Origin of the sequence: Halomonas sp. 3F2F (assembly GCF_014897805.1) — a bacterium.
Lineage (GTDB): Bacteria > Pseudomonadota > Gammaproteobacteria > Pseudomonadales > Halomonadaceae > Vreelandella.
Genome location: NZ_JABUZE010000079.1, coordinates 1 through 48,568, shown reverse-complemented (window position 1 = coordinate 48,568; position 48,568 = coordinate 1). Strand labels below are relative to the sequence as shown.

Genomic DNA, 48,568 nt, shown 5'->3' with positions numbered 1-48,568 from the left:
TTATTGACAATATAAGCAGTTTTTAAATTAGTTTTTAATATTTACATTAAGTAACAGAAAGCCTGCTTTAGAAGAAATTTTGATATATGTAAACTCATTAACCTTCTTTTTGGAGATATCGTTATGGCATCGCCCAATACCTTAGTTTTAGCCAGTGGAAATGTAGGAAAACTAAAAGAATTCAATCAATTACTAGCACCTCTTGGGTTAGATGTTCGTCCGCAATCCGAATTTGGAGTAGGCGATGTGGAAGAAACAGGGCTTACTTTTGTTGAAAACGCACTTCTGAAAGCTCGTGAGGCAAGTAGAATCAGTGGGTTACCTGCATTGGCAGACGACTCAGGCCTAGAGGTGGATGCGCTTCACGGTGCACCGGGTATCTATTCAGCGCGCTATGCCGGTGAGCCTAAAAGTGACGAGCGCAATAATGAGAAGTTATTAACGTCGCTCAGTCGCTATGCTGAAGGCCAGCGTAGTGGACGTTATTGGTGCGTATTGGTGTATTTGCGTCATGCAGAAGACCCTGTACCTGTGATTGTGCAACGTAGTTGGGAAGGTGAAATTCTGGCGCACCCGCGAGGTAATGGCGGTTTTGGTTATGACCCTCTGTTCTGGTTACCGGACCAAGGAATGAGTGTTGCCGAGTTATCCAGTGAAACCAAAAACCGACTGAGTCATCGTGGGCGAGCATTACAGGGCTTGGTTGAACTGTTGAAGGTGGCGCATGGCTGAGCTATTGCCTCCCTTATCCCTATACATCCATACGCCATGGTGCGTACGTAAGTGCCCGTACTGTGACTTTAATTCCCATGAGCCCAGTACTGACGAGCTGCCCGAAGCCGCTTATCTAACCGCCCTGCTCAGTGATTTGGAGGGTGATTTATCGTTAGCGAATGAAAGAGAGATTCAAACGATATTTATTGGTGGTGGCACGCCAAGCCTGTTATCGCCAGCTTTTTACGATCGATTATTCAAAGAGATACGCCTTCGATTGCCGTTCTCTTCGACTATTGAAATTACCCTTGAAGCGAATCCTGGCACGACTGAGCAGCGGCGTTTTATTGGTTATCGAGAAGCCGGGATCAATCGCTTGTCCTTGGGAGTTCAGAGCTTTCGCCCTGAACAGCTTAGCGCGTTGGGGCGTATTCATAGCGGCCAAGAAGCGGTCAATGCTGTTCACCAGGCGCGTGAGGCTGGGTTTGATAATCTCAATATTGATTTAATGCATGGCTTACCTAAACAAACACCGGCTCAAGCGATGGAGGATATTGATCAAGCATTGGCTCTGGAGCCAGAGCATCTCTCCTGGTATCAGTTAACGCTTGAACCGAATACGGCGTTTTTCTCTCATCCGCCGGTGTTACCAGAAGAAGAGGCACTCTGGGACATTCAAGAAGCTGGCCATCAACGCCTTGAGCAAGCCGGTTTGCGGCGCTATGAAATTTCTGCCTACGCGCGAGCGGGACTACAAAGCCGCCACAACATCAATTATTGGCAGTTTGGCGATTATTTGGGTATTGGGGCAGGAGCGCATGGAAAGCTGACGACGGTCGATAGTCAGGGGCAACGGCATATCGAAAGGCGCTGGAAAACACGTCAGCCAGAGGCGTATTTACGTCGTGCAAATGATCCGCGTGGCTTTGTGGCTGGTAAGCAGCTGATAGCAACGCAGGAGCTACCCCTTGAGTTTGCGATGAATGCGTTACGCTTAACCGATGGGGTCGCAATGGATGTCTGGACGGCTTACACAGGACAGCCCTCAGCCGTGTTACTTTCACGGTTACAAAGCGCGTATGAAAAAGGACTTTTAATGGAAATGCCCGAAAAGCTGCGTGCATCGCCTCAAGGTCTATTATTCTTGAATGAATTGCTGACATTAATAAGCGATGAGTGATCAGCGATATATAAAGCAATTACCCTGAAGATTATCAAGGAGTGAGTGATGCGTATTTCTCGACTACTGACCCCGCTGGCGGCAGCCATTTTGTTAGCTGGTTGTGCTACCTCGGACCCTTATGGCGGTCAGACGCAGCGCTCTAGCACTGCGATGGGATCTGGCATTGGCGCGGCTATTGGTGCTGCTGCCGGTGCGCTGTCTGGCGATGGCAGCACTAGCCGTCGTGATCGCGCATTGATTGGCGCGGCGGTAGGTGCTGCAGCGGGTGCCGGTATAGGCGTTTACATGGATCGTCAGGAGCAACAGCTGCGCCAAAATCTCCAGGGCTCGCGTATTGAGATTGATCGTCGCGGTGACGATATTGTGCTTAATATGCCCAGCGGCGTTACGTTTGGTTTCGACTCTGCTGAGCTTACCAGCGAGGCGCGTAACTCTCTTAACCAGGTAGCGAATGTACTGACCCAGTACCAGGACACCCGCGTCAACATTGCTGGCCACACTGATAGCACCGGAGATGCAAACTATAACCAGCGTCTGTCTGAACGCCGTGCCCAGTCTGTAGGTAATTACCTTAGCCAAAATGGCGTATCCTCTGCTCGATTAAACACCATGGGATATGGGGCCAATCAGCCTGTTGCTAGCAATAATTCTGAACAAGGGCGGGCGCAAAACCGCCGTGTTGAAATCACCTTGACTCCCACGGGAAATGGCCAGGGTTAACACTAACGATTGATTAGCTAACCTCGGCATTGCCGATAAACGCCCGCTATGCTCACATAGCGGGCTTTTTTCGATTCTCTGTTAGCGAGCGACTATGCTGTCTTACCAACACGCTTACCATGCCGGTAACTTTGCCGATGTGCAGAAACATTTAACGCTTTACGCGGTGGTTGATTATTTATTACGTAAAAAAACAGCCATTACATATATAGATACTCATGCGGGACGAGGCCTCTATCCACTTAACACCAAAGAGACTCAGCGGCTTCAAGAATACCGTGAGGGCATTTGGCCGCTGTGGAAAGCGAGCGAGCAGCTAAGCGACCCTTTACTAAATAGTTGGCTAACCACGCTGGCAACTGCCCAGCCCCATGCATCTGAGCTTACCCATTATCCTGGCTCACCTTGGTGGCTTTCTCAGCCGCTTCGTGAGCAAGATCGCCTGACGTTATTTGAGCTTCATCCAGGTGAGCATGAGCACTTAAGCAGCCAATCGCTTTCCCCGCAGGCGCAGCGAATTTATGGGGATGGCCTGGCAGGCTTGAGTGAGCTGGTACCGGTTGCAACGCCGCGTTTGTGCGTATTGATTGACCCTAGCTACGAACGTAAAGCGGAATATCTAGAGGTGGTTGATGCGGTGACTTATAGCCTGGCAAAAGCGCGACATGCGGTGCTCCTGGTGTGGTATCCATTGCTACCAGCAGGCAACCATCTCTCGCTGCTAAACGGCTTGAGGGAGAGCGGCATCCGTAAAATTTGGCGCAGCGAGCTTCAACGCCATACGCCAAACGAGCAGAGCCATGGCATGTACAGTAGTGGAATGCTAGTGATTAACCCGCCCTGGGGATTAGATGAGCGTCTAGCGGCGGCGATGGCACACATTACGCCGCTGCTAGGCTCGGAAAGTGACTATCGGTCAGAGTGGCTGGTAGGTGAATAGCTTGTTAGCCACTGTCTGTTAGTGACCAAAGCAGGTGATTATTTCCCGATACAAAAACTGCCAAAGATTTCGCCGAGCAGGTCGTCAGCGCTGAATTCACCGGTAATTTCGCCTAACGCCTGCTGAGCATCGCGCAAGTCTTCGGCCAGCAATTCCCCGGCTCCGTAGCCATCTAGTTGGGCGCGTCCAGTTTCCAGCGCAATCATGGCGCGATCTAAGGCGTCTAAATGGCGGCGGCGGGCTGAGAATCGCCCTTCGGTCGTCGCAGAAAACCCCATGATGTCCTTTAGATGGGTTTTTAAGTTATCCACACCCATGCCAGTTTTCGCGGATAGTCTGATCGTTGGTGGGGTTGTGGATAAATCAATGCCCGCTGGTTCGGCGCTGGTATCGATTTTATTTCGCACCAGTGTCAGGCGTGTTTTATCAGGGAGCCTGGCGACAAATTCCGGCCAAATAGTCATAGGGTCGGTCGCATCAGTCGTGGAGGCATCTACCAATAGCAGCACGCGGTCGGCTTTTTCGATCTCTTCCCAAGCGCGGGCAACGCCGATTTTCTCTACGGCATCGGGGGTGTCGCGCAGCCCTGCGGTGTCGATAATATGCAGTGGCATGCCATCAATGTGAATATATTCCCTCAGCACGTCACGGGTGGTGCCGGCAATATCCGTGACAATAGCGGTATCTTGTTCGGTCAGTGCGTTGAGCAAGCTAGACTTACCGGCATTAGGTCGTCCAGCAATCACCACGCTCATTCCTTCGCGTAACAGTGCCCCTTGGCCTGCGGCTTTGCGAACTGCCGTCAGCGCTTGCTGAACGCTGTCTAAACGGTTGGCGACGTGGCCATCGGCTAAAAAGTCGATTTCCTCCTCAGGGAAATCAATCGCCGCTTCGACGTATACCCGCAACTCAATGAGTCGCTCCACTAACGCCGAGATACGCTGGGAAAACTCGCCCTGTAGCGAACGTACGGCATTTTCGGCAGCGGAACGGGAAGTGGCGTCTATCAGGTCGGCAATGGCTTCGGCTTGGGCTAAATCCAACTTGTCATTTAGAAAGGCACGCTCTGAAAACTCACCCGGGCGTGCTAGGCGTGCGCCAAGCTGTAGGCAGCGTTCAAGCAGCATATCCATAATGATTGGCCCGCCATGTCCTTGCAGTTCAAGCACGTCCTCGCCCGTAAATGAGTGGGGGCCGTTGAACAGCAGGGCAATGCCTTCATCAATAACGCTTTCAGCGGCATAAAACGGGCCGTAGTGAGCGTAACGAGGGGAAGGGCAGTGGCCAAGTACAGCGGCAGCGATATCGCGGCAGGCAGGGCCTGAGACGCGAATAATGCCAACACCGCCGCGGCCAGGAGGAGTTGCCAGAGCGGTAATGGTGTCTTGGGTGTAAAGTCGATCGGCCATGGCGCTTCTCGTTGGTGTATGGCGAAGATTGTCGCGTTGTTCATCCTAAAACGCCAGACCCCCGCTAGGGCGGGGGTCTGGTGGTAGGAGAAGGGAGCGTGCTACTTGGTTCGCAACCCTTTGCCGACGTTTGGATCATTCTCAATATTACGCGTAATGAGGTACTGCTGCGCCACCGAGATGATGTTGTTGACGACCCAGTAGATAACCAGACCTGCTGGGAACCACAGGAAGAAGAAGGTGAAGATAATCGGCAGCATCTTCATAATCTTCGCCTGCATGGGATCGGGCGGTGTCGGGTTCAGCATTTGCTGAACGAACATCGAGATCCCCATCAAAATCGGCAAGATAAAGTACGGATCTTTCACCGACAGATCTTGAATCCAGAACATGAACGGCGCATGGCGCAGCTCAACGGACTCAAGCAACATCCAGTACAGGGCGATAAAGACCGGCATTTGCACCAGAATTGGTAAGCAGCCGCCCAGAGGATTGATCTTTTCCTTCTGGTAGAACTTCATCATCTCTTGAGACATTTTCTGGCGATCATCGCCATACATCTCTTTGAGACGCTGCATTTCCGGGCCAAGCTTACGCATACGCGCCATTGACTTGTAGGCTTTGGCGGATAGCGGGAACAGCACCAGTTTCACGAGTACGGTCAGCAGTACAATTGACCAGCCCCAGTTGCCAACGATGTCGTGGATCTTATCCAGTAACCAGAACAGCGGGTTAGCGATAAACCACAGCCAACCGTAATCTACGGTTAGGCGTAGGTTGGGAGCGACTTGTTCAAGATAGTCTTGAACCTTGGGTCCCATGTACAGCGTTGCGCTTAGCGTTGCCTCGCCATCAGCGGCCACACTGCTCGTGGGGCCAGCAAACGCTACGACATTACGATCCCGTGAATCGGTAGTGACATAGTAGAGGTTTTGCTGATTTTGCGCCGGTGCCCAGGCAGATACGAAGTAGTGTTGGATCATCGCAATCCAGCCACCCTGCGCCTCACGATTTTCAAAGTTATGGCTTTGAATATCGTCGAAGTCGATTTTTTCGTACCGCGCGTCAGGGGTAGAGTAGGCTGCACCAAGATACGATTTCATACCCATAGAGACGCCACTTGAGGGGTCAGGGCTATTATCGCGCGCCAGTTGACCGATAAAGCGTGCGCTAATCGGTGACTCGGTGTTGTTGGCTAAATAGTAACTAACGTTGACCGCGTAGTCGCCGCGCTTAAACGTCAATCGCTTAATAACCTCAACGCCGTTAACTTCCGCTGTTAAATCAACACTTAGCTGCTCTTCATCGTTTCCTAAGCGGTACTCGGTACGCTCGGGCGTGAAGGCAATGCGGCTAGCCTGGCCGTCCAGTTGAAGGCCGGAACGGGCGACGTAGCTACGCGTTGAGTTATCAGAAAGCAACACGTAGTTACGATCTGAATCCTGCGTTAGCTTATGCTGCGGTAGAGCGGCGTACACGATATCGCCACCATGTGGGTCAATACGTACGTCGAGAACGTCGGTCGTGACAGCAATAAAGTCTCGGCTAGACGAGTTACTTTCTGCTTCTCCAGGCATGCCTTCACTAATGGCATTTTGGGGAGCCGACGAACTAGGAACCGATAAATCATCACTGCCAACATTATTGGCGGATGAGCCGTTGCTGTTTTGGGTAATTTCAGGCGTCGAATCGACGCTTATTTGCCCATAATCCTGATTCCACTGTACAACCAATAGGTAGGCAAGTACTGCCAGTGGAATCAGTAATAAAAGTCGTTTTACGTCCATGAGGGTTCTGCCCGATGGGTGGTGAACATGCTAATGGCGCAGTGTCATTTACTCGACCCATGACACACGAAAGCCTGCCAGGCGGCAGGCCGAGGTCGAGCGGCGAGGTGTGCGTCAAGCGTCACGTGTTACGCCATTAGGCGGGAGTGGTACAGACACCGCCTGTGCGTCACGCTGAAGTCGTTTCCACATGCCATTTAGCTGGCGATTCAGCGTCTCGTTATCAATATCTTGAACACCACGCTTTGCCAGTATCACGATATCCACAGAGGGTAAGTGATCTTGGCGGAGGCGAACAGATTCTCTCACGAGTCGCTTAAAGCGGTTGCGATCAACAGCGAGCTTCACATTCTTTTTGCTGACCACCAGTCCAATGCGGGGATGTCCCCGGGTACTCAAACGCGCTAGCGCCATCATACCTTTGCCATGAACCTTCAGGTCTGCCTGTTCAAACACGTGACTAAAATCCCCGGCGTTTAGCAAACGTAAGCACCGGGGAAAGCCTTGATGCGGCACACGCAATCCGAGATCAGGCGCTCAGACGCTTGCGGCCTTTGGCGCGGCGGCGTGCGATAACGGCACGGCCGTTTTTGGTTGCCATACGAGCACGGAAGCCATGCGCGCGCTTGCGCTTGAGAACGCTGGGTTGAAAAGTGCGTTTCATAACTCGTTATTCCCACGTGGTTTAGGACGGAAAGTGAATTCCAAAAGACCCGGTCCAGTGAGGAACTAGCCGGGGAGTTTCAATTCAAGACCGGAAATTGTAGAGACTTCCCGCGTCAGGTGCAATTTTTCCTTGCATAAAAAGCGTTAAAAAGGCAATGGAGGCTCTTCGTACATCACCATCGTGGCTTCTTGCCATGACACTACTATTACTAATGAAGTTATTTAAAACCTACTGTTATTAATAGTGGGGATACTAATTGTGGATAAGCTATTTTAGCCCATTTTTATCAACAACTTAAAAACATAAAAAATCTGTGCATAACCTTCGGATAAGCCTTAAATAAACTGTTAATTAGGTGTGTTCAACAGGTTATAGAAGCCATCAAATCAGCTTTTTCCTTGATCAATTACCAGCTTTTCCCTATGCCTCATGAATAGTTGTCCACAGGACAAAAAGAGGCGTTAGTGCGTGTGGATAACCGTCTCGTTGGGCGCTACAATGGTCGGCCGTTTTCAACCGATGGTGAGATGAGTGTCACTCGCGCTTTGGCAACAGTGCCTGGACTACCTGCAGGACGAACTGAATTCACAGCAGTTCAATACCTGGATACGTCCGCTGCAGGCAGAAGAAGGAGAGACCAATGAGCTGCGCTTGTTGGCGCCGAATCGCTTTGTGCGCGACTGGGTGAGTGATAAGTATTCAAAGCGTATCAGCGAGCTGATGCGAGAACTTGCGCCATCCAAGCCTCCCAAAGTCAGTTTGACTGTAGGTAGCCGCCGTGTGGCTGCACCTGCCCCGCAGCCAAGAGATTTGGGTAATCCGGTCTCAGCATCTCCCTCAAGGCAAGCATCGCCTGCGGTTCATACGCCGCCAAGGGGAGACCTTGCTGATGAGCGAGAAATTGATCAACTGCGGGAAGAGTCACCGAATCGGCGAGGAAATGAGCGCCAAGTACAGGTTGAAGGCAGCCTAAAACATGGTAGTGGTCTTAATCCTAATTTTACCTTCGATACCTTTGTTGAAGGTAAATCGAACCAGCTCGCTCGTGCGGCATCTCGTCAGGTATCTGAAAATCCTGGCGGTGCCTATAACCCGCTGTTTTTATACGGTGGCGTTGGTTTAGGTAAAACACACTTGATGCACGCTGTCGGTAACGCCCTGGCTGGCCGCCGTGAAAATGCCCGTGTGGTGTATCTACACTCTGAACGCTTTGTCGCGGATATGGTGAAAGCACTGCAGTTAAATGCGATTAACGACTTCAAGCGCTTTTATCGCAGCGTTGATGCGCTACTTATTGATGATATTCAGTTTTTTGCTGGAAAAGAGCGTTCCCAGGAAGAGTTCTTCCATACCTTTAATGCATTATTAGAGGGTGGGCAGCAAATGATACTTACCTCTGACCGCTATCCAAAAGAGATTAGTGGTGTGGAGGAGCGTCTGAAATCGCGCTTTGGCTGGGGCCTGACAGTGGCTATTGAGCCGCCAGAGCTTGAAACCCGCGTAGCGATTTTAATGAAAAAAGCAGATCAGGCGAAAGTTGATCTCCCGCACGACGCTGCCTTCTTTATTGCTCAGAAGATTCGCTCAAACGTCCGCGAGCTTGAAGGTGCGCTGAAAAAGGTGATTGCAGATTCGCATTTCATGGGGAAAACCATTACCCAGGACTTTATTCGCGAATCGCTTAAAGACCTGTTAGCGCTTCAAGATAAGCAGGTAGGCGTTGATAATATTCAGCGAACGGTTGCTGAATATTACAAAATTAAAGTTGCCGATCTGCTTTCTAAACGCCGCTCTCGTTCCGTCGCACGGCCGAGGCAAGTTGCTATGGCGCTAGCTAAAGAGCTGACAAATCACAGCTTGCCGGAAATAGGCGATGCCTTTGGTGGCCGTGATCACACGACCGTGTTGCACGCTTGTCGTAAGGTAAGAGCGCTGCAAGAGGAAAATGCGGATATTCGTGAAGATTACAAGAATCTTCTTCGCCTGCTAACTAGTTAACCGTTATCGTTTGGGCCTGCACTGCGGGCCTTTCAGGATAGAAACCGGAGTACCGATGAAATTTACTATTTCCCGAGAGGCGTTGCTTCGCCCGCTGACTCTGGTGGCGGGCGTAGTCGAACGGCGCCAAACGCTACCAGTACTTTCTAATGTACTGATCCAAGTAGAAGGGGATCAGGTAGCATTAACCGGTACCGACCTAGAAGTAGAGCTAGTAGGCCGTACCGTGGCGAGCCAAGTTGATCAAGAGGGTGCTGCCACGGTTCCTGCTCGTAAGCTAATGGATATCTGTAAATCGTTGCCTGACCAATCTGAGATTCAGTTGGCGGTAGAAGAGGGGCGTGCCGTACTGCGCAGTGGTCGTTCGCGCTTTACGCTTTCGACGCTGCCCGTTGCAGAGTTTCCAAATATTGAAGATGCTGATGGTAGTCAGGAGCTTAGTGTGCCCAGAGGGACATTGAAGCACCTGATTGAGTCAACGTCTTTTGCAATGGCCCAGCAGGATGTTCGCTATTATCTGAACGGCATGCTGCTCGAAATTCAAAGTAATTTGTTGCGCACCGTTGCCACTGATGGGCACCGCTTAGCTATGTGCTCACGGCCTATTGATATTGTGGTTGACCAAGCGCAAAAGCTAATCGTACCGCGGAAAGGTATCCTAGAGCTTTCTCGCTTGTTGGACGATAGTGATGAACCGGTAAGCCTTACCCTGGGCTCAACCCATGTTCGCGCTCATACAGGCGACTTTACGTTTACCTCCAAGCTGATTGACGGCAAATTCCCTGACTACGAGCGTGTAGTGCCGCGCAATGGCGATAAAGTACTAATCGCTGAGCGTGCTGAATTGCGTCAGGTGCTTTCACGTACTGCTATTCTCTCGAATGAGAAATATCGTGGTGTGCGGCTGTACCTTGAGGAAAACAATCTTAAAGTAATGGCCAATAACCCTGAACAGGAAGAAGCCGAAGAGAATGTGGCCGTTGAGTATAATGGCGGAGCCATGGAGGTTGGCTTTAACGTAGGTTACTTAGTCGACGTGCTTTCGGTACTGGATGAGGATCGAGTGCAGATGACGCTGGCAGATCCTAACAGCAGTGCGCTGTTAGAAGAACCTGGCGGCGGTGATGCGCTTTATGTTGTTATGCCGATGCGGCTATAGCCGCAATAGCTGGCTAAAGAGGGCGGCGCTTCTGATGGCAGAAGCGCCGTTTTCGCGTTTTAAAGGATGGCAGGTTTTATGGTCTTATTTACTGGCAGTCGTTAATGAGTGTGTCTCGGTTAAATCTTCAGGGGCTGCGTAATTTAGCGCCAGTTGAGATGTGCCCGGCATCCCGTATTAATGTGATATACGGCGTTAACGGCAGTGGTAAAACTAGCCTGCTGGAAGGTATTCATATCTTAGGAATGGGGCGCTCTTTCCGGACTCGTCAGCTTAAACATGCTATACAGTCTGAGGCGCCCTATATGACGCTCTACGGCCGCTTGGCGGGGGACCCTGAGGTTACGCTTGGTGTGAGGAGAATGCGCGCACAGCGCGAGCTAGAGTTGCGTTTGCGTGGAGAGAAAGGCGTCCGCTTGGCCGAATTGGTTGAAGCTATGCCGTTGCAGCTAATAAATCCAGATGCCTTTCGCCTTCTCGAAGGATCGCCCGCAGGTCGCAGAGAGTTTTTGGATTGGGGAGTGTTTCACGTGAAACACTCTTTTCTCGACGCATGGAAGCGAACGCGCCGCGCGGTGAAACATCGGAATGCGCTCCTTAGGCGTGGTAGAATAGTCCCAAGCGAAATAGCGGTATGGGAGTATGAGTTAGCTTCCTGGGGGGAGCAGATGGATGCACTCAGGCAAGCATGGTTCAACGAGTTCTTGCCGGTATTCGATGAAACCTTAAAGGAGCTGATCTCTCTACCCGATTTAACGCTGCGTTATGTAAGAGGCTGGGATATGCAGCGCGCACTTGCGGACGTTTTGCAGGATAGTCGTCACGCGGATCAGCAAATGGGCTTTACCCAGCAGGGGCCGCAGCGAGCAGACTTGCGAATCAGATTAAACAAGCAGCCTGCTGTCGAAGTCCTTTCCAGAGGCCAGCAAAAGCTGGTGGTTAGTGCATTAAAGCTTGCCCAGGGGCGGCTTCTGGAAAGTACCACACAACGACACTGCATCTACTTAATCGACGATTTACCAGCGGAGCTAGATAGCACGCACCGAGATCGGTTTTGCAATTTGCTTGAAAAGATGCAGTGTCAGGCATTTATTACAAGCGTCGAACCCTCCGCGCTTCGTGGTATATGGGAGCCCTCAACAGATGTCGGGATGTTTCACGTGAAACACTCCAGTCAAGGGTTAAGCCAATTACTGCCGGACGGGTAGGCGACACGGAACGAGACAGACTTCACGACGGAGTGGTCAATGAGCGAGCAGGCTTACGATTCATCAAGCATTAAGGTGCTCAAAGGGCTAGACGCAGTACGCAAGCGCCCAGGCATGTATATCGGCGATACCGACGACGGCACCGGGTTGCACCACATGGTTTTCGAGCTGGTGGATAACTCCATCGATGAAGCTCTGGCAGGTCACTGTAGTGAAATTCGTGTGGTTATCCACCCGGATGAATCAATAACGGTGAGTGATAATGGCCGTGGTGTTCCCACCGAGATACATGAAGGCGAAGGCGTCTCAGCCGCAGAAGTTATCATGACAGTGCTGCACGCTGGCGGTAAGTTCGATGATAATTCATATAAAGTATCAGGCGGTCTACACGGTGTAGGGGTGTCGGTTGTTAACGCGCTTTCGGAAGAATTGCGGCTAACCATCTGGCGTCAAGGGGAAGTGTTTGAGCAGGTCTATCACCACGGTGTACCTCAAGCGCCACTAGGTGTTGTCGGTAAAACGGAAAAAAGTGGCACTCGTGTACATTTTCGTCCATCACCGAATACCTTTGCGAATATCGAGTTTCACTACGATATTCTCGCCAAGCGCCTACGTGAACTTTCATTCTTGAACTCAGGCGTTGCTATCCGTTTAATGGATGAGCGTAGCGGCAAAGAGGAGCTGTTTCATTATGAAGGGGGCTTGAAAGCATTTGTTGACCACCTGAATAAAAATAAAACAGTTCTGAATCCTGTCTTTCATTTCAATGCAGTGCGAGAAGATGGCGTTGAAGTAGAAGTGGCGATGCAGTGGAGCGAGGCCTTCACTGAAAACATTTTTTGCTACACCAATAATATTCCTCAGCGAGATGGTGGAACCCACTTGGCGGGTTTTCGTGCCGCGCTTACGCGAACGCTTAACCACTATATCGAAGCTCAGGGGCTACTGAAAAAATCCAAGGTCAATACGTCGGGCGACGATGCTCGTGAAGGCTTGACCGCTATTATCTCTGTTAAAGTTCCCGACCCTAAATTCTCGTCTCAAACCAAAGACAAGCTGGTTTCCAGCGAAGTCAAAACGGCGGTTGAGCAAGAAATGGGGCGGCTATTTGCTGACTATCTGATCGAAAAGCCTAACGAAGCTAAATCGATCGTTAACAAGATGCTAGACGCTGCACGGGCGCGGGAAGCCGCTCGTAAAGCACGGGATATGACTCGCCGTAAGGGCGCGCTCGATATTGCTGGGCTACCTGGAAAGCTTGCAGACTGCCAAGAGAAAGACCCAAGCCAATCAGAACTTTATCTGGTGGAGGGCGACTCGGCTGGTGGCAGCGCCAAGCAGGGGCGTGACCGACGTACTCAGGCAATTTTGCCGCTGAAAGGTAAGATACTAAACGTTGAGAAAGCGCGCTTCGATAAGATGCTGTCTTCAGCAGAAGTCGGCACGCTGATTACAGCGTTAGGCTGTGGTATTGGTCGCGAAGAATTTAATCCCGATAAGCTACGTTACCATTCGGTCATTATTATGACGGATGCCGACGTTGACGGTTCGCACATTCGCACGTTGCTACTAACGTTCTTTTTCCGTCAGATGCCGGAATTGATTGAGCGTGGCCACATCTTTATTGCTCAACCCCCACTTTATAAAATTAAGCGGGGTAAGCAAGAGCTCTACCTGAAAGATGAGCAAGCAATGACCGACTACCTGACCACCACTGCATTGGATGGGGCTGGGTTATATGTCAATGCTGATGCGCCTGGCATTACTGGTTCGCAACTAGAAGCACTGGTTACTCAGTATCGAAATGTTATGAAACGGATTGACCGCCTTGCGCGGGTATATCCCATTGCAGTGCTCAAGCAGGCTGTGCATGCAACGGCGCTTCAAGGCGAAGTCAGTCTTAAAGACCGTGTCACCATGGAAAATTGGATTGCTGAGCTACAGAAAGCAATGGATGACATGGTGGCCTATGAAGGCGGACCGCGTTACCAGTTCTATCTGCAGGAAGATAGCGAGCGCGGTTTGCACTTGCCAGCGGTGTCTTTGATTGCCCACGGTGTTACGACTGAGTATGTGTGGGGACTGGACTTCTTTGAGAGCACTGATTATCGGGCCATAACGGGCCTTGGTGAGACGTTAAACGGGTTGCTTGAAGAAGGTGCTTACATTGCCCGTGGCGAGCGTCAGAAGCCTGTTACGCATTTCTCCGAAGTGCTGGCTTGGTTGATGCAAGAGGGGCAGCGTGGGCTCTCTTTCCAACGCTATAAAGGTCTGGGGGAAATGAACCCCGATCAGCTGTGGGAAACCACCATGGATCCCGACAGCCGTCGTATGCTGCGAGTAACCATTGAAGATGCGGTTGCTGCCGATATGATGTTCAACACGTTAATGGGGGATGAAGTTGAGCCTCGCCGTGATTTTATCGAGACGAATGCGCTAGTTGCTAATCTCGATGTCTGATGTGTTTACCAGCGTGTGTTTCACGTGAAACAGTGCGATAGGCACTAATAAACGCAGTCAGATGAAAAATAAAACGCCGCGCCTAATTAAATGGGAGCGGCGTTTTTTTTGTGTGTCTAGAGTAGAGAGGAGGAGGGGACGGAAGGAAGAAACCCCATTACTGCTGTTGGCATAGCCAATCTGCAAATGCAGCTAGATCTGGATAAACAAGCGTATTTTCAAGATTAGTATGACTGGCTAGCGTTTTCTCCCCTTTACCTGTTCTGACCAGCACTGAACGACATCCTACTGATTCACCCGCTTTGAGATCTCGAAGGCTATCGCCGACCATCCAACTACCGGTGAGGCTCTCCATTGCTAATTGCTGCTGAATTTGCAAAAGCAATCCTGGCAAGGGTTTTCGACAAGCGCATTGATCATCGGGGCCATGAGGGCAGTAAGCAATATGGGCAATACGTCCACCTTTCGCCTCAACCAGTGCTGTCAAGCGATCATGCATTGAATGGAGCGTTGCCTCATCGTAATAGCCCCGTGCTATACCCGACTGATTGGTAGCTATTGCCACGGTATATCCTTCCTGGGTTAGCTGGGCAATCGCATCGATCGCTGAAGGGTAGGGCACCCATTCGTCTAGTGATTTAATATAAGCATCAGAGTCGTGATTAATGACACCATCACGATCAAGTATCACCAGTTGGTTAGCCGAGATCATAGAGTTCCTTATTCGCACATCACTGTTTTCTATTAGAGTCATGGGCACATAGTAATTGGGCGGGTGTTTCACGTGAAACAATTAGTCGGCGTAACCCTGAGTTTAGTCTGAGGGGAAGAGGCGAGACAAATGTGATGAGCGAAAAAAGCCCGGCTTGATAGAAGCCGGGCTTGCTGTTGTTATCTGGGTGAACCGCTATCGGTACCGAGACTTATTGTGGTAGCTGGGAAATATCTGCCACTTCAAGGAACAGTGCTTGCAGACTGGCAAGCAGTGCCAAGCGGTTATGACGGACAGCATCGTCATCGGCCATCACCATTACCTGATCGAAGAAAGCATCGACAGGTTCACGTAGCGTTGCCAGCGCATCTAGTGCCTGCTGGTAGTCGCCTGCTGAAAATAACGGAGCTACTTGCTGTTGACTGGCCGTTACTGCATTGAACAGCGTCTTCTCAGCCTCTTCCTGAAGTAGACTCTGATCAACCTGGGTACTACCGTTGTGTTCCTGCTTGCTAAGGATATTAGAAACCCGCTTGTTCGCGGCAGCCAAAGCAGCGGCTTCTTCCCGCTGTGCAAAGGCCTTAACGGCACGCAAGCGGCGAGCAAAATCCAGCGGTTTAGTTACTGGGCGAGCGCGTACCGCCAAGTACATTTCAGCACTAATACCTTCTTCTTGGCCCCAGGCGCGGAAGCGGTCCAGCATGTAGGTCAACACGTCTTCCACCAAGCCTTCCGCCTTAGGCAGGCCTTGGTGCTGTTCTGCGGCTACGCTGAGTAGCTCGCGAAGATCTAAATTAAGCTGACCTTTGACCAGGATGTTAAGCACACCAATAGAGGCACGGCGTAGGGCAAACGGATCCTTTGCGCCGGTTGGGCGCTGGCCAATACCAAAGATGCCAACAAGAGTATCTAGACGGTCAGCCAATGCTAGCGCTTGGCCTGCAAGGCTTTGCGGAATGTCGTCACTGGCAAAGCGGGGCAGGTACTGCTCTTCTAATGCCTGAGCAACCTCAGCTGGCTCACCATCCTGTTCGGCATAATAGCGGCCCATAATGCCCTGAAGTTCTGGGAACTCGAGCACCATCTCGGTGACCAAATCGCACTTGGCCAGTGCCACTGCGCGCTGGGCGTGGCTCACATCTGCATTAATGTGCTCGGCAATATACGTTGCTATCGCTGTGCTGCGACGTGCTTTGTCAGCCAAGGTGCCTAACTGTTGTTGGAATACCACGCTTTCCAACTGAGGAATACGTGAGGCGAGAGTACGCTTCCGGTCAGTTTCGTAGAAGAAGGCCGCATCGGCCAGGCGTGGGCGAATGACCTTTTCATTGCCGGAAATCACCTGCTGCGGATCAGCGCTGTCGATGTTCGAAATAGTAATGAACAGCGGTTTCAGCTTGCCTTGATCATCCAGCAGGTGGAAGTACTTTTGGTTAGCCTTCATGGACGAGATTAAGCACTCGGCGGGCACTTCCAGAAAGCGTTCATCGAAGCTGCCGGTTAATGCGACTGGCCATTCGACCAGGCCGCTGACTTCTACCAACAACTCTTCGTCGATAACGGCATTGGCTTCTTGAACCTCTGCTTCAGCTAATACCTGCTCACGGATGCGTTCGCGGCGCCGCTGGCGGTCGGCTAGGACGTAGGCATTTTCCAGTGCGGCTAGGTAGTCATCGGCATGTTCAAGCTGTATGGCATCTGGCGCATGGAAGCGGTGGCCAAAGGTGGTACGGCTGGCCTGAAGGCCAAGCGCTTCTGCGGCAATGACGTCGCTGCCATACAGGGCAACTAACCAGTGAACTGGGCGGGAGAACTCAACGCGTGACGAACCCCAGCGCATATTCTTAGGTACCGGTAGCGATTGTAGCGTTTTGCGAACCATCTCTGGCAGCAGCGCCTGTACCGTCTCGCCTTGCTGCTGTTCGCGGAAACCAAGCCAAGTACCTTTATCGGTTTCTAAGTGAAACAGCTCATCGACGCTGACGCCGCAAGAACGCGCGAAACCTTCGGCTGCTTTGGTGGGCACGCCGTCCTTGAATGCAGCGCCTAGGGCAGGGCCACGACGCTCAACCTCACGGTCAGGCTGCTTGTCTGCAAGCCCGCTAACCTGTACTGCTAAACGGCGCGGGGTCGCGTAAGCAGCGATGCTTTGGAAGGAAATCTCGGCTTCTTGCAGGCCTTTTTCGATGCCTGCAGCAAATGCATCGGAAAGTGTATCTAGCGCAGCGGGGGGAAGCTCTTCGGCACCTAGTTCTAATAGAAGCGTATCAACAGCCATTATGCGTCTCCCTGGTCGGCTAGTAGTTCGCGGCGTAGGGCTTCGGGCGCCATTGGGAATCCTTCTGCTTTACGAGACTCAAAATAGGCAGTGGCGACATCCCGTGCCATGGTGCGAACGCGCAGAATAAAGCGCTGCCGTTCGGTCACGGAAATCGCATGACGAGCATCTAACAGGTTAAACGTATGGGACGCTTTCAGAACTTGCTCATAGGCAGGCAGCGGCAGGTTGGCTACCAGAAGCTTACTGCACTCTTTTTCCTGGTGGTCAAAGGCGGCAAATAGCTGATTAACGTCAGCATGCTCAAAATTATACGCCGACTGCTCACGTTCATTCTGAAGATAAACATCGCCGTAGCTGACCTTGCTGCCGTCGGGGGCAATGGCCCATACCAGGTCATATACGCTATCGACGTTTTGCAGGTACATGGCGATACGCTCAAGCCCGTAGGTGAGCTCACCAGTAACGGGGTAGCATTCAATGCCGCCTGCCTGCTGGAAATAAGTAAACTGAGTGACTTCCATACCGTTGAGCCACACTTCCCAACCTAGGCCCCAGGCACCTAGGGTAGGGGATTCCCAGTTATCTTCCACGAAGCGTATGTCATGGACGAGAGGATCGAGCCCCAGGCGCTTTAAAGAGCCTAAATAGAGATCCTGAAGATTGCTGGGCGATGGCTTCATTACCACCTGAAATTGGTAATAGTGCTGTAGGCGGTTGGGGTTTTCACCGTAGCGGCCGTCTGTTGGACGGCGGGAAGGCTGCACATAGGCCGCGTTCCAGGTTTCTGGACCAATTGCCCTTAGGAAGGTGGCAGGGTGGAAGGTGCCCGCGCCGACTTCCATATCGAGAGGTTGGAGAATGACACAGCCCTGTTCTGCCCAGTATTGTTGCAGAGCAAGGATCAAGCCTTGAAAGGTCGACACATCGGGTGTCGATTGGTTTGTCGAGACACTCATCGCGGAAAGCACCGTTGGCCATGAATTCATAGGCCGTCAAGTATACAATCACAGAGAGATGGGTTATAGGCACGTTAGCCAACAGAGCTGTTTTTGGTGAGGAGAACGAGATGATCGTTGTAACAGGCGGGGCTGGTTTTATCGGTGCCAATATTGTCAAAGCGCTGAACGCTCGTGGCCGCGATGATGTGATGGTGGTTGATGACCTGCGTGACGGCACTAAGTTCGTCAATTTAGCTGACTGCACGTTGGCCGATTATCTGGATAAAGATGATTTTCTAGCGCGGATTAAGGCGGCATTGCGAGGTGAGTCAGTCGATTTGCCGACCATTGATGCTATTTTCCATGAGGGTGCGTGCTCCGATACGACGGAGTGGGATGGGCACTACATGATGGAGAATAACTTCGAGTACTCAAAAGTGCTGCTTAACTACTGTGAAGCGTTAGGCATTCCATTTCTATATGCTTCATCGGCGGCTACTTACGGCGGTAGTGAGGTGTTTAAAGAGGCGCCTGAGCACGAAAAACCGCTCAACGTCTATGGCTACTCTAAGCTGTTGTTTGATCAGCACGTGCGCTCTCGCTGGGATGAGTTGACGACACAAGTGGTTGGCTTTCGCTATTTCAATGTTTATGGCCCCCGTGAACAGCATAAGGGCAAGATGGCGAGTGTCGCCTACCATAACCATTTACAAATTCGCAATGGGGAAACGTTAAAGCTGTTTGGGGCTTACGGCGGTTATGAGGCGGGAATGCAGAGTCGCGACTTTGTTTTCGTTGGCGATGTGGTGGCTGTCAACCTGTGGTTTTTAGATAACCCTCATGCGTCCGGTATTTTTAATTTGGGCACTGGGCGAGCCGAGCCTTTCAAAGCTATTGGCGAGGCTGTAATCGATTTTTATGGTCAGGGTGAAATTGACTACATACCTTTCCCTGAAGAACTAAAAGGCCGCTATCAAAGTTACACGCGTGCAGATATCAGCAATCTGCGTGCCTCTGGTTGCGATGTTGAGTTCAAAACCGTTGCCCAGGGTGTGAAAGCCTACTTGGAGTGGCTAAATGGCTAATTCTGCCAAGCGCATATTGGTGGTCGGCCCTTCGTGGGTCGGCGATATGGTGATGGCGCAAAGCCTGTTTATGACCTTGAAAGACCGTAACCCAGGGGCAACCCTGGGGGTGGTCGCTCCGGCATGGTCACAGCCTGTTTTGGAGCGTATGCCTGAGGTAGACGAGGTGCTTCCATTGGCAGTAGGGCATGGTGAATTTGGCCTAGCCAGCCGCCGTGAGCTGGCTGCCCGTTTACGAGGACGCTTTGATCGTGCCATCGTTCTGCCACGCTCTTGGAAAGCGGCGCTGGTGCCCTTTATGGCACGTATTCCCGAGCGCATCGGTTTTTTGGGTGAACACCGTTACGGCTTATTGAAAGAGCGCCGCAAGTTGGATAAGCAGGTGTTGGATCAAACGGTTAAGCGGTTTGTTTCTCTGGGCCTGCCGCTGGAAGAAGCCATACAAGGCGAATTTGAGATTCCGACACCGCGTTTAACGATTGATCGAAATAACTTGGTCAATTTACGTCTTACTCATGCGCTATCGTCGCGTCCAGCCATCGGTATGATGCCCGGAGCGGAGTACGGGCCCGCTAAGCAGTGGCCGTTAGGCTATTTCCATGCGTTAGCGGTGCGACTGGTTAAGGATGGATTTGAGGTGCGTGTGTTTGGCGGGCCGAAAGATAACGCTGCAGGTGAAAGCATTGTGAAAGGGTTGCCCCATGCGCATAACTTATGCGGCAAAACCCAATTGGCGGATGCGGTAGATCTATTGGCAGACTGCCGTCAGGTGGTCACCAACGATTCGGGCTTAATGCACGTTGCCGCCGCGGTAGGCGTGCGCATTCACGCTCTGTACGGCTCTTCATCTCCTGCTTACACCCCCCCCCTAACCGATAATGCTGTCATTCACTATCTGGCGCTTTCCTGCTCACCTTGCTTTAAGCGTACCTGCCCGCTGGGGCATACCAACTGTCTGAATGATTTAGGCGTGGAGCAAGTGTACCGAGCGATGAGTGTCGATAGTCAGCGTGCTAACGGCGCTAACGTTAGCGCATAATCTCGACTTCATCAGCCTGATCAGCAGGCGTTTCTATGACTTGTTGGTCGGCGCTTGCTTGAGGTTCGCGCCGTTGAGGGGTCAGTCCTTCCCAAAGACGGTGCTGTAAGGCGGTCTCTTCCCGGAGCCGCTCGTTAAGCACCTCAAGCCCATGCGTTTCAACCAGCGTTGGTTGGCTGCTAAGTAGAGATGCCCCGAGCCCTGCACGGTTATCGCTGAGCGGTAGGCCCATTGCGTCCAAAATAGTCGGGAATACGTCTAACATTGTCGCCCCCCGATGCACTGTCAGCGGTGAGATACCTTCGCCCAGCATGATCAGCGTATTGTCTCGATCTAATGTTGTCAGTTGATCCCAAACCGACACTCGCATCGTAAGGTGGTCGCTGAGCACGACAACCAATGTATTTTCGAGCAGGCCTTCTTGTTCAAGACGCTCAATAAGGTCACGTGCCTGGCTCGCTGAACATTTCACCGAATATAAGATATCTTGACCATCGAATTCGCCCTGACGGTCTATGCATGTCTGGGAGGGAAAGCCATTAGGGGCGTGACCAGCAATGCTGAGATTCACAACTGCCCATGGGCCGCCATCTTGTTCACTTAAACGACGAATCTCATCCACCGTAAAATCGTAAAGCGTATCATCGTATAGACCCCAGCTATTTAGGTACTCTGGGTCCTTGAGTTCCGCTGACAGCTCTTCCTTGCCTTTTACCGTATCAAACTGATGGCCGCGATAGAAAAGCCCTTTACCAGCAAACTGAGCACTCGCTCCACCCAAATAGCTAAGTCGATAGCCTTGAGCCGCTAGCACATCACCCAGGCAATCGACGCCGGGAACTACTTTGGAAAGCGGCTCGAACTGGCTGTCGTGCAAAAGTCCCGCAGGCATCAGCGGCACACCACACTGGCTAGCAATCATGCCTGCCATGGTCCAGCCGGTATTTTCCATTTGCTGGATACCTTCAAAGACCAGCCCGCGTTCGCCTAACGCGGTTAAGTCAGCATAAGCATCACCAAATAGCTCATTGCGATACGTACGCTCAATACTTTCCAGGTACATGACCAGCAGGTTCGGCGCATTAGCATTAACTTGATTGCCCGTGGGTGGTGGCACGTAACGGCGATCTAGCCAGGCACCATCGTCCGTTACAATGGCCGCGCTGCGTTGCCCTAAACCGTAAAGCATTGGATTTGCGGCTAATAAGAGGAGGGCAACGAAGCGTTCAGTGAGCCGCCATCGCTGATCATGCCGCGTGATCCAGGTAACGGATGCCAGCACTGCGATGACGCTCACTGTGTAAATAACGGCAGTGATCATTTTTTCAGCACCGCCATGTTCGGCCATGCCCGCCTGAAGGTGGAAAAACACCGCACCTAAATCAACATTGCCAAAGCTATCAGCTAAGTAGACATAAATGCCTAGTAAGCTGAGCGGTGCCAGCGACCAAGGCCACATCGTGCGGTAGCGGGCGTTTTGCGGTGCTCCCCAGCGCAACTTGATGCCACAACCTAGCCATACAGCGGCTGTGAAAAATAGTGTCCACCAAGGTAGCCGAGTAAGCACGGTGAGGGCATAGCCAAGACAGATGCCGATTACGAGTAGTGGCAACCATGGAGTAAGTTTGAGTGACCTTAGTGCTGGCATGCGTCTCCCGAAACGAGTGTTGATAGAGTAAAGAAATACGGACGCATATTGATCACAAGATCAGGTGAGAGACTGCCCGGTAGTAGAGATATCTTTAGTGATATCAACACGTCGTAATAGAAAATTTACAGCGTATTATAGGCGGTTATTAACATTATTTTTGGCATATTTCCAAAAAACGCCATTTGCATTAGCCACAGATATAGTCAGCCCACGCCAGCCATCCAGTATGCCGAGGCGGAAAAAATAAGTGCGTATAAATGCGTAAAGTGCCTTGAGAAATATCAGCGCAAAAGGATAATGCTTGAGTTTTTTTGATGATGCGCGAAGGTCTGAATAGCGATTTATCTTATCAAGAAACTGAGCGAGGTCGTTAACGGCAAGATGTTCAATTTTTCCATTAAGCTGAGAAACTTCTGTATTTTTTGCTAAGCTTACTGACTCATGAACAGCGGCATCATTAAAGTTACACGTGTTACGGTTAAACAGCCGAATTAACCAGTCATTTCCCCAGCCAGAGTGGTGAACGGGTTTACCCAGCATCCAGTTTTCGCGCAATATTTTGCCAGCCTGCTGAGGTGTTGCAGTGGCGACCCAGTCATTAATCGCAGCGTTAAGCTCTTTTGTTGGCGCTTCGTCAGCATCTATTGAGAAGATCCAGTCATATTTTGCTAACGATACGGCAGCACGCTTGGTAGGGCCAAAGCCTAAAAATTCACCATGGTGTAATGTTGTATTGGAGTAGGCTTGTACAATGCTACATGTGTCGTCTGTGGAGCCGTTGTCATATACCACGACATCGTCATAGCACGTCAAGGCGTCTAGTGTTCGGCTAAGTGTCGCGGCCGCATTGCGAGTAATGATAACGACGCTCACATCCATAGACATTTATTCACACCCTGCTCTGGTGGTTGGTAGATACAGTACTATACCAGGGTGATGGCAACGATTTGTATGAGGGCAATTTGCATATTATTCACGTTAACCTTGCCAAAGGTTTTCGCGGTGGAGAACGCCAGACAGCGCTGCTAATTCAAGCCTTGCAACGGCATGTAGATCAGCAAACGCTGGTATGCAGGAAAGATTCTCCATTGCGTAATGAACTTCAATGCATTGAGAACTTAAGATTCGTGGATGCTAACCAGCAGATGGCTGGGCATAGGCAAGCCGGCCGCGCATCGGTGGTGCATGCTCATGAAGCTAAAGCGGTACACTGGGCGTGGTTGCATAAGCGTATATACGGTACACCCTATGTGGTGACTCGCCGAGTGGATACACCCATTAAAGATAAATGGGTGAATCGACTGTTCTATCGTAATGCAGATCGTTGTGTCGCTATTTCATCGATTATTCGGCAACAGCTATCACACTGGAATAAGAATGAAGTATTGACGATTCCGAGTGCGATGACGGGATTTACCGCGGATGCCCAAGTTGCTGCTCGCTTTCGTGCCAGCTATCCAGGCCGCTTTATTGTCGGCCATATAGGTGCATTAGTTGATCGTCACAAAGGTCAGCGGGTACTACTTGAAGCTGCAGAACGATTACAGCATAGCTATCCCGAAGTGCTGTGCGTTTTTTTTGGCCGAGGTGAAGACGAGGAAGAGCTTCGCTTGGAAAGCAGTCACTTAAAAAATGTTGTATGGGCTGGCTTTAAGCCTAATATTGGTGATTTTATTCCAGCGCTGGATCTGTTTGTATTTCCGTCTCGCAACGAAGGTCTAGGCTCAGTTCTTTTAGATGTTATGGATGCAAACGTGCCTATTGTTGCTAGTAATGTTGGCGGCATTCCTGATTTAATTAAGCATGGTGAAACAGGTTTTCTAGTAACACCAGAAAGTAGTGAAGAAGTCGAGAGTTGGATAATAAAGCTAGCAAAAAATAAACAGATGAGAGAGTCTTCTGTTGAGAATGCACGTCTTCTTTTAGAGCTTTATAGTAAAGAAAAAATGGCTGAAAGTTATCTCGATGTCTATAAGGGAATTGTTTTTAAATGAACGACTTTTTAAAAGTTAAATGCATCGCTATATTTTTACATAATAGGCCTTTTTTTGGTGCATATGTAGTTCATATTCCTTTTTTAGTCGCTGTTAAGGAAAGGTATCCAAATGCTACATTGGTGGGTATCTCTAAAAGTTCAGGGGCAGACTTCCTAGTTGAAGCAGGTTTTTTAAACGAGCTTGAAGTGATTGACGGCTTTAGCACCACCAGCTTAAGTAGGAAATATAATTTCGATATTGGTTTTAACTTGCGTCCTTCTAGTGTTGGAACTTCTCTGCAAATGTTAAAGCTACGAATTCCTTATAGAATAGGATTTAAAAAATTTGGAGCGTTTTATACGCACTCGGTACCTCTTGATGTAACTACCTACAGGGCAGACCTTTTCTTGTCCCTTCTAGGGATATCATCAACATTAGATATTACTCCCTGTTTGAAAAAACAGATTGAGCCTGATGAAGTATTAAACAATAAAATTGTACTTGCTCCTGGTGCTGGGGGCGAAGAAAAAAAATGGTCGCTTGCTAATTATATTCAGCTAGCAAGAAAGATTTCTGAGTTAAGATCAGAGAAGATTGCTTTTCTCACAGGACCTAAAGAAGAAGAGGAAAAGAACATCCTTGAGCAAGAAGGGTTTTCTGTTATTCATAGTCCTGATGTAACTACTCTTTTTAGATTGGTAAATGGTTGCAAGCTATTTGTCAGTAACGATTGTGGCCCCTCGCATGTCGCCCATATAATGGGAGCAAATCAAGTTGTTGTTTTTAAAGAATATTTGCCTGAATGGTTTCTTGAAAGAGATAACAGTGGTTATGTTTCATCACAAGCAGACCTTTCATCAATTACTCCTGATGAGCTAATAAACTGCGTATCGAAAATCCTCGCGTGTGATGTTGGCGCTGAAAAATAAAGGTTAACGGTTATAACCTTTTAATATGCTAGGCAGCACACTATGGCAATGGAATTTTTTTAGTGACCTTGCTAGGCGGTTTATATTGTGTTCCTGCCACTTACCTGGTGGCCGTTGGCGGCAGCGGTCCAGATCAATCAGCCAGGGTTCGCCATGGGGGTCGATCAAGATATTGCGCGCATTTAGATCAACATGATCAAGGCCTGCTTGATGGAAGCGCTTTATCATTGCGCCAACGCGCTGAAGTAACGCCTCATCTGCTTCCCCTGCCGCCAATAAGCTAGCCAGCGCCTGAGCGCCTGGAATCCTAACGGTGATGAGCGCCGCTTCATACGTAGGGCCGTAACGCATAACACAGCAGGCAACGGGGCGTGGCACTGGCAGTCCCTGGTCATACAGCGCAGCGTTTAAGCGCAGCTCGTGAAACGCACGGGTGCGCTCTTCACCCAGCCACAAGTAGCGTTTCTCGCTTAGCTTGGCGATCAATCCACCGCGGCGATAAGGACGCAATACCCACTGCTCTGAATCACTGGCCTTTAAGAAGAAACTGCTACCCCTTCCTGGTGCTTCCCCGACGATTAAATTACGCTCACGCCAATAGGCCTGATGGAATAGATCAGGATGAAGTGGGTGTGACTGCCCTTGAGACCGTTGTTGCGATCGTTGTTGAGATCCATGTTGCGACAGTTGGTGTGACGTGGCAGCGTCACTTAAACTGTCTACATCATGTAAAATCAGCCAATTTCTTTGCCGGAGTGCCGCTAAGCGCATGAAGCCCTCTCTGCCTGCTCAACCTAACCATATTGCCATTTTGCGCCTCTCCGCGTTGGGAGATGTGTGCAATCTTGTGCCCACGGTGCGTGCGTTGCAGCGCCAATGGCCGCACGCTCGCATTACCTGGATAATCGGCAAGGGGGAGCACAGTTTACTGGCGGGGCTTTCTGGGGTCGAGTTTGTTGTCTATGACAAGTCCACCGGTCTTGCGGGCATGCGTGCCCTGTGGAAAGAGCTTTCCGATACTCGCTTTGATGTACTGCTGCACATGCAGCAAGCGATACGCGCCAGCGTGCTTTCGCTTGGCCTCAAGGCCAATGTACGCGTGGGCTATGATAAGTCGCGCGCCAAAGACGCTCAGCATTGGTTTACACAGCATCAGCTTGCGCCACATTCTAACGCCCATGTGTTGGAGTCGTTTATGGACTTCGCTCGCTTGCTCGGCGTAGAAGATGATCGATTGGAGTGGAATCTGGCCGTACCACCGCTGGCCTATGAAGAAGCCCGAGGGGTCAGTGGCGATACGCCATATCTGGTCATTAATCCTTGCAGCAACGCACGGCTGCGCAATTTCCGCAATTGGTCAGTGGAAGGCTATGCCAGCGTAATTGAACATGCTTGGGTACACCATGGTCTGAAGAGCGTGTTGACCGGTGGGGGGAGTTCATTAGAGCGAGAAATCGGCGATCAAATTGAGGCGCTATGCCAACCGGATAGCGTTATTAATGCTATCGGTGGTACATCGCTCAAAGGCGTACTGGCGTTGATTGACAATGCCCGTGCCGTCATTGCCCCCGACACGGGGCCGGCGCATATGGGGAATGCCATGGGTACGCCCACACTTGGTCTCTATGCGACCACCAATCCTCAGCGTGCCGCGCCTTATTGTTGGCGGGATTTTGCAGTCAATGCTTATCCCGAAGCGGTTCGCACGTATCTGAATAAATCCGTCGATGAGGTTAGCTGGGGACAGCGAGTACGCCATGCGGATGCCATGGATTTGATCAAAGCCGACGACGTGATTGCTAAGCTAGACGCGCTGCTGGCGTATACCGCAGTGCCGCCAACAACAGGACCTTTGGATGAGAGTTGATTTAACCGCCCTGGAACATGCCCGCGTATTGGTGGTGGGGGATGTGATGCTCGACCGCTACTGGCATGGTGGCACGTCGCGTATTTCACCCGAAGCGCCGGTGCCGGTGGTGCGTGTCGAAGATGCTGATGATCGTCCCGGGGGCGCAGCGAACGTGGCACTCAATGTGGCCTCTCTAGGCGGCCACGTCGCCCTGGCAGGTGTGGTGGGAGAGGATGAGAACGCCGAGTTGTTGACGTCGCGTTTGGCATCGTCGAATGTGAGTACTTACTTTCAGCGAAGCCCAGAGATACCAACGATTACCAAGCTGCGTGTGATGAGTCGTAATCAACAGCTACTGCGGCTGGATTTTGAGCAGCGCCTTGATGGTGTCGATACCACTGCTCTGCTGGAGCAGGTCGAAAAAGCGCTGCCTGATTGCGATGTGATGATTCTTTCTGACTACGGTAAAGGAACGCTTAACCAGGTCGAGTCGCTGATTCAGATGGCGCGTGCTTTCGGCAAGCGAGTGCTGGTCGATCCGAAAGGCCAAGATTTTAGTAAGTATCGTGGGGCGAGTTTAATTACGCCTAACTTAACCGAGTTTGAAGCGGTGGTTGGTCACTGTGCCAACGACGATGTTCTTGCCCAGCGCGGAGAAGCGTTGCGCGCCGAGCTTGAGTTAGAAGCGCTGCTGATCACTCGCAGCGAAAAAGGTATGACGCTTATTCGTGAAGGCCTCGCACCGCTCCATTTACCCACCCGCGCCCAGGAAGTGTTCGACGTAACTGGTGCAGGCGATACCGTGATTGGCCTGATGGGGCTCGCGCTGGCATCAGGCCATGCATTGCCAGAAGCAATGATGCTGGCCAACTTAGGGGCGGGCTTGGTGGTGGCCAAACCGGGAACGGCGACGCTCTCGATAGCCGAGCTCTACACCGCGCTACACGGCGACAAGCTGGCTGAATTTGGGGTGATTGACCAAGTCCCGCTGGTCGACGCCGTGCGGGCTGCCCAGCTGCGTGGCGAGCGCGTGGTGATGACCAATGGCTGCTTTGATATTCTTCATGCAGGACACGTGGCCTACCTGGAACAAGCCAAACGCCTGGGGGATCGCCTCATCGTTGCGGTGAATGATGATGCCTCTATTGGCCGTTTGAAAGGCCCTAAACGGCCAATCAACCCGCTTAACCGCCGCATGCAAGTCCTGGCTGGATTAGGCGCTGTCGATTGGGTCGTGCCATTTAATGATGATACTCCCCAAGCGCTAATTGAAGCCGTTTTACCGGATATTTTGGTGAAAGGTGGCGATTACCGCCCTGAAGATATTGCAGGAGGGGAGGCCGTTATCGCCAACGGCGGCGATGTAAAAGTACTTGGCTTTGAAGATGGCGTATCGACCACCGCAATGATTAGCTCCATCCTGGATCGCGAGGGCTAATGGCGTCGCCGATTTGGCCTCGGCTTGTTTATTCAGCGGTGCTTTATATGTTGTCGCCGCTGATTGGCTGGCGCATCTGGCGTGAGCAAGTACTTACTTACTCGCGCTTGCAGCGGCTTGGTATGCGTTTGGGTAAGCTTCCCCCTGGACCGCGAATTTGGTTGCACTGTGCCTCGGTGGGGGAAGTGCGCGCTGCCCGTCCCCTAATAGAGGGTTTGCTGGCGCGTTACCCTCAGCACAGCCTGTTGTTGACCACAATGACCGCGACGGGTGCTCAGCAGGTTCAAACACTCATCGGTGAACAAACCGCGCCGGATCAAGTAAGGCTTGCTCACTGCTTCCTCCCTTTGGATTTTCCGGGAGCGGCCAAGCGTTTTATTACCCGCGTGCAACCCACTCTTGCCATTCTGTTTGAAACCGAACTGTGGCCCAACCTGCTGCACGCTTGCCACCAACAAGCAGTACCTGTCGCGGTCGTCAACGGGCGGCTATCGCCACGAGCCTTTGCACGCTATCAGCGCTTGCGTTCGTTAATGGCGAGTGCATTAGCTAATGTCACATGGCTGGCTGCTAAATCTGCCCAAGATGCCGAGCGCTTTCAGGCACTGGGTTGCCGCGCAGCAGTAACTCATGTCGTTGGATCGTTAAAATTTGAGGTGCCCTCTCAGGAAAAGGCTCTGGAAGAGAGTGAGTACTTACTTCAAGTCTGGGGCGCGCGCCCAGTGTGGGTGGCAGGTTCCACCCGCGACGGGGAAGAAGTACTGCTCTTGGAGGCCCATCGTCAGCTATTGCAGCGCTTTCCAACAGCGTTATTGGTATTGGTGCCGCGACACCCGCAGCGTTTTGACGAAGTGGCCAGGCTGTGTTCCCAAGGCGGCTGGGCACTCAGCCGTCGCAGCCAGCAGCAGGCCGTGACGCCACAAACGCAGGTTTACCTGGGGGATACGCTAGGTGAGCTGGCAACGCTGTATGCAGCAGGGCATGTGGCCTATGTTGGCGGTAGTTTGGTACCGTTGGGTGGCCACAACGTACTGGAGCCTGCGGCGTTAGGTAAGCCAGTGCTCTGCGGCCCTTCGCTTGACAACTTTAGCGATGTGGCAGAGCCGCTGTTAGCGGTAGGTGCGTTAAGCGTGGTGGAAACACCCGATGCCTTAGCCGACGCGCTGGCCGAGCGGCTGGCAACGCCATCATTTGCTCTGCAAATTGGGCAGGCTGGGCGAGAGGCAGTTGAAGCCCATAGAGGCGCATTGGCGCGCACGCTCGATGGGCTTAGTCCGTGGTTAACGTAACGCGGTTCGTTCTACGCCGTCCGTTTTACCTAACAGCAGTACATCGGCACCGCGCTGGGCGAATAAACCGTTCGTGACGACGCCTACAATGGCATTAATACACGCTTCCATGGAGGCTGGGTCGTCGATCATAAAGTCAAAACAGTCGATAATTTGATTGCCATTATCGGTGACTACCCCTTGCCGATAGACGGGGTCAGCACCTAGCTTGACCAGCTCCCGAGCGACGTAGGAGCGTGCCATCGGAATAACTTCTACCGGTAGCGGGAAGTTGCCAAGTTGGTTCACGTATTTAGAGCCATCGGCAATGCAAATAAATCGCTTGGCGCAGGCGGCGACGATTTTTTCCCGGGTTAGGGCGGCGCCACCCCCTTTAATCATTTGTAAGTTAGCGTTTACTTCGTCTGCACCGTCGATGTAAAAAGGAACATCGCCAACATTGTTCAGCTCGAATACCTCAATACCTAGCGCCTGTAGGCGCTTAGCACTGGCTTCTGAGCTGGCAACGGCCCCTTTGAAACGATCTCTTAGCGGGCCTAAACGATCAATAAACAGGTTCGCTGTGGAACCTGTGCCAATACCTAGCACGGTATCTTTTTCGAGATGAGGCTCAATCTCTTTAACCGCAGCATCCGCTACGGCCGCTTTCAATTCATCTTGGGTCATCATATTTTCCTGCGTCAGGGTTAGGCAGTGTTCCCTAGTATAACGGCCTTAGCGTCCACTGCCGATGGAAACGCCGCTAGACGACGCTAGGCGTAATCTGCTACCAATAAAGGCTTTGCTCTCTCCCGTCAGGGTCACGTTATTTTTTTGGGATTCCCGCATGCTCGAAGCAACCGTCAAAAAGATCCTCCAAGCCCGCGTTTATGAAGCCGCTTGTGAGACCCCTATTTCACCCGCTCCCTTTTTGTCGCGTCGTTTCAATAACCAAATTTTGATTAAGCGCGAAGATCTTCAGCCAGTGTTTTCTTTCAAGATTCGTGGTGCTTACAACAAAATGGCCCAGCTAACTGAAGAGCAGAAGGCCAAGGGCGTGATTGCAGCATCGGCGGGCAATCATGCCCAGGGTTTGGCTATGGCAGCCAAGCTGATGGGGGTGAAGGCGGTTATTGTGATGCCGCGTATTACGCCCGATATTAAGGTTCAGGCAGTACGTGCCCGCGGTGCTAAGGTTATTTTGAAAGGTGATGCATTTGCTGCTGCTGCTGAGCATGCTCAAGAATTGATTAAAGAGCATGGCTATACCTATATTCCGCCGTTTGATGATATCGATGTAGTTGCAGGTCAGGGCACTATTGGTGTTGAAATTCTGCGCCAGCACAGTGGCCGTCTAGACGCTATTTTTATTCCTGTCGGTGGCGGCGGCTTAATTGCAGGCGTCGCAGCGTATGTGAAATATCTGCGCCCAGATATCAAAATCATTGCCGTAGAAGCCGAAGACAGTGCCTGTTTAAAAGCCGCGCTAGAAGCCGGGGAGCGGGTCGTGCTGGATCAAGTTGGCGTGTTCGCGGAGGGTGTCGCCGTCGCGCAAATCGGTGAAGTGCCCTTTTCTCTGGTACGTGACTTAATCGACGACGTTATCACGGTGAATACCGATGAGATGTGTGCAGCGGTGAAGGATATCTTTGAAGATACACGTGCCGTCGCAGAAACGTCAGGGGCGCTTTCGCTAGCTGGCTTGAAGAAATATGTGCAGCAAACCGGTGCTGAAGGCGAGACGTTGATATGTATTAACTCTGGCGCGAATACCAATTTTGATCGTTTGCAACATATTGCGGAACGCACCGAGCTGGGTGAGCAGCGTGAAGCGATATTGGCGGTGACCATTGCGGAAAACCCAGGCAGTTTTAAAAAGTTTTGCCGCACGCTGGGCAAGCGCATGGTCACCGAGTTCAGCTATCGCTATGCAGATAATAGCGAGGCTCATATCTTTGTGGGTGTTCAAGTTAAACCGGGTGGGGAAGACCGCCAGGCGGTGATTGATAAGCTTCGTGAAGCTGGCTATCAGGTTGAAGATTTGACCGACAATGAGCTGGCGAAGCTACATATCCGCCATCTTAGTGGTGGTCGGCCCAGCGAGCGCTTTGAAGAAGAGCTCTACCGCTTTGAGTTCCCGGAGCGCCCGGGTGCGCTAATGAACTTTTTAACCCAGCTACCCCATGACTGGAATATTTCACTGTTCCACTACCGAAATCATGGTGCTGCCTACGGTCGTGTATTGGTCGGTATGCAAGTGCCGAGCAGTGATCAAACCCATGTTGCAGAGTACTTAGATGCGATTGGCTACCGTTATTGGCGAGAGAGCGATAACCCAGCGTATAAGCTCTTTATGGCGTAAAGAATTGTAAGTACTCACTAACCCCGGGATGCAGAGTTGTTAAGAAGAGTGAGCTTCTGAAAACGTTTAATGATGCGTTAAAAATAGCACTGAAAGCAGTTGTCAGTCCTCTTCTATAGCCCTATAGTCGTGGGCGAAATTAATGAGGTGTGTCATCTTTTTAGAAACACTGTTTAGATGACGCATTAAGGATATTTGGCAACCGTAAAAGACGTTGGAGATGAGGCATGCGGCGTAAAAAGCCTGATATGGTGATGGCGCTAACAGTGGTGTTTTTACTTGGAGTACTCGCCACTGGATACGCGCAAGCGCTATCGGGGAGTTAACTTACTAAGTTGATCACAGCGCTTTCAGCGTAAACGCTGCGCCAAGCTAGTCGAGGTTGATATTTAAAACGGGCTGATCTTAATGATCAGCCCGTTTTAGTTGGTCGAATAACCCTTGTGTCACTTGCTATCACGTCCAACGGAATATCCCAAGGCTCGATGGGTAGCGCATCCACCTGTTGGCAGGCGTGAGCAACGCCTATAAGTGTCGGTGCTGGCCCTTGGCGGCGCATAAAAGCGAGGCTGCGATCATAGAAACCACCTCCCATGCCCATGCGATTTGCTTGCTTATCAAAACCTACCAGCGGAACAATAAGCGTATCTAGCGCCCAAGCTGGCAGGCGATTGCGCCTATCGGCGGCAAATCGTGAACAGGGCTCTGCGATGCCAAAACGGTTTTTAACCATGGGGGTAGATTCGCGGTAGGCAACAAACCAAAGGCGATTAGTCGAAAATGGGCGCAATACCGGTAAGTAAATACTTACTTTTCGCTGTCGAAGCCAAGGTATTAATGGTGTCGGGTCTATCTCGCCGTTAACCGGTAAATAAAGGCTAATGCGTTTCGCACGACAAATTTCAGGCAGCCCTTTAAGGCGCTGGCAAAGGGCGGTAGCGGCTTGTTTTTGCTGATCTAGGGAAAGGGTGCGGCGTCTGCGTCTAAGCTCACGACGAAGCGCAATTTTATCGCCGAATGTACTGCGGGCAGCAGTATCGTTCATAACGAGCTACTCGTGATGAGCTAATCAAGACTAAGTGTTCCCCAGAATGCCGCTGTCGTTCTGGCCCTGAACCTACTGGTTCAGGTGGGTGGCCGCAGCCAAACCGTCAGGCTTTCCGACGCACGGACATGCACACGGGTTTGGCTAGCATTTGGCCCCCTGGGTACTTCGCATAGGCTCGAGGGACTATAACGACTGGCGTACACCCCAGAGAACATCTCTATCCTAACAGAGCCAGTGGTAATGCCAAAGAGCCGACAGCAGGTTCTTACGGTTCTTTTTGCTGGCGTGTATCCGCTAGTGCCCGTTCAAGGCGGTCGTTTAGGCGGTTCAGGTTTGCTTCGCTCGCGCGGTGCTCATCCATAATTTCAAGCAACTCATGGGTGATATTCAGCGCTGCCATCACTGCAACCCGCTCGCTGCCAAGGGCATTGCTTTGGGCGTGAATGCCATTCATCGCGCGATCTAAATAGCGAGCAGCACGTTCCAGCTTAGCTTCTTCGCCAGTGTCGCAAGCAATCATGTAGCTGCGACCCAGTAGGGTGATTTCTTTGGTTGGCCGCTTCGCGTTACTCATCAAAAACTCCGGCACAGGTCATTTTATTGACCAATGCGTTAACATCGCTGCATAGGAAGGATAGTTGGCGTTCACTATAAGAGAGCCGCTTATGTGGGGTCAACGCACAGGCGCGCGCGCCGTAAGATTCCTTCTGCGGTTTAACACCCTTAGCGATGTTGTTACGACGACTTCATTCCCCATTTTGTATAGCGAGCAATGCCCATGTCCCTAATCAATGAACGCCAGGATTTTTCTGACGTCGCGGATGTTTTTCTTCTGCATGGAAGTATGCAGTCGCCCGCGTTTTTGGATGGCCGCCTAAGTGGTCTGTTAGCGCTGCGTGATGTGACGGCTGAAGCATGGCTAGAAGAGGTATGCCTAAGCTTAGGGGTCGAGCAGCCGCGAGATCCTGATAGCGCTGAACGCTTACTAGGTTGGCGGCGTCAAACGCTGGAGGCATTGAGCGCCAGCGATTTGAATTACACACCGCTGCTACCCGATGAGCTTTTTTCACTCGCCGAGCAAGCCCAGGGGCTAAAAGAGTGGACGCTGGGTTTTATGGAAGTCGTTGAAGACGTGGCTGATGAAGCGCTACGCGAGCGCTGGTCTAAGACGCTTCAAGAAGCCATCGAGGATCTCGCAGGACTCGTACAGATCGAAACCGATATCGAGGATAGTCCTGAAAACGAAAATGATCTATTTGCGCTGACGGAACACGCGCGTATGGCGGCAATGTTGCTCTACACCGAGCAGCACCCAGGAATGCCCCAGGTTGAGCAGACCGACGCCCCCGTTCATTAATACAGGAGTTATCTATGTTACCTGAGTTACTGCCTCGGCCCGCCGCTATTGCGCCTGCAGAGTACCGCCAGCGCCGAGAAGCGCTCATCGCCCAACTGCCTGCCAATGCTGCGCTAGTGGTGCCAAGCGCTGCCTTGGTAACGCGCTCTCACGATAGCGAATACGCGTTCCGCCAGCAGAGTGATTTTTACTACTTAACCGGCATTCAAGAGCCCGATGCGTTGCTTGTAGTGCTGCCTGGGCGCGAGGCAGGCCAAAGCGTGGTGTTTTGCCAAGACCGCGACGCCACGATGGAAGCCTGGACAGGTAGACGGCTAGGCGCCCAGGGCGTTGAGGCTCAGCATGGCATTGACCAAGCGTTTGAAAATGCTCAGCGGGAAGAGCTGTTACCAGGTCTATTGGCAGGCCGCGAACTGCTCTACCTGCCGTTAGATAATCCCGAGGCGCTGAATATTGCAGAAGAGGCGTTGGCCTGCGCTCAAGCTGGCCTACGCCGAGGTAAGCCAGCATTGAAAGGATGGTTGGATAGCCGCCCGCTTGTTCATGAGATGCGCCTCATTAAAAGCCCTGCTGAAATTACCCTACTGCGCCATGCGGCCGCTATTTCAGCAAAGGCGCATACGCGTGCGATGCGTGTCTGCCGTCCAGGGTTAAGCGAGTATCAGTTGCAGGCAGAGTTAGAGCACGAATTCGTTTGGCAAGGTGCTAGCGGGCCTGCGTATAGCACCATTGTTGGTGGTGGCGTTAACGCTTGCGTGCTGCACTATATTGAGAACAGCGATACGTTGCAGGCCGATACACTTGTGCTGATTGACGCAGGGGCCGAGTTCGACCTCTACGCTGGGGATATTACCCGTACTTTCCCGGTTAATGGTCGGTTCAATGACGCTCAGCGGGCGCTTTATCAAGTGGTGCTAGATGCGCAAGAGCGTGCAGTGCACGCCGTCAAGCCGGGAGCCACGCTGGCGGATATTCACCAAGGGGTCGTGAGGGATTTAACCGCTGGGCTGATCGGTCTCGGGTTGTTAGAGGGCGATGTGCAGGAGCGCATTGACGATGAGAGCTATCGGCGCTTCTACCTGCACTCTACGTCCCATTGGTTGGGGTTAGACGTGCACGATGTAGGAACTTATCGGTTGGATGAAGAGACGCCGCGCCTGCTAACCGAAGGCATGGTCGTCACGATTGAGCCTGGTTTATACATTCCCAGCGATGATGATATTCCTGCCGCTTACCGCGGAATTGGCATTCGTATTGAAGATGATGTCGTGGTGACCCGTGATGGGCACGAAGTGCTTACGTCAGACGTGCCGAAGCGAATTGCTGATATAGAGCAATTAATGGTTAATAAATAAGCAGTAAAATTCCATTGATATTTGTTTATGTAATTTACATTACGAAATTACATTTGCTGGGTTTGGTTTATCCGTAGGAGATGACAATGCATGGGACTCAGCAGGTAAGACAGCAGCAAGCAGCTACGCTCACCCACGATATCGTTATTGTGGGAGGCGGGCTGGTCGGTGCCAGCTTAGGCTGCGCGTTGGCGCCGTTGATTGAGCGCTACGGCTGGCGTGTGGCAATTGTTGAAGCGGCTGCCTTACCTGAAAACGCTGAGAAGTCAGCGTGGCAGCCAAGCTTTGATGCTAGGGCCAGTGCTATTGCTGAAGGCTCTGCCCAACGCTTTCGCCAACTGGGTGTTTGGGAGGCGATGCGCAGTGAAGCTACCCCGATCAAGCGCATTCATATCAGCGAGCGCGGTCGTTTAGGTGCCACTAGGCTTAGCGCTCAGGAGCTGGGAGTGTCGGCATTGGGGCATGTCATTCCTAATGCTTGGATGGGGCGTGTGCTGCATCACCATCTTCAGCAACTGCCGATTGAGTGGCACTGCCCTGCAACGGTGGCGCAACTAATGCCACAAGCTAACGGCCACCGCCTGGTGCTTTCCGATGGCAGTGAACTAACGGCAGCGCTGACTATTCTCGCCGATGGCGGGCGATCTGGACTGAAAGAGCAGTTGGGCATCAGTAGTCGCCACCGCTCTTACGAGCAAACAGCCGTCATTGCCCATGTCGGTATTAGCCAGCCCCACGAGGGGGTTGCCTATGAGCGCTTTACAGCAGAGGGGCCGATCGCACTGCTACCATTGCCTGGCCAAGCGATGGAGCTGGTCTGGACGCATGCCAGCGGCACAGAGCAGGCGCGACTAGCGCTCTCCGATTCGGCGTTTTTACGCCAGCTACAAGCTGCCTTTGGTGATCGAGTCGGGCGTTTTACTCGGGTGGGGCAGCGTTTCAGCTACCCACTTTCGCTGATTACCGCGGAAGAGCCCGTTCGACCTGGGTTGGCGGTGTTGGGAAATGCTGCCCATGCGCTTCACCCGGTAGCGGGTCAGGGGTTTAACTTGGCACTGCGCTCAGTGATGGATCTGGTCGAAGCACTAGCGCAGGGCGCTCAGAACCAGCGTGCTCTTGGTGATATGGACATGTTACTCGCCTTTGAGCAGCGTCGTGCGCAAGACCGAGCCAATGTCATTCGGTTTAGCGATGGGTTAGTGCGTCTATTTGGCTATTCGCTGCCCCTACTGCCGCATGCCCGAGCCGCTGGCCTGGTGGGGCTCAATTTAGTGGGCCCGCTTCGCCGCAGCTTGGCACGCAGAGCAATGGGTCTAGAGCGCTGATGCAACAAGTAGCTAAGGGAACGTTATGAAAACGCAAACAGCGGCAATAGATGTGCCGGTTGAACGTTTTGACGCGGTGATCGTAGGTGCCGGAATGGTCGGCACGGCACTAGCAGGGCTGCTGGCTAACGCTGGGATGCAAGTGGCGTTGGTTGAAACCAAAGCAGCACCACTGCGCTTAGATGCTTTTGGTGGCCATCCGCCTGCCCCCAGGGTGAGTGCTTTGACGCCGGTTTCACAGCGGCTGCTCTCGCATTTGAAGGCATGGCCCGCGATGGCTGCTACTAGGGTAACGCCTTACCGTTATATGCAGGTGTGGGATGCAGAAGGCAGCGGTAGCATCCATTTTTCCGCCGATGAAGCAGGTGCGCCCGTACTTGGACATATTGTTGAAAACGATGTGACATTGGCCGCGTTAAATGAGCAGGTGCTAGCGCTGCCTTCCGTTAGCACTTTCTTTGGAGTGGGCGTGGAGGCTTTGCAAACCTCTGATAGCGGGCGCTGGCTAGTGCTGGATGACGGCCGACAATTGCATACGCCATTATTAATTGCTGCCGACGGTGCACGCTCCACCATGCGTGAATTGGCAGGGATATCAGTGGCCGAAGAGTCTATGCAGCAAGAGGCCGTCGTTACCACCGTAAGGTGTGAAAAGTCCCATGGCGACACGGCTCGTCAGGCTTTTATCGCTGGCCATCCACTGGCTTTTTTGCCGTTAACGGTGGGCGGTGATGACCGCTACTGTTCGATTGTCTGGTCGACCACGCCTGAGCATGCACATCAACTTACATCGCTCTCTAGCGAGGCGTTGGGGCAGGCGCTAAGTGAAGCCTTTGACTACCGTTTAGGTCAGGTGAGTGCCGTCGATACGGCCTATCGGTTTCCGCTGATTCAGCGCCACGCCGCTCACTACGTGCAGCCTAATTTTGCCTTGGTGGGCGATGCTGCCCATAGCATTCACCCGCTAGCGGGGCAGGGCGTTAACCTAGGATTTATGGATGCGGCAGTGCTGGCTGAGGAAGTGATTAATGCATGGCAGCGAGGAGCCCCCTGGGGGGCGTTGACCACGCTGAGTCGCTACGAGCGGCGTAGGCGCTTCGATAACAGCGCCATGCTGGGGCTGATGAAAGGGTTTAAAGTGCTTTTCGGTAGCCAAGTGCCTGCATTGACGCTGGCGCGCAATATGGGGATGAGTGGTATGAATCAGTTGGTGCCGATAAAACGACTGGTGATGCGGCAGGCAATCGGAGAGCGAGGACGCCTGCCGCAATCGTGTCGTTAACGGCGCCGACGATCCACCACGTTCAATGCTTTGAGTAAGTTCAGCGCTTCACTGAGCTGATAGTCCTCGCGCAGGCGCTGAGACATTTCAGTCCGCTCCCGGGGCATTGCGTCTTGGCCGCTTAGATGACCATCAAGATCAGCTTCGCGGATTTGACGTTGCCCCTCAGCCACTTCCAGCCGGCCGCGTACCACTTCCACGTCAGGCTCGATACCTTGTGCTTGGATTGAGCGCCCATTGGGGGTGTAGTAAAGCGCGGTTGTCAGCTTAAGACCTTCGCCATTGCCAAGCGGCATGATCTGCTGCACGGAGCCTTTACCAAAGCTTTCGGTGCCCATTATCACCCCGCGGCGCTGGTCTTGAAGCGCCCCTGCGACAATTTCAGCAGCCGAGGCGCTACCACTGTTTATCAGTACAACGAGCGGCACATCACCAGCGGGTGTCTCTGGCGATGCCGAAAACGACATTTCGGTGTCAGAAAGACGCCCTTCGGTGTACACAATTAGTCCTTCATCCAGGAACAGGTCGGCAACGCCAACGGCGGCCTGCAAAACGCCACCTGGGTTATTGCGTAAATCGAGAATGAGTCCCTCAAGTGGCTGCTCTCGGGCCATGCGCTCTAACGACCTACGTGCCTGCTCTGGGGTGCGCGACTGAAACTGGCTAATTCGCAAGTAGCCATAGCCTGGCTCCAGCACTTCATGCTTAACGCTTTCATTGCGAATTACTTCGCGCGTTAGTGTGAACTCACGCGGAGACTCTTCACCCGCCCGCAAGACGGAAATACGCAGTTGGCTACCCGGTTCGCCACGCATCAGGTTAACCGCCTCTTGAAGCGATAAGCTGTCGGTTGGCGTTCCATCGATAGCCACAATCACATCGCGGGATAACAGGCCCGCTCGTGAAGCTGGTGTGTCATCGATGGGGGTAATAACTATTAGCTGCCCGTTTTCTGTGCCTACTTCAATGCCAATACCGCCAAACTCACCTTGGGTGGATTCGCGCAGGCTTCGGTACTCTTCTTCGTCTAAATAGGCTGAATGGGGATCTAGCTCGCTGAGCATGCCTCGCATGGCATTACGCAATAACGTGCGGTCGTCAACCTCTTCGACATAGCCGCGTTTAATGCGCTCAAACACCTCAGCAAAGGTCTGGATCTCTTCAAGCGGTAGGTCATCAGCAACGCTATTTGCAGACTGAGCCATTAAGGGGAAAGGAGCAGTCAGCAGTACAAGCGGGAGCAGGGTAGCCAAAAAGCGCTTGGCAGGGGCCGATACCTTGGTAACAGATAGCGTCATGCGGACTCCGCTAGGCGAAAGGCAGCGCCAGAAGGCGCTGCATAAGTTGAGACATGATTGTTAATTCATAGGAGTCAGCTTATCCCGTCAGCGGCGTGCAATCCAACGTTGTGGATTAATTGGTTCACCGCTACGCCGCACTTCGAAGTAAAGCGCGGGGTTGGTCTGCCCGCCGCTGTTGCCGACACGTCCAATTTCAGTGCCACGGCTTACTTGTTGGCCGGGCCGTGCACTAAATTGTTGCAAGTGAGCATAGAGCGTCATGATCTGATCACCGTGATCAATAATCAGCAGGTTGCCAAAGCCACGCATCCAGTCGGCGAATACCACGCGGCCCGTATGAACGGCTGTTACTGCACTGCCCGAATCTGCTCGAATCACGATACCGTTATAGTGCACGCCGTCTCTACGCTGAAAGGTTGCCGTAATGGCTCCTTGAACGGGCCAGGGTAAATCGCCCCGCGTGCGGGTGATGTGTGTGGTCGGTGTTGGCTCGGCTAAACGAGCCAGCTCCGCTTGTATCGCCCTTAGCTGCTGTTCGGCCTGCTCACGGCTTTGGTTTAGATCGGCTAAGCGATCCTCTTCGCTGCCATAGCGGTCATCCAGGGTCGCTACGACGCCACGCCGCTCCTCGGTTCGCTGAGCGAGTATAGCGCTTTGCTCTTCTAGCTCGTCGGCTAATGCATCAAGGCGCGTTTGACGCTCGCTGAGCGCTTGCTCGGTATCTGCCAGTGCGTTGTCGAGGCGGCTTATATCCGTAAGGCGTTGCTGACGCGCCTGAGTCAGGCGATTTAGATACGCCTGCATTCGGTCTAGCTCGGCTGGATCGCTTTGATTTAGGAGCAGTTTCAACTGGGGTGTTGGCCCCAGTCGATAAAGGGCTGCCAGCTGTTGGCTCAGCGCAGCGTATTGCGCTTCACGCTCACCTTCCAAGCGCTCTCGGTGCTGGCGAAGTTGGGTCGTTTCGTCGGCCAGTTGACGGCGCTCAGCCTGAAGTTGATCCAGGCGCTGGTGAGTCTCAGCGAGCTCCGTTTCCACATGGCGCAGCTCACGCTCGGCGCTATCCCGCGCTTGCCCGGTCGCACTGAGGCGCTGGGCAGCCGCTTCGATCTCCTGGCCAATCGCATCCAACTGCTGGCGCGCGGCATTTTCATTTGGCTGGGCTAAACTTGCTGGCGCATAACCTAACGCCAGCATGAGCGCGACTGCTAACGTCCATCGCATCAGCATCAATCAAAATGAATCAGTGGGTTACCTGTCATTGCTTCGGGCTGTGCCTGGTTCATCATGGTTAACAACGTCGGCGCTAAATCGCACAGTCGTCCATCTTCCAGCCGCCCATTCTGCTCTCCCACGTAAATCAACGGCACCGTAAAGGTGGTGTGAGCTGTTTGCGGCGCGCCTGTTTCCGGATGCACCATCTGTTCGGCATTGCCATGGTCAGCTGTGATCAGGCAAGCACCACCGGCACGTCCAATAGCCTCTACTACCCGGCCAACGCAAGTATCAACGGTTTCAATCGCTTTTACCGCGGCGTTGAAGTCACCGGTATGGCCAACCATGTCGCCATTGGCATAATTGCACACTATTAAGTCAAAGCGACCGCTGTCGATAGCGTCCACCAGCTTATCGGTGATCTCAAAGGCGCTCATCTCGGGTTTTTCGTCGTAGGTTTTAACGTCACGGGGGGAGGGCACTAAAATGCGCTCTTCGCCTTCGTACTCGGCTTCATTACCGCCGGAGAAGAAAAAGGTGACGTGGGGATACTTTTCTGTTTCTGCAATACGTAGCTGAGTTAGGCCGCGTTTAGCAACCACTTCCCCCAGGGTATCGGTGAGATCAGAAGGGGGAAAGGCCGCTGGTGCTGGAATGTTGGCGGCGTACTGGGTCATCGTGACTAAACCGTCGCCAGCCAGTGTAGGACGTACACGCCGCTCAAAGCCGTTAAACTCAGCTTCAGTGATCGCGCGCGTTAATTCGCGGGCGCGGTCGGAGCGGAAATTAAGGAAAATAGCTGCATCGCCGTCTTGGAGGGTAATGGCGGTGCCATTCAGCGGGATACTGCTAGAAGCGACAAATTCGTCGGTTTCGCCGCGCTGGTAAGCGTCGCGCAGGGCGGTTTCAGCACTGGAAGCAATAAAGTCAGCGTGGCCATCGGTCAGCAAGCGGTAGGCTTGCTCAACCCGCTCCCAGCGGTTATCACGGTCCATTGCATAAAAGCGGCCAATGACCGAGGCAACAAAGCCATTGTCGGCACCTACTAACTCTGCCAAACGTGCATTAGCACGCTCGATCGAGCGGAGCGCACTTTGCGGCGGCATATCGCGTCCGTCTAAAAACGCATGGATAAAAATGCGCTGCGCGCCGCGTCGGGCAGCAAGCTCAGCCATGGCAATAAAGTGGTCTTCGTGGCTATGCACGCCGCCGGGAGAAAGCAGCCCAAGTAAGTGAACGGCGCGGCCATTGGCAACGGCCTCGTCGATGGACTTGGTCAGCACCTCGTTGGTGTCTAGATCGCCGTCTTCAATTGCTTTGGTAATGCGGGTGAAGTCCTGGTACACAACACGCCCGGCACCAATATTCATATGGCCTACTTCAGAATTGCCCATCTGCCCGTCAGGCAGGCCCACATGGCGACCATCGGTGTGCACATAGGCGTGCGGGCGGTTGGCCCACAGTTTGTCCATGTTGGGCGTATTAGCTGCGGCCACTGCGTTGTGGGCGCTATCGGGATTGTGGCCGTAGCCATCTAAGATGATTAGCGCCACGGGGCGCGGTGCAGTTGTAGCCATGAAAACCTCTTTATGTTGGTCAGCCAAGCGATATGAGGTGCTGTTTGAAACGTTGGTGAAGGCTGCTCAAACAGTTTTCAGACAACACCTTATAATCAGGGTCGCGACAGGCGCGCGCATGGGGCATCATAACGCAGGCAGCCGTTGGGCGTCATGGCCTGCGCGGTATGCCGTGTGACGTGTATACTTGTTGCGTTTCTGGAGGCGGCTAGGCCGCTTTTTTCTGCATAGACCAAGAGATTGTGTTCACGATGATCGATCAGCTGTTCGAATTCGTAATGAACCACCCCCTACTTGTCGGGGCGTTTTTGCTGGTATTAATAGCATGGGTGGCGTACGAAGCGCGCAGCGCCGCCACGCATGCTGTGACCTCTACCCAGGCGACTCAGCTTATTAACCGTGAAGATGCGGTGGTGCTGGATATCCGTGAAAGCAAAGACTTTAAAGCAGGACATATTGCAGGTGCACGCAATATTCCTCAAAGCAGCCTCGACAGCCGCATGAATGAACTGGAGAAAGTGAAAAGCCAGCCGATCATCGTGGTATGTAAGCATGGCCAAAGCTCTGGTGCTGCCCAGGCAAAACTTGCTAAGGCAGGTTTTGAACGTGTCAATAAGTTAAGAGGTGGCATGGTGCAGTGGCAGGCCGATGGTCTTCCGGTGGTAAAAAAGTAATTAAGTAGCAAGTATTTAACCGTGCGCTGTCGCGCAATTTTTTAGCAGATGAACAATTAGGAGTATCCCAATGGCGGAAGATAACAACACCCCGCAGGCAGGCGCCGCAGAAGGCGAAAAGCCTCAGCTGAAGTTCTCTTTACAGCGTATCTATGTGAAAGATATTTCCTTTGAAGCGCCGAACTCACCTTCCGTATTCAAGCAGGCATTTAAGCCTAAGGTGAATCTGGATCTGAACACCACTAGCCAGAAAATAGCCGACGACCAGTACGAAGTGGTTGTAAAGGTGACTGCCCAGGTTAACGATAGCGAAACCGGCACTACGTCGTTCCTTGCAGAAGTAGAGCAAGCTGGCCTGTTCCGTATTTCTGGAATTGAAGGGGCACAGCTGGAACAAACTCTGGGTGCGTTCTGCCCCAACTTGCTGTTCCCTTATGCTCGTGAATGCGTTGACAACCTGGTCAATCGTGGTGGTTTCCCGCCGCTAATGCTGGCGCCGGTGAATTTTGAAGCTATGTACGCTCAGCGCAAACAGCGTGAAGCGCAGCAGGCTCAGCAAGCAGCCGAGAATACTCACTAAGTGCATGCTGCTGACTGGGTTGCCTTACACGGCAAAATGCCTCGCCTTTATGTGCCCGCTGAGTTTGCAGTGGGCACAACCATCACTCTGCCTGACGGCCCGGCGCGGCATGTGACACGGGTGCTGCGGCTGGGCGAAAGTGCAGCGCTGATGCTGTTTGATGGCAATGGCCAAGAGGCTGGCGTGCGCTTAGCCGATGTTGGTCGCAAGCAAACGACAGTGATCATCGAGGCTGTCTGGCCGGGTAGTGGCGAATCGCCGTTAGCGGTGCACCTTGGCCAAGCGATCTCGAAAGGCGACCGGATGGATTATGCCATTCAAAAAGCCGTTGAGCTGGGCGTTGCAGCGATTACCCCGCTCTACACTGAGCGGGGTGATGTACGTCTCAAGGGTGACCGTGAAGAGAAAAAACTGGCTCACTGGCAGGCGGTTGCGGCTAGCGCTTGTGAACAGAGTGGGCGAGCGGTTGTCCCCCCCATCTATCCACCAAAAGCGCTGGATGATTGGCTGGCCGAGCGGCAAGAGCCGTTACGCTTGATGCTTCACCTAGCGACAGGCAATGTATTTTCGCAACAGCCATGCCCCGCTGCAGTAGCGCTCTTAATCGGCCCAGAGGGTGGCTTAAGTGATGCGGATATTAATGTGGCCACTGTGGGTGGCTTTACACCGCTGACGCTCGGTCCAAGAGTATTGCGTACTGAAACGGCACCTGTTGTTGCGCTAACGCTGCTACAGCACCACTTCGGTGATGTGTAAGTACTCACTTTTCAGCACTCGCTTCTCTGTACTCACTTGTAAGAGCTCATGTTTAAATATTTATTCTTAAGAGCCTATTCTTAAGAAATATTTTGGGGCTTATTTTTTAGCGGTATGCATAAGTGAGTGCTTACTAGCTGGCTGCTGCCCTGTTGAGTAGTGGCGGTCGCTATTTATGCGCTGTCGAATACCGGCTGCGCTTTGCCTTGCGTGCGCAAGGCACCATAATGAAGGTCTACTTTCTGTAAGGACGGTACCTATGGTCCGTGAGTCTCACTCTTCTCCCCGTTCCGCAAGCGACGCCGCTGTTCAGCTGGGTGACGTAGCCTATTTGACCGTGACGGCGGTCAATAGCACAGGGGCGTTTCTGCAATGGGGACAGCCCAAAGATGTACTGCTGCCTTATAGCGAGCAGCGCTTTCGCCCCGATCCCGGTAAGCGGGTACTGGTAATGCTGTATAGCGATGACCAAGGGCGGCCTGTGGCTACCATGCGCCTGGATCGTTTTTTGACAGACGATGCTTGGGCGCTGGAAAAAGGTGATGAAGTGGCTGTGGTGGTAGCTGACCGTACTGACCTTGGGATGAAGGTAGTGGTTAACCACCGTTATTGGGGATTAATCTATCAAGATGATATTACCCAGCCGCTGCGCCGCGGGCAGTCGCTGAAAGGCTATGTAAAGCAACGCCGCGAAGATGGTCGTGTCGATATTTGCCTGCTCCCCCCGGGTGTGGCTCGCTTAGATGTAGTGGGTGATAAAGTATTGCAGGCGCTACGTGAAAGTGGTGGTTATCTAGCGTTGGGTGATAAAAGCTCCGCGCATGATATTAAGACGCGATTAGGTGTTAGCAAGAGTGCTTACAAGCAGGCCATTGGGCGACTTTATAAGCAGCAGTTAATTACCCTAGAGCCTGGTGCTATCCGGCTTGTACCGGGGGCGTTAACGGGCGGGCAAGACGAGTAGTCTCTAGCGACGGTTGGAGCTGTGCAGGCAGTGCGGCATACTGCTTACCTTTTGTTCATGTATGGATGTTACCCCGATGAGCCAATCAACGTTGCATCTCGGTGTGGTGATGGATCCCATCAGCGACATCGCTTACAAGAAAGATACCACCATGGCCATGCTGTGGGCGGCGCAAGAGCGCGGCTACACACTGCATTATATGGAGCAAGAAGATCTTTTCTTGAACGCAGGACAGGCTTATGCACGTATGCGCCCATTAACGGTGCATCGCGATCCTAACCATTGGTACGACCTCGGTGAAGCGGCTCAGCGCCCACTGGTGGAGTTGGATATTGTGCTAATGCGCAAAGACCCGCCTGTCGATGCCGACTTTATCAATGCGGTCCATCTGCTGGGGTTTGCCGAGCGGGAAGGCGTTCTGGTAGTTAATCCAACCGCTGCGTTGTTGCAGTGTAATGAAAAATTATTTGCCCAGCAGTTTCCCCAGTGCTGTGCGCCCACCATTGTCGCCAGTCGTGATGACGTCCTGCGTGCTTTCCACGCGGAGCATGGTGATGTGATTTTCAAACCCCTTGATGGCATGGGCGGTACAGGGATTTTTCATATCGGCCCTGATGGCCGCAACATTGGCGCGGTTATTGAGCAATTAACCCTGCGTGGCCAGCGGCAAATTATGGCGCAACGCTACCTAGCCGAAATCAAAGATGGCGACACGCGCATCTTATTGGTTGACGGTGAACCCGTGCCCTATGGGCTGGCGCGTATTCCCTCGGCGGGTGAAACTCGGGGTAACCTCGCCGCTGGCGGGCGCGGTGTCAGCCGTGAGTTGACTGAGCGTGACCACTGGTTGATTCAGCAGGTGCAGCCCATGATTCGTGAAAAAGGGCTGATGTTTGTTGGTTTAGATGTGATTGGTGATTACATCACTGAAATTAACGTCACCAGTCCTACCTGTGTACGTGAAATTGATGATCAGCGCGGCACGGACATTGCCGGAATGCTGCTGGATGCTATTGAACGTCGTCTTAACTAACCGATGCCGTTGAACGTTCTATTCGCCTAATAACGCGAGGCTCGCTGAGTATTCAGCGAGCCGTAGGAGACGCATGCAAAGCTTTAAGCATCATTTTTTGATGGCTATGCCTCACTTGGATGACCCTAATTTTGCCGGTAGCCTGATCTACCTTTGCGACCATGATCACAATGGTTGCATGGGGGTCATCGCCAATCGTCCACTTGAAATTACCCTCGATGCCCTCTTTGAGCAGCTGTCGCTGGGAGGCGATGATAGCCCGCACCGTAATGCACCGGTCTATTATGGCGGCCCTATGCATAAGGATCGTGGCTTCATTTTGCATATCGGTGATAGCCAGGAGTGGGACTCCAGTGTCCAGGTAGAAGACGGTATTGCGCTGACCACCTCGATGGATATTCTTCAGGCGCTTGCCGACGATACCGGCCCCGAAGATTTTCTGGTGTGCCTAGGCTGCGCGGGTTGGGACGTTGGGCAATTAGAAGACGAGCTAAAAGAGAATGCGTGGCTGACGGTCGAAGGCCAAGGCAGCGTACTGTTTAACACCCCTCCCGCTGAGCGTCTAACCGCTGCCGCTGGCATACTGGGCGTTGATCTAAACCTGATGACCCGCGACGCGGGCCATGCATGATGGTTGAGTTTTATGGCTGATCGTGGGCAACGGCTAATACTCGCATTTGATTTTGGTACTCGGCGTATTGGTGTCGCGGTAGGCAATGAGTTGCTTAATAGCGCACGCGAGCTAACGCCGCTAACCGCTCGAGACGGCATTCCTGACTGGAATGTTGTTACACGGTTAGTAGAGGAGTGGCAGCCTGACTTGTTTGTAGTTGGCTTGCCGCTGAACATGGATGGGACTGAGTCTGCGATGAGCGCGCGGTCACGCAAGTTCGGTAATCGCCTGCACGGGCGCTATGGCAAGCCCTGTGAAATGGTTGACGAGCGTGGCTCTACTCGCGAAGCGAAGCAGATCGCTCATGCGGCAGGCCATCGTGGTAACTATCGAGAAGAAAGTGTCGATGGCATCGCTGCTGTGCTTATTCTAGAAGGTTGGTTTGCCCACCAAGAAGGACTTCCTGGTGGGCGGATCGCTCATTAAACCTGATGTAATGACTTAACGGTCTAGAGTGCCGGTTTGAGATGGCACAAACCAGCGCACGGGTCTCAGGTCTTTCTCAATCAGCTCATCTACCTTTAATAGCGTGGCAAAAATGGCCATCCGCATGGGGATCCCGTTGTCAGTTTGGCGGAAAATCGCCAAACGCGGGTCTCCGTTAAGATTCACGTTTAGGTCATTGGCGCCAGGGCGGCTATCTCGGGGTAGTGGGTGCATGACAATCGTACTTTGGCTGCAGCGCTGATCCAGAAAGTCGCGATTAACCATAAAGTCATCGGAAAGCCCCTGAAAGCTCTCGTTCATTTCATCGGTAAAACGCTCTTTCTGGATGCGTGTGGTGTAAACCACGTCCAGATCTGAGAAGTCACTGGCCAGTGAGTCACGTTGTTCGACGCGGTGCCCGCGAGACGTCACAAGGTCAATCAGCGCAGTCGGCATTTCCAGGCCCGGTGGCGATACCAGGGTAATGCGCAGCGGATCATAGAGAGACAGTAGCTTGATCAGCGAATGCACGGTGCGGCCATATTTCAAATCACCGGTCAGCAGAATATGTGCGCCGCTGAGTGATTTACCTAATCGCTGAAACTCTTTATCAATCGTATAAAGATCAAGCAGCGCTTGGCTTGGGTGCTCACCTGGGCCATCCCCTCCGTTAATTACCGGCACATTGGTGGCGGCGGCGAACTCTGCTACCGATCCTTGATCAGGATGGCGCATTACAATCGCATCGCAATAGCCACTCATCACTCGGCTAGTATCGTAAAGCGATTCACCCTTGGCCATAGAAGAGAAAGTAAAACCGGTGGTGTCACACACACTTCCCCCCAGACGGCAAAACGCAGCATTAAAGCTCACGCGTGTGCGTGTACTCGCTTCAAAGAACAAATTACCAAGCACAGCACCTTCCAGCACCCGAGTAACGTGGCGACGGCTGGCAATAGGTTCCATACGCGCTGCAACGCGTAGCAGGTGGTCAACGCTTTCGCGCTGTAATGAATCGACAGTTAATAGATGCTGGCTCATCACGGACCTCAGAATGGGGGTGGGCGTTGGGGGCTATAAAGCTGGTATAAGTGTAACCGCCAATGGAGTGCCGTCGAAGCGCTTTCAATTAGCAAACGGCCTGCCTTAAAACTTTTTCGCACTTATCTATAAATAGCCCTTGCCAAAACGGCAGCGAATCCGTAAAGTACGCATCCGCTGCCGGGGACGCA

Annotated in this window: 44 protein-coding genes and 1 other RNA gene; 27 read left to right on the top strand and 18 right to left on the bottom strand. The window is 52.4% G+C overall.

Annotated elements, in window-relative coordinates; all coding sequences use genetic code 11:
* The first annotated feature begins 123 nt into the window (after nucleotides 1-123).
* The 4 genes from rdgB (at nucleotide 124) to INT21_RS09705 (ending at nucleotide 3,557) form a co-directional block, all read left to right on the top strand.
* Nucleotides 124-732 (top strand): RdgB/HAM1 family non-canonical purine NTP pyrophosphatase, encoded by a 609-nt coding sequence (gene rdgB, locus INT21_RS09720; RefSeq protein WP_089040126.1) that lies wholly within the window; start codon nucleotides 124-126, stop codon nucleotides 730-732.
* Entirely contained in the window at nucleotides 725-1,894 is a 1,170-nt protein-coding gene (hemW, locus tag INT21_RS09715; protein ID WP_193085101.1) for a radical SAM family heme chaperone HemW, read from the top strand. Before rdgB ends, hemW begins: the two co-directional genes overlap by 8 nt.
* Before the next feature lie 48 nt (nucleotides 1,895-1,942).
* The gene (locus INT21_RS09710; RefSeq protein WP_089040124.1) at nucleotides 1,943-2,617 is read left to right on the top strand and encodes an OmpA family protein; all 675 of its coding nucleotides are present in this window, start codon (nucleotides 1,943-1,945) and stop codon (nucleotides 2,615-2,617) included.
* Between the two features lie 94 nt (nucleotides 2,618-2,711).
* On the top strand, nucleotides 2,712-3,557 hold the full coding sequence (locus INT21_RS09705; protein WP_193085100.1) for a 23S rRNA (adenine(2030)-N(6))-methyltransferase RlmJ: 846 nt from the start codon (nucleotides 2,712-2,714) through the stop codon (nucleotides 3,555-3,557).
* A 38-nt stretch (nucleotides 3,558-3,595) separates the two neighbouring features.
* Here the strand turns inward: INT21_RS09705 and mnmE are convergent, their stop codons facing one another.
* From mnmE to rpmH, 4 genes are all read right to left on the bottom strand, one after another.
* The gene (gene mnmE / locus INT21_RS09700) at nucleotides 3,596-4,966 is read right to left on the bottom strand and encodes a tRNA uridine-5-carboxymethylaminomethyl(34) synthesis GTPase MnmE (protein ID WP_193085099.1); all 1,371 of its coding nucleotides are present in this window, start codon (nucleotides 4,964-4,966) and stop codon (nucleotides 3,596-3,598) included.
* A 101-nt stretch (nucleotides 4,967-5,067) separates the two neighbouring features.
* On the bottom strand, nucleotides 5,068-6,753 hold the full coding sequence (gene yidC, locus INT21_RS09695) for a membrane protein insertase YidC (protein ID WP_089040122.1): 1,686 nt from the start codon (nucleotides 6,751-6,753) through the stop codon (nucleotides 5,068-5,070).
* Between the two features lie 114 nt (nucleotides 6,754-6,867).
* Complete coding sequence (gene rnpA, locus INT21_RS09690) at nucleotides 6,868-7,269, bottom strand: ribonuclease P protein component (RefSeq protein ID WP_084183640.1); 402 nt, start codon at nucleotides 7,267-7,269, stop codon at nucleotides 6,868-6,870.
* A gap of 13 nt (nucleotides 7,270-7,282) precedes the next feature.
* The gene (rpmH, locus tag INT21_RS09685) at nucleotides 7,283-7,417 is read right to left on the bottom strand and encodes a 50S ribosomal protein L34 (RefSeq protein WP_009723348.1); all 135 of its coding nucleotides are present in this window, start codon (nucleotides 7,415-7,417) and stop codon (nucleotides 7,283-7,285) included.
* Between the two features lie 534 nt (nucleotides 7,418-7,951).
* Between rpmH and dnaA the strand changes: the two genes are divergently transcribed.
* The 4 genes from dnaA (at nucleotide 7,952) to gyrB (ending at nucleotide 14,245) form a co-directional block, all read left to right on the top strand.
* Nucleotides 7,952-9,418, top strand: coding sequence for a chromosomal replication initiator protein DnaA (gene dnaA / locus INT21_RS09680; protein ID WP_193085098.1), 1,467 nt, complete (start codon nucleotides 7,952-7,954; stop codon nucleotides 9,416-9,418).
* 55 nt (nucleotides 9,419-9,473) lie between these two features.
* The gene (dnaN, locus tag INT21_RS09675; RefSeq protein WP_009723350.1) at nucleotides 9,474-10,577 is read left to right on the top strand and encodes a DNA polymerase III subunit beta; all 1,104 of its coding nucleotides are present in this window, start codon (nucleotides 9,474-9,476) and stop codon (nucleotides 10,575-10,577) included.
* Nucleotides 10,578-10,681: 104 nt separating this feature from the next.
* Entirely contained in the window at nucleotides 10,682-11,785 is a 1,104-nt protein-coding gene (recF, locus tag INT21_RS09670; protein ID WP_193085097.1) for a DNA replication/repair protein RecF, read from the top strand.
* 39 nt (nucleotides 11,786-11,824) lie between these two features.
* Nucleotides 11,825-14,245 (top strand): DNA topoisomerase (ATP-hydrolyzing) subunit B, encoded by a 2,421-nt coding sequence (gene gyrB, locus INT21_RS09665; RefSeq protein ID WP_193085096.1) that lies wholly within the window; start codon nucleotides 11,825-11,827, stop codon nucleotides 14,243-14,245.
* 157 nt (nucleotides 14,246-14,402) lie between these two features.
* Here gyrB and gmhB read toward each other — a convergent pair whose 3' ends face one another.
* From gmhB to glyQ, 3 genes are all read right to left on the bottom strand, one after another.
* Complete coding sequence (gmhB, locus tag INT21_RS09660; protein ID WP_193085095.1) at nucleotides 14,403-14,957, bottom strand: D-glycero-beta-D-manno-heptose 1,7-bisphosphate 7-phosphatase; 555 nt, start codon at nucleotides 14,955-14,957, stop codon at nucleotides 14,403-14,405.
* A 211-nt stretch (nucleotides 14,958-15,168) separates the two neighbouring features.
* A complete protein-coding gene (gene glyS / locus INT21_RS09655; protein WP_193085094.1) occupies nucleotides 15,169-17,235 on the bottom strand; it encodes a glycine--tRNA ligase subunit beta in 2,067 nt (688 codons plus the stop codon).
* Nucleotides 17,235-18,194 (bottom strand): glycine--tRNA ligase subunit alpha, encoded by a 960-nt coding sequence (glyQ, locus tag INT21_RS09650; RefSeq protein ID WP_193085125.1) that lies wholly within the window; start codon nucleotides 18,192-18,194, stop codon nucleotides 17,235-17,237. The genes glyS and glyQ overlap by 1 nt, the downstream gene beginning before the upstream one ends.
* A 110-nt stretch (nucleotides 18,195-18,304) precedes the next feature.
* Between glyQ and rfaD the strand changes: the two genes are divergently transcribed.
* Both rfaD and waaF read left to right on the top strand, forming a co-directional pair.
* On the top strand, nucleotides 18,305-19,261 hold the full coding sequence (rfaD, locus tag INT21_RS09645; protein ID WP_089040115.1) for an ADP-glyceromanno-heptose 6-epimerase: 957 nt from the start codon (nucleotides 18,305-18,307) through the stop codon (nucleotides 19,259-19,261).
* A complete protein-coding gene (gene waaF, locus INT21_RS09640) occupies nucleotides 19,254-20,300 on the top strand; it encodes a lipopolysaccharide heptosyltransferase II (RefSeq protein ID WP_193085093.1) in 1,047 nt (348 codons plus the stop codon). Before rfaD ends, waaF begins: the two co-directional genes overlap by 8 nt.
* Here waaF and INT21_RS09635 read toward each other — a convergent pair.
* Together INT21_RS09635 and INT21_RS09630 are read right to left on the bottom strand one after the other, a co-directional pair.
* Complete coding sequence (locus INT21_RS09635) at nucleotides 20,290-21,948, bottom strand: sulfatase-like hydrolase/transferase (protein ID WP_193085092.1); 1,659 nt, start codon at nucleotides 21,946-21,948, stop codon at nucleotides 20,290-20,292. The two genes, waaF and INT21_RS09635, sit on opposite strands and share 11 nt — an antisense overlap.
* 135 nt (nucleotides 21,949-22,083) lie before the next feature.
* On the bottom strand, nucleotides 22,084-22,830 hold the full coding sequence (locus INT21_RS09630; protein WP_226916888.1) for a glycosyltransferase family 2 protein: 747 nt from the start codon (nucleotides 22,828-22,830) through the stop codon (nucleotides 22,084-22,086).
* A gap of 83 nt (nucleotides 22,831-22,913) precedes the next feature.
* On the opposite strand from INT21_RS09630, the gene INT21_RS09625 reads away from it, so the two are divergent.
* Entirely contained in the window at nucleotides 22,914-23,945 is a 1,032-nt protein-coding gene (locus INT21_RS09625; protein WP_193059907.1) for a glycosyltransferase family 4 protein, read from the top strand.
* Nucleotides 23,942-24,856: a glycosyltransferase family 9 protein gene (locus tag INT21_RS09620; RefSeq protein WP_193059906.1), complete on the top strand. Its 915-nt coding sequence runs from the start codon at nucleotides 23,942-23,944 to the stop codon at nucleotides 24,854-24,856. Before INT21_RS09625 ends, INT21_RS09620 begins: the two co-directional genes overlap by 4 nt.
* A 3-nt stretch (nucleotides 24,857-24,859) precedes the next feature.
* Here INT21_RS09620 and INT21_RS09615 read toward each other — a convergent pair whose 3' ends face one another.
* Nucleotides 24,860-25,627 carry a 3-deoxy-D-manno-octulosonic acid kinase gene (locus tag INT21_RS09615; RefSeq protein WP_193059905.1) on the bottom strand — a complete coding sequence of 256 codons (768 nt, stop codon included), beginning with the start codon at nucleotides 25,625-25,627 and terminating at the stop codon, nucleotides 24,860-24,862.
* On the opposite strand from INT21_RS09615, the gene INT21_RS09610 reads away from it, so the two are divergent.
* From INT21_RS09610 to waaA, 3 genes are read left to right on the top strand one after another with little or no spacing between them, the layout of a single operon-like run.
* Nucleotides 25,626-26,723: a glycosyltransferase family 9 protein gene (locus INT21_RS09610; protein WP_089040108.1), complete on the top strand. Its 1,098-nt coding sequence runs from the start codon at nucleotides 25,626-25,628 to the stop codon at nucleotides 26,721-26,723. The two genes, INT21_RS09615 and INT21_RS09610, sit on opposite strands and share 2 nt — an antisense overlap.
* Nucleotides 26,713-28,143: a bifunctional D-glycero-beta-D-manno-heptose-7-phosphate kinase/D-glycero-beta-D-manno-heptose 1-phosphate adenylyltransferase HldE gene (gene hldE / locus INT21_RS09605; RefSeq protein ID WP_193059904.1), complete on the top strand. Its 1,431-nt coding sequence runs from the start codon at nucleotides 26,713-26,715 to the stop codon at nucleotides 28,141-28,143. The genes INT21_RS09610 and hldE overlap by 11 nt, the downstream gene beginning before the upstream one ends.
* Nucleotides 28,143-29,432, top strand: coding sequence for a lipid IV(A) 3-deoxy-D-manno-octulosonic acid transferase (waaA, locus tag INT21_RS09600; protein ID WP_193059903.1), 1,290 nt, complete (start codon nucleotides 28,143-28,145; stop codon nucleotides 29,430-29,432). The genes hldE and waaA overlap by 1 nt, the downstream gene beginning before the upstream one ends.
* Here the strand turns inward: waaA and rpiA are convergent.
* The gene (gene rpiA, locus INT21_RS09595) at nucleotides 29,424-30,098 is read right to left on the bottom strand and encodes a ribose-5-phosphate isomerase RpiA (RefSeq protein WP_193059902.1); all 675 of its coding nucleotides are present in this window, start codon (nucleotides 30,096-30,098) and stop codon (nucleotides 29,424-29,426) included. The genes waaA and rpiA overlap by 9 nt on opposite strands.
* A 160-nt stretch (nucleotides 30,099-30,258) precedes the next feature.
* Between rpiA and ilvA the strand changes: the two genes are divergently transcribed.
* Nucleotides 30,259-31,773, top strand: coding sequence for a threonine ammonia-lyase, biosynthetic (gene ilvA, locus INT21_RS09590; RefSeq protein WP_193059901.1), 1,515 nt, complete (start codon nucleotides 30,259-30,261; stop codon nucleotides 31,771-31,773).
* Nucleotides 31,774-32,185: 412 nt separating this feature from the next.
* Here the strand turns inward: ilvA and INT21_RS09585 are convergent, their stop codons facing one another.
* From INT21_RS09585 to INT21_RS09575, 3 genes are all read right to left on the bottom strand, one after another.
* Nucleotides 32,186-32,818 carry a 5-formyltetrahydrofolate cyclo-ligase gene (locus tag INT21_RS09585; protein ID WP_193059900.1) on the bottom strand — a complete coding sequence of 211 codons (633 nt, stop codon included), beginning with the start codon at nucleotides 32,816-32,818 and terminating at the stop codon, nucleotides 32,186-32,188.
* A 34-nt stretch (nucleotides 32,819-32,852) separates the two neighbouring features.
* Nucleotides 32,853-33,035, bottom strand: a non-coding RNA gene (gene ssrS, locus INT21_RS09580) — 6S RNA.
* A 51-nt stretch (nucleotides 33,036-33,086) separates the two neighbouring features.
* Nucleotides 33,087-33,395 carry a cell division protein ZapA gene (locus INT21_RS09575; RefSeq protein ID WP_089040104.1) on the bottom strand — a complete coding sequence of 103 codons (309 nt, stop codon included), beginning with the start codon at nucleotides 33,393-33,395 and terminating at the stop codon, nucleotides 33,087-33,089.
* 204 nt (nucleotides 33,396-33,599) lie between these two features.
* On the opposite strand from INT21_RS09575, the gene INT21_RS09570 reads away from it, so the two are divergent.
* The 4 genes from INT21_RS09570 (at nucleotide 33,600) to INT21_RS09555 (ending at nucleotide 38,140) form a co-directional block, all read left to right on the top strand.
* Nucleotides 33,600-34,178, top strand: a complete 579-nt coding sequence (locus tag INT21_RS09570; protein WP_193059899.1) for a UPF0149 family protein — start codon at nucleotides 33,600-33,602, stop codon at nucleotides 34,176-34,178.
* A 14-nt stretch (nucleotides 34,179-34,192) separates the two neighbouring features.
* On the top strand, nucleotides 34,193-35,533 hold the full coding sequence (gene pepP, locus INT21_RS09565) for a Xaa-Pro aminopeptidase (protein ID WP_193059898.1): 1,341 nt from the start codon (nucleotides 34,193-34,195) through the stop codon (nucleotides 35,531-35,533).
* Nucleotides 35,534-35,619: 86 nt separating this feature from the next.
* Nucleotides 35,620-36,858 (top strand): 2-octaprenyl-6-methoxyphenyl hydroxylase, encoded by a 1,239-nt coding sequence (gene ubiH / locus INT21_RS09560; protein ID WP_193059897.1) that lies wholly within the window; start codon nucleotides 35,620-35,622, stop codon nucleotides 36,856-36,858.
* 25 nt (nucleotides 36,859-36,883) lie between these two features.
* Nucleotides 36,884-38,140: a UbiH/UbiF/VisC/COQ6 family ubiquinone biosynthesis hydroxylase gene (locus INT21_RS09555; protein ID WP_193059896.1), complete on the top strand. Its 1,257-nt coding sequence runs from the start codon at nucleotides 36,884-36,886 to the stop codon at nucleotides 38,138-38,140.
* Here the strand turns inward: INT21_RS09555 and INT21_RS09550 are convergent.
* The 3 genes from INT21_RS09550 to gpmI form a co-directional block, all read right to left on the bottom strand.
* Nucleotides 38,137-39,438, bottom strand: a complete 1,302-nt coding sequence (locus INT21_RS09550; RefSeq protein WP_193059895.1) for a S41 family peptidase — start codon at nucleotides 39,436-39,438, stop codon at nucleotides 38,137-38,139. The genes INT21_RS09555 and INT21_RS09550 overlap by 4 nt on opposite strands.
* Nucleotides 39,439-39,525: 87 nt before the next feature.
* Nucleotides 39,526-40,662, bottom strand: coding sequence for a murein hydrolase activator EnvC family protein (locus INT21_RS09545; protein WP_089040965.1), 1,137 nt, complete (start codon nucleotides 40,660-40,662; stop codon nucleotides 39,526-39,528).
* 5 nt (nucleotides 40,663-40,667) lie between these two features.
* Complete coding sequence (gene gpmI, locus INT21_RS09540; RefSeq protein ID WP_193059894.1) at nucleotides 40,668-42,230, bottom strand: 2,3-bisphosphoglycerate-independent phosphoglycerate mutase; 1,563 nt, start codon at nucleotides 42,228-42,230, stop codon at nucleotides 40,668-40,670.
* Between the two features lie 251 nt (nucleotides 42,231-42,481).
* Here gpmI and INT21_RS09535 point away from each other — a divergent pair, with 251 nt between their 5' ends.
* From INT21_RS09535 to ruvX, 7 genes are all read left to right on the top strand, one after another.
* On the top strand, nucleotides 42,482-42,904 hold the full coding sequence (locus tag INT21_RS09535; RefSeq protein WP_030071716.1) for a rhodanese-like domain-containing protein: 423 nt from the start codon (nucleotides 42,482-42,484) through the stop codon (nucleotides 42,902-42,904).
* 70 nt (nucleotides 42,905-42,974) lie between these two features.
* Nucleotides 42,975-43,484, top strand: a complete 510-nt coding sequence (gene secB, locus INT21_RS09530; protein ID WP_009102012.1) for a protein-export chaperone SecB — start codon at nucleotides 42,975-42,977, stop codon at nucleotides 43,482-43,484.
* Between the two features lie 36 nt (nucleotides 43,485-43,520).
* Entirely contained in the window at nucleotides 43,521-44,240 is a 720-nt protein-coding gene (locus INT21_RS09525) for a 16S rRNA (uracil(1498)-N(3))-methyltransferase (RefSeq protein WP_193059917.1), read from the top strand.
* A gap of 259 nt (nucleotides 44,241-44,499) precedes the next feature.
* Entirely contained in the window at nucleotides 44,500-45,204 is a 705-nt protein-coding gene (locus INT21_RS09520; protein ID WP_193059893.1) for a CvfB family protein, read from the top strand.
* A gap of 76 nt (nucleotides 45,205-45,280) precedes the next feature.
* Nucleotides 45,281-46,237 carry a glutathione synthase gene (gene gshB / locus INT21_RS09515; RefSeq protein WP_089040094.1) on the top strand — a complete coding sequence of 319 codons (957 nt, stop codon included), beginning with the start codon at nucleotides 45,281-45,283 and terminating at the stop codon, nucleotides 46,235-46,237.
* Between the two features lie 73 nt (nucleotides 46,238-46,310).
* Nucleotides 46,311-46,868, top strand: a complete 558-nt coding sequence (locus tag INT21_RS09510) for a YqgE/AlgH family protein (protein WP_038480025.1) — start codon at nucleotides 46,311-46,313, stop codon at nucleotides 46,866-46,868.
* 12 nt (nucleotides 46,869-46,880) lie between these two features.
* Entirely contained in the window at nucleotides 46,881-47,336 is a 456-nt protein-coding gene (gene ruvX / locus INT21_RS09505; protein ID WP_038480028.1) for a Holliday junction resolvase RuvX, read from the top strand.
* A 15-nt stretch (nucleotides 47,337-47,351) separates the two neighbouring features.
* On the opposite strand, the gene pyrB is transcribed toward ruvX, so the two are convergent.
* Complete coding sequence (pyrB, locus tag INT21_RS09500) at nucleotides 47,352-48,377, bottom strand: aspartate carbamoyltransferase (RefSeq protein ID WP_083000221.1); 1,026 nt, start codon at nucleotides 48,375-48,377, stop codon at nucleotides 47,352-47,354.
* Between the last annotated feature and the right edge of the window lie 191 nt (nucleotides 48,378-48,568).

Coding starts and splice junctions, on each gene's coding strand:
- rdgB (WP_089040126.1), top strand. CDS start 124: ATGGCATCGCCCAATACCTTAGTTTTAGCCAGTGGAAATGTAGGAAAA.
- hemW (WP_193085101.1), top strand. CDS start 725: ATGGCTGAGCTATTGCCTCCCTTATCCCTATACATCCATACGCCATGG.
- INT21_RS09710 (WP_089040124.1), top strand. CDS start 1,943: ATGCGTATTTCTCGACTACTGACCCCGCTGGCGGCAGCCATTTTGTTA.
- INT21_RS09705 (WP_193085100.1), top strand. CDS start 2,712: ATGCTGTCTTACCAACACGCTTACCATGCCGGTAACTTTGCCGATGTG.
- mnmE (WP_193085099.1), bottom strand. CDS start 4,966: ATGGCCGATCGACTTTACACCCAAGACACCATTACCGCTCTGGCAACT.
- yidC (WP_089040122.1), bottom strand. CDS start 6,753: ATGGACGTAAAACGACTTTTATTACTGATTCCACTGGCAGTACTTGCC.
- rpmH (WP_009723348.1), bottom strand. CDS start 7,417: ATGAAACGCACTTTTCAACCCAGCGTTCTCAAGCGCAAGCGCGCGCAT.
- dnaN (WP_009723350.1), top strand. CDS start 9,474: ATGAAATTTACTATTTCCCGAGAGGCGTTGCTTCGCCCGCTGACTCTG.
- recF (WP_193085097.1), top strand. CDS start 10,682: ATGAGTGTGTCTCGGTTAAATCTTCAGGGGCTGCGTAATTTAGCGCCA.
- gyrB (WP_193085096.1), top strand. CDS start 11,825: ATGAGCGAGCAGGCTTACGATTCATCAAGCATTAAGGTGCTCAAAGGG.
- gmhB (WP_193085095.1), bottom strand. CDS start 14,957: ATGATCTCGGCTAACCAACTGGTGATACTTGATCGTGATGGTGTCATT.
- glyS (WP_193085094.1), bottom strand. CDS start 17,235: ATGGCTGTTGATACGCTTCTATTAGAACTAGGTGCCGAAGAGCTTCCC.
- glyQ (WP_193085125.1), bottom strand. CDS start 18,194: ATGAGTGTCTCGACAAACCAATCGACACCCGATGTGTCGACCTTTCAA.
- rfaD (WP_089040115.1), top strand. CDS start 18,305: ATGATCGTTGTAACAGGCGGGGCTGGTTTTATCGGTGCCAATATTGTC.
- waaF (WP_193085093.1), top strand. CDS start 19,254: ATGGCTAATTCTGCCAAGCGCATATTGGTGGTCGGCCCTTCGTGGGTC.
- INT21_RS09635 (WP_193085092.1), bottom strand. CDS start 21,948: ATGCCAGCACTAAGGTCACTCAAACTTACTCCATGGTTGCCACTACTC.
- INT21_RS09630 (WP_226916888.1), bottom strand. CDS start 22,830: ATGGATGTGAGCGTCGTTATCATTACTCGCAATGCGGCCGCGACACTT.
- INT21_RS09620 (WP_193059906.1), top strand. CDS start 23,942: ATGAACGACTTTTTAAAAGTTAAATGCATCGCTATATTTTTACATAAT.
- INT21_RS09610 (WP_089040108.1), top strand. CDS start 25,626: ATGAAGCCCTCTCTGCCTGCTCAACCTAACCATATTGCCATTTTGCGC.
- INT21_RS09615 (WP_193059905.1), bottom strand. CDS start 25,627: ATGCGCTTAGCGGCACTCCGGCAAAGAAATTGGCTGATTTTACATGAT.
- hldE (WP_193059904.1), top strand. CDS start 26,713: ATGAGAGTTGATTTAACCGCCCTGGAACATGCCCGCGTATTGGTGGTG.
- waaA (WP_193059903.1), top strand. CDS start 28,143: ATGGCGTCGCCGATTTGGCCTCGGCTTGTTTATTCAGCGGTGCTTTAT.
- rpiA (WP_193059902.1), bottom strand. CDS start 30,098: ATGACCCAAGATGAATTGAAAGCGGCCGTAGCGGATGCTGCGGTTAAA.
- ilvA (WP_193059901.1), top strand. CDS start 30,259: ATGCTCGAAGCAACCGTCAAAAAGATCCTCCAAGCCCGCGTTTATGAA.
- INT21_RS09585 (WP_193059900.1), bottom strand. CDS start 32,818: ATGAACGATACTGCTGCCCGCAGTACATTCGGCGATAAAATTGCGCTT.
- INT21_RS09575 (WP_089040104.1), bottom strand. CDS start 33,395: ATGAGTAACGCGAAGCGGCCAACCAAAGAAATCACCCTACTGGGTCGC.
- INT21_RS09570 (WP_193059899.1), top strand. CDS start 33,600: ATGTCCCTAATCAATGAACGCCAGGATTTTTCTGACGTCGCGGATGTT.
- pepP (WP_193059898.1), top strand. CDS start 34,193: ATGTTACCTGAGTTACTGCCTCGGCCCGCCGCTATTGCGCCTGCAGAG.
- ubiH (WP_193059897.1), top strand. CDS start 35,620: ATGCATGGGACTCAGCAGGTAAGACAGCAGCAAGCAGCTACGCTCACC.
- INT21_RS09555 (WP_193059896.1), top strand. CDS start 36,884: ATGAAAACGCAAACAGCGGCAATAGATGTGCCGGTTGAACGTTTTGAC.
- INT21_RS09550 (WP_193059895.1), bottom strand. CDS start 39,438: ATGACGCTATCTGTTACCAAGGTATCGGCCCCTGCCAAGCGCTTTTTG.
- INT21_RS09545 (WP_089040965.1), bottom strand. CDS start 40,662: ATGCGATGGACGTTAGCAGTCGCGCTCATGCTGGCGTTAGGTTATGCG.
- gpmI (WP_193059894.1), bottom strand. CDS start 42,230: ATGGCTACAACTGCACCGCGCCCCGTGGCGCTAATCATCTTAGATGGC.
- INT21_RS09535 (WP_030071716.1), top strand. CDS start 42,482: ATGATCGATCAGCTGTTCGAATTCGTAATGAACCACCCCCTACTTGTC.
- secB (WP_009102012.1), top strand. CDS start 42,975: ATGGCGGAAGATAACAACACCCCGCAGGCAGGCGCCGCAGAAGGCGAA.
- INT21_RS09525 (WP_193059917.1), top strand. CDS start 43,521: ATGCCTCGCCTTTATGTGCCCGCTGAGTTTGCAGTGGGCACAACCATC.
- INT21_RS09520 (WP_193059893.1), top strand. CDS start 44,500: ATGGTCCGTGAGTCTCACTCTTCTCCCCGTTCCGCAAGCGACGCCGCT.
- gshB (WP_089040094.1), top strand. CDS start 45,281: ATGAGCCAATCAACGTTGCATCTCGGTGTGGTGATGGATCCCATCAGC.
- INT21_RS09510 (WP_038480025.1), top strand. CDS start 46,311: ATGCAAAGCTTTAAGCATCATTTTTTGATGGCTATGCCTCACTTGGAT.
- ruvX (WP_038480028.1), top strand. CDS start 46,881: ATGGCTGATCGTGGGCAACGGCTAATACTCGCATTTGATTTTGGTACT.
- pyrB (WP_083000221.1), bottom strand. CDS start 48,377: ATGAGCCAGCATCTATTAACTGTCGATTCATTACAGCGCGAAAGCGTT.